This is a genomic window from Arthrobacter sp. UNCCL28 (assembly GCF_900102805.1).
GTDB lineage: Bacteria > Actinomycetota > Actinomycetes > Actinomycetales > Micrococcaceae > Arthrobacter > Arthrobacter nicotinovorans_A.
Genome location: NZ_FMWE01000004.1, coordinates 180,356 through 237,036, shown reverse-complemented (window position 1 = coordinate 237,036; position 56,681 = coordinate 180,356). Strand labels below are relative to the sequence as shown.

The window sequence follows — 56,681 nt, the reverse complement described above, 5'->3', positions numbered from 1 at the left end:
GTGGCAACGGACCACTCGTTCGGCGCAGGGATGGCCGTTCGGCACTTGTGGCAGGAGGGTCATCGGATGATCGGCTGCCTCACTGATTCCACGAGCCCCACCAGTCCGCACGTGGTCCGGGGCTGGAAGCAGGCTATGGCAGCGCTGAAGATTCCGCTTGAGAACTCCATCCATGAGGACTCAGCCAAACTGGACAACGGCGACCGGGCCAACCACTTCGATCACGTCCTTGACTTGTGCCGTTCCTCCGGGACCACGGCAATGCTGGTGCACTCGGATACCCAGGCCGTGGCGTTCGTGCAGCACTGCGTGGACCGCGGAGTGGACGTTCCCGGCAGCATGGCGATCGTGGGATACGACGACGAAGTTGCCTACCTGGCCGAGCCCGCGATCTCCGCGGTCCGGCCACCCAAAAGCTACGTCGGCAAAGTGGCGGTGCAGCTCATGGCTGCGCGCCTGGCCGAAGGAAGGATGCGCCCTGTGCATCGCATTGACCTGAACCCTGAGCTGATCGTCCGGGAGTCGTCCGTCGGGGCGCCGCGTGGACTGGCCGGAGTACTGGAGGATTCCCTCTGATGCTCTTGCCACCGTTGGATCACCAACTCTCACCCTTCACCGGCCTGACCCGCGAGCACTGGTGCGCTTACGCGGATCACCTCCTGCGCTCCGCCCATCACTTTGGGACCGTGGACCATGCCAACATCCACCTGCCGGGAGCCAACAGCCGGTACGGCCCGCGGAGTGACTCGCTGGAGGCCTTCGCACGGACGTTCCTGCTGGCCTCCTTCCGGATGGCGGGCGACCCCTCTTCCACAGGCTGGATCGCGGAGTGGTACGCCGCCGGGCTCGACGCCGGAACCAACCCCGCCAACCCCGACCGCTGGCCGACACCAGGCGAGCTGGGGCAGGCGAAGGTTGAGGCGGCGTCGTTGGCTGTCGGCCTGGCACTGACCCGCGACGTCCTCTGGGACAAGCTCCCCGAACGCGTGCAGGAGCAGCTCATCGCTTGGTTCGAGACCGTGATCGGCGAGGAATATCCGCCCATCAACTGGGTGTGGTTCCAGATTGTGGTGGAGACGTTCCTCGCCTCTGTCGGCGGCCGGTACTCGGACGAGGACATCGACGCCGGACTCGCCATCCACGATTCCCTGTACCGGGGCGGGGGCTGGTTCGCCGACGGCCCCGAGCGGGCCTACGACCACTACGTTGGCTGGGCGTTCCAGGTGTACCCGCAACTGTGGGCGCTGATGGCACCCTCGGATCCCCGGGTTACTGCACGAAAGACGCTCGACGGCGACCGGCTGGCTGACTTCCTGGACGACGCCGCGTTCTTGGTGGGGGCGAACGGTGCTCCGCTCATCCAGGGCCGCAGCTTGATCTACCGGTTCGCGGCCGCGGCACCCTTCTGGGTAGGGGAGTTGTCCGGTCACACCCGGCTGGCCCCGGGCATGGCGCGTCGGGCAGCCTCCGGAATGCTCGACTACTTTGCCCGGCACGGGTCCATCACTGACGACGGCCTCCTTTCCATAGGCTGGCACGGCGAGTTCGCGGGCATGAAGCAGGCGTACTCCGGTGCGGGCTCTCCATATTGGGCTGCAAAGGGAATGCTCGGGCTGGCGCTGCCGGCGGATCACCGCGTGTGGACCACCGTTGAAGAGCCCCTGCCCGTTGAGGTTGCCGACACCCAGCGGCTGATCGCGGCCCCGGGGTGGCAGGTTGATGGGACCCGTGCCGACGGCGTGGTCCGGATCCGGAACCATGCCACGGACCACGCTGTTGTTGGCGCTGTGGTGGCTGATGCTCCGCTGTACGCCCGGATCGGGTACTCGACGCACACGTTCCCGGACCTCACGCCGGAGTCGGTTGATAACGCGGTGGCGTTCGTTGACTCCTCCGGGCGGCTGACGCACCGGACAGGGTTTGAGTACCTCGGCTCGTTCTCCGAGGGCGGGGTTCAGGTAGGTGCTTCCCGGTTCACTGCCCACTGGATCGAACCTGATCCCGACGCCGGGCCGGATCACGGCAGCGGGGTGTCCGGTGTCGCGACGGCCGGTCCTTCGGTCACGGTGGTGTCGGCGACGCGGGGAGCAGTGGAACTTCGGCTGGTGCGGGTTTCAGGGGCTTCCGGGGGTGATTCTTCCGGGGGTGCTTCTGGTGCTTCTGGTGAGGGTTCTGTGGGCGCGTCCGGTGATGTAGCTGCGGGTGCATCCGGGTCTGCGGGTCCTGCGCTGCGGATCGGGGGATGGCCGGTGGATGCTGCATCTTCAGAGGTCAGCACTGTCCTGCCCGTGCCTGGGTTTGGCCTGCCCTTGGATGACTCCGGGACATTGGTGCGCTCCGGTGCACACCCCATGGGTTCGGAGCTCACCATTCCTTGGGTGGGTACCGCGGGCACCGCGCACGACGGCGACTACGCCGCCGTCGTCGTCCTCACCGGTCAGGGAGGTGCTTCGCCGGACGGGGGCGTCACGTTTGTGACGGGCCAAGGGGAGGGCGAAGACCGTTTCCTGTTCGCCGACGGTGTGTCGATACCCCTTTCCCGGCTGTGGCCTTCCCGATTCGAGGCTTAGCTGCGGGTTAGGTGATTCCTACCATCTAACGCGCAGCGAGCCATCGAACCGGCCGGCCCACGGATGTGGGCACGTGCCCGTTTCGTGGTCTTGCTGCTGAGTGTGCCGTGCGCACGGCATCGGGTGCAGCGAGCCATCGAATCGGCGAAGCCACGCGGGTCTTGAGCTCGTCTCGACGCTTGGCCGCCCACTTGCCGACTCGTACCGTCCAACAAACAACGCAGCCATCGAACCGGCGGGCCCACGGAGTTGGGGTTGTGCCCGTTTCGGGGGTTCGCTGCTGAGTGTGCCGTGCGCACGGCATTGGGTGCAGCGAGCCATCGAATCGGCGAAGCCACGGGGGTTTGGGCCGACGCGTAGCTGCCCACTAGCCGACTCCTACCGTCCAACAACAACGCAGCCATCGAATCGGTCTCCCACGGTACTGGGCGCGTGGCCGTTTCGGGGTCTTGCTGCTGAGTGTGCCGTGCGCACGGCATCGGGTGCAGCGAGCCATCGAATCGGCGAGGCCCCGGGGGTCTCGAGCTCGTCTCGACGCGTAGCCGCCCACTAGCCGACTCCTACCGTCTGGCCTGCAGTGAGCCCCGGGAGCGAAGCCCGTTTCGGGGTCTTGCTGCTGAGTGTGCCGTGCGCACGGCATCGGGTGCAGCGAGCCATCGAATCGGCGAAGCCACGGGGGTTTGGGCCGACGCGTAGTTGCCCACTTGCCGACTCCTGCGTGTGCCAGGCGTGCGGCCCAGAATGCAGTGAGCCCTGGGCGCTTGCCCGTTTCGGGGTCTTGCTGCTGAGTGTGCCGTGCGCACGGCATCGGGTGCAGCGAGCCATCGAATCGGCGAAGCCACGGGGGTTTGGGCCGACGCGTAGTTGCCCACTTGCCGACTCCTGCGTGTGCCAGGCGTGCGGCCCAGAATGCAGTGAGCCCTGGGCGCTTGCCCGTTTCGGGGTCTTGCTGCTGAGTGTGCCGTGCGCACGGCATCGGGTGCAGCGAGCCATCGAATCGGCGAAGCCACGGGGGTTTGGGCCGACGCGTAGTTGCCCACTTGCCGACTCCTGCGTGTGCCAGGCGTGCGGCCCAGAATGCAGTGAGCCCTGGGCGCTTGCCCGTTTCGGGGTCTTGCTGCTGAGTGTGCCGTGCGTACGGCATCGGATGCAGCGAGCCATCGAATCGGCGAGGCCCCGGGGGTCTTGAGCTCGTCTCGACGCTTGGCCGCCCACTTGCCGACTCCTACCGTCTGACCTGCAGTGAGCCCCGGGCGCTTGCCCGTTTCGTGGTCTTGCTGCTGAGTGTGCCGTGCGCACGGCATCTGGTGCAGCGAGCCATCGAATCGGCGAAGCCACGGGGGTTTGGGCCGACGCGTAGTTGCCTACTAGCCGACTAGTACCGTCTGGCCTGCAGTGAGCCCCGGGAGCGAAGCCCGTTTCGGGGTCTTGCTGCTGAGGGTGCCGTGCGTACGGCATCGGGTGCAGCGAGCCATCGAATCGGAGGGCGAACAGGGGGCGGCCCAGGATTCCCTGCAGTAGGCTCGCCGGATGAGCAACAGCGAAGACCGCGAACGTTTCCTGGCAGCCTATGACCACAACCTCCGCACCGACGCCGAGACCCCCAGCGCCCTCAAGGTCACCCAACACGGACCCCTGCGCCTGGTGACGTTCATGAAGGGGCGGGGTTTCGTTACGTACAAGGACCTGGGCGATGCGGACTCGCAGGCCGTGAAGAGACTCGTCGCCGAGGCGATCGCGCACTTCCGCGCAGATCCTGACATCACCAAGGTGGAATGGAAATCCCGCGGCCACGACCACGCGCCGGGTTTGCACCAAGCCCTCATCGAGAACGGCTTCACCCCGGATGACCCCGAGTCGATCATGATCGGCGAAGCGAAAGCATTGAGCACGGATGTGCCAATTCCCGGAGGCGTAACCCTGCGGCAAGTCACTGACGAAGCCGATGTCAGGGCCATGAGCGCCATGCAAGATGAGGTCTTCGGGGAGCCGGTTTCAGACGAGATGGCCGAGGCGTTGCTGCGAAGGCTGTCGCTCGGCGATGGCATGCAGCTTTGGGTTGCCGAAGCTGAGGGAAAGATTGTCAGTGCGGGACGCTTGGAGCCAGTGCCGGGGACAGTCTTTGCCGGGATCTGGGGCGGTGCCACCAGGGAAGAATGGCGTGGCCGGGGGATTTACCGGGCGTTGACGGCCCGCCGTGCACAGACCGCACTCGAGTTGGGCAAGTCACTCATCCACAGTGACTCCACCGAGTTCTCGCGGCCAATCCTGGAACGTTCCGGGCTGCTCAAGGTCTCGACGACAACGCCGTACCGCTGGGTGCGCGGCTAAATGCTTGAGGGCCAGCCGCCGGTTGAGACGGTCCACCTCATCCAAGACTCGACCCACTTCGGTGAAAACACAGCGAGGCCCCTCAGGATCGAAATCCCCAGGGCCAGCCGCCGGTTGAGACGGTCCACTTCATCCAAGACTCGTCCCACTTCGGTGAGAACACAGCAAGGCCCCTCGGGATCGAAATCCCCAGGGCCCCGCCGGTGAGACGGTCCACCTCATCCAAGTCTTCGGTGGCTGCCCAGTGCCGGTTGAGACGGTCCACCTCATCCAAGACTCGGCCCGCTTCGGTGAAAGCACAACAAGGCCCCTCAGGATCGGAATCCCCAGGGCCAGCCGCCGGTTGAGACGGTCCACTTCATCCAAGACTCGACCCACTTCGGTGAGAACACAGCAAGGCCCCTCGGGATCGAAATCCCCAGGGCCAGCCGCCGGTTGAGACGGTCCACCTCATCCAAGACTCGACCCACTTCGGTGAGAACACAGCAAGGCCCCTCGGGATCGAAATCCCAAGGGGCCCCGCTATCTCAGAATTTCCTTACTTGCCAGCCGCGAAGTAGCTCACACACTGCCCCTGATTGGTGAACACGGGCGACGGACTGGTCTTCCATCCGTTGTTCTTGCACGCGTCCTTGCCGGTGGAAACAGCCACGCGATATTGCTTCGTGGTGCCGTCGGGCGCTGTCACGGTGACTACCGCCGTCGGGCTTTCCGCCGTTGCCTGCTGGACGGTCACCTTGGCGTTCGTGTCCAGCGGGTAGCCGACGACGGCGGGAGTCGCCGTCGCGGTCAGCACCCGGTAGTCGGTGGTTCCGGGAGCGAAGCCCACTACCGATGCCTGGTTGACCAGGAGCCGGCCGAGGTCGGCCAGTCCGGCGTCGGCCAGGCGTGATCCAGCGATAGCCACCTCAGCGACCTTCGTGTAAGACGCCGTGGTCACGAACGAAACCCTGATCCCGCGGGTGGTTACGGGGTCGAAGCGGACGGTCGTCGGTGAAGAAATGGAGAGTCCGGTGATGGTTCCGGCGGAGGTATCCTTCCATGTTTCGGTGGCATCCTGGTACTGGACCTTCAGGCTTGCCGCGGCCTTCTCCGCGGACGTCACGGTCACTGAAGAGACGGTGTAGTCGCGGCCAAACGCGTAGCTCAGGCTGTCACCGGCCCTGCCGCCGCTGACCCAGTTGGACCAGCGCGTGGAGGCGTTGGAATCGCAGGTGTTCTTCGCGATGTAGGAGCCCTCGGTGTAGCTGGCGGTGACGGAAGTGCTGGGATCGTCCTTGCAGATGTTGCTGCTCGGAACCCGGTCCACCACCAGCACTGTGAGGGTCGCAGGGAGTGAGCCCGCCGTGCCCGGAACCGTCACTGAACCAACAGTTTGCAGCGCCGAATCGGACAAGGAAGCCCAGTCCCACGTGACGGGGAGCGGGTTGCGGGCCGGGCCGTCGCCGATCTGTCCAGGGACGGACGTGGGCGCAGCAGCCTGGACCTCAGCCACGGTAGAGCCAATGCCTACCGTTACCGACGCCGGATCGGTGGCGACGTACTGCCCAACAGTCACGGTCAGGAGGGCATCGCCAAACACCTGCCCGTAAGGATCAACGCCGGAACCGCGAAGCGTCACCTTCCCTTCCTTCTGCCAAACCGACGGATCAACAGAAGACCACGTCACAGCCAGTGGCTTGCCAGGACCCGCCTCATACAGCGGTGTCACTGTAGAAGGCAGGGTAGGCGCAACGCCAGTGAGAGTGCTCAGTTCAACGGGAGAAACACCCAGGAGCTTGAGGTCCGCAATGTCCGTGAAAGCCCACGCCTGGTGCGGGTTGGCCGATGCCGTGGCCGTGGTTCCGGTGGAGGAAGCCAGCGCTACGGACGTTCCGGCCGCGGTTTGGTTGCCCGAAACCTGCAGAGCAATCGCCGCACCTGCGTTGACCAGTGACCATTGCTTGCCGTTCTCGGTGGTCACTATCCACTGTGCAGAAGGAGTCGCCTTGGCTTGCTCCACCGAGAGGGAACCCAGCGAAGCGGCACCCGACTGGCTCCCGTTCAGTACGCCTCCGTTGCCGGTCAGGACGCGCCCGTCCTTGCTGGAAACAACCCAGCGGCGATCGTTCCCAAAGCCACCTGCACCCACGGCGTTGAAGGTCCACATTTGTGGAGCCACTCCTGCTGCGTCGCCGCCCAGTTCCTCGATCGACGCAGTTCCGTTCGCGCGCCCGGTCAGGTATTTGCCGCTCGCCTCACCGCTGAGGTGGTAGCTGTGGCCGTCCTGCACAGGTGCGGCGTCGTCCGAAACTCCACTGACGCCGTCGACGACGAACGTCACCACTGATGCGGCAGGAACCTCAAGCGTCGCGGACTTGGCGGTGGCATCCACGGCCACGGGTGCGCCCTTGACCAGGGCGTTCTTCTCGATGTCGTCCAGTGGGGACTTGGTGGTGACAACGGGAGTGACCTTGGCGCCGGGAGCGATGGAGCCGAAACGGCTGAGGTCGATGGTGACCTTTTCCGGCGTCGGGGTGTCGTTGAAGTGGACCAGGGTGGCGCCGTTGCCGTCGGCGCGGAGGGCGCTGGCGGTCTTGGCGTTGTCGTTTTGAATGAGGAAGTCGCCCGGACGGATGTAGTGCGTGAAGTTCCGTGTGGTGTTGTATTTCTGGTTGGTCAGAACCTTGCACTTGGCTTGTTCCCCGGTGGCGCCGTCGTTGAGCCGACGGTTGGAGAAGCCTTCGCGGCCTTCGTAGTTGCAGTCAAAGTCGACGTAAATGGAACCCCAGCCTTTGTCTGCCTTCTCCTGTTTGTACGTGTCCTCCATAGGCTGCCAGAACACCCACGCGTTGGGGTCCAGTTCCCGGAGATCGTTGACCATGCGGCCGGCGATGCCCAGGCCGTTGGTGATGTTGGAGCGGTCCCAGCCGCTGGTGGAGTCGCCGAGCGCGGGGTTGCCTGTCCAGAAACCGCCAACCTCACTCATCCACAGGGGCTTGTCCGTGGAGTTGGCGAGGTCCCTGACCCGGCGTCGATCGTTGGTGCCGTACGTGTGGACGTTGAGCTGGGCAACGGCGTCCTTGGCCTCCTGGCTGTAGCCGTTCCAGTTGGTCATGAACTTGCTGGGATCGGTCTCGTCCATTGCCGAGATGACGGCGTCGGTGTTGCCCTTTTCCAGTTCGGCCGCCAGGAGCTTGGTCACGCGGTCCTGGGCGGCCGGGTAGATCAGCGCGCCCTCCTGCTTCTGCGTGTACGTGGTGGGCGGCTTGCCTGTGGCGGCGTCGATGTCCGTTCCCCAGTAGCCCGAGTTTGGCTCATTGAACGGATCGATCGTGTCCACGGTGATACCGCTGCCCTTTTCGAGAAGTTCGACGGCGTTCCTCATGTATGCGGCAAACTTGGCTTCGGCTTCGGGCAGGAGGTTCTCGCCCTTGGCGGTGTTCACCTGGCCGGAAACGTAGCCGCTCTTGGTCATGAACCACGGCGGGGAGTTGCTGAAGGCTTCCCAGTGGGTGATCTGTTGATCGGCGGCCAGGCGCTCCACCCACCAGCGCTGGTTCTGGTCGGCGTCGGGGTTGTAGGAGGCGGGGTCGTCAGGGTCCCACGCGTTCAGGAACGCGAGTTTGTTGGCCTGTGTCTTGTCGACGCTTCCGTCCGCGTTGTAAAGGTTCGACGCCGGTTGGCCGGGTTGCGCTTCAGTGACCGGCTTCCACCATCCCTCCACAGCGCTGCCGTCGTTGAGGTAGTTGGCTACGTCGGAGGCATTGCCGCCACCGACGTTGTAGCGGGCAATGTTGAGGTTCAGCCCGTCCTCACCGAAGACCTTCTGGTACAGCTCCTCGCGCAGCTCGGGGGAGTATCCCGCCGTCGCATTGGCAAACCAGACCAGGCTGGTTCCCCAGCCTTCGAACGCTTCGCCCCGGGTGGCGGGGTTCGGTGTGATGGTGACCGCTGTTGCGTCGTCTGCTTGTGCTTGGGGGGTGGTTGCGGGCAGGAGTGCCATGCCGGCGGCGGCTGTGACGGCTGCCGCCAGTATTGCCACTGGCCTTCGGATTCTTCGAGCGGTAAACGCCATGGGTGGACCTCATCGTCGGGTGTCATTGGGTGCTTTGCCTGGCTTCATGGAAGGGCCGGGCAAGCCGAGACTATGAGGCTCTCTGGGTTGCAACAAGGCACTCGAACACGCTCGCTCGTGGTCAATCAGAACCGGTCACACGCATTCAAGCAACGAGGGGTCACTTGTGGCCCCTTTGAGCCGCTTGAAGGGGCCACACGTGACCCCGCGTTGCTTCTGTTGCGCTTCATGGTTGGGCGCTGGTTGTATAGATGTATACAAGTACACTTTGCAAGGCGGTACGGCATGGCAGAACAACCACGGAACACAGGGGCCCACCTCGTTTACGGCGAGCTGAAGCGTAGAATTCTCAGCTTGGAACTCAAGCCGGGCGAGCGTCTCTACGAACCAGCGATGGCGTCCGAGTTGCAGGTGAGTCGCACTCCGCTCCGGGAAGCCATCCGGCGCCTGATTTCCGAGAGCCTGCTCGAACAGCAGGCAACCGGGGGAGTCGTGGTGCCCGCGCTGGATGAGAAGGTGATCTCGGAGCTGTACGACGTCCGGGCCGCTTTGGAATCCCTGATGGCCAGGGAGGCCTGCGCCAACGCCACCCCTGCGGACCTTGAGGAGCTGCGGGGAATCCTGGCCCGCAATGCTGCCATGGTGGAGTTCCCTGACGAAGCCATGAAATACGGGGTTGCCCTGCATTCGGCCATTGCCAGGATCGCCGGGAATTCCTGGGCACAGCGCTTCCATCAGCAGATTGCCAGCCAGGTTGAACGGTACCGGTACTTCACCAACAAGGCCTCGGAACGCCGGGATGAGGCACTCGAGAACCACCGGCTCTTGGTTGAAGCCATCGCCTCAAAGGATGCGGAGAAGGCCGCCAAGGTGGCCTTCGAGCACGTCATCGGCGCACGGGATGAGACGCTGCGGGTCATCACGGGCTCCGGACTCGTGGTCGAATGATCGGGGAACTTGGACGGCGTTCGTCCACTGCACTCCTGATCCACTCGGCCCTCATCCAGGCTGTCACTTTCCTGGTCCGCCCGGCCACTACCTACCGCGCACTGGAATTGGATGTTCCCGGGTTCGCCCTTGGCCTCCTTGCCGCAAGCTACGCCGTATTTCCCCTGCTGTTGGCCCTTCCCATCGGCGGACTGGTGGACCGCCTCGGTGAGCGCAGGCTCATGGCGATCGGGGCCGCCGTCGTTCTTGGTTGTTCTGCGTTCCTGCTGTTTTGGGGGAGTTCGGTTCCGGCGCTTGTAGCTGGAACGGCGCTTCTTGGCGCGGGCCAGCTGGCCTGCGTGGTGGGGCAGCAGGCGGTGGTGGCGAACAACGCTGCGTCGACGCGCCTGGACTCTGCCTTTGGATACCTGACGTTCGCCGCCTCGCTGGGTCAAGCCTTCGGCCCGCTGGCAATTTCCATTGTGGGTGGTGCATCCGTGCGCCCTGACACCGGCGCGATCTTCCTGCTCGCCACGGCCATGAGCCTGCTGATGTTCCTGACCACTTTCGTGATCTCCTCGAAGGTCAGTCGAGGCCGCCGCGCTCCCAAGGGAGGTCCCAAAGGCAGTGCGGCTGCGCTCCTCAGGACACCTGGCGTAGTCCGGGCCTTGGCAACCAGCGCTACCGTCCTTGCAGTGGTGGACCTGACCGTCGTCTACCTGCCGGCATTGGGTGCGGAAAGGGGCCTGACCGCGGCCACCGTGGGCCTCATGCTGACCGTCCGGGCCGTGTTCTCCATGGTTTCCCGGCTCGGACTCGGCAGTGTGTCCCGTCGGCTGGGCCGGATGAAACTGCTCATCATCAGCCTGGCCATTTCCACAGCTGCCCTTGGCGTGGCAGCGATTCCGATGCCCGAATGGCTGCTCTTCATCGTCATGGCGTTCCTCGGCCTGGGCCTGGGAATCGGCCAACCATTGACCATGTCCTGGCTCTCCGCCCAAGCACCCAAAGGCCAACGCGGGCGCGCACTGGCCTTGAGGCTGGCCGGAAACAGGGTGGGCCAAGTGGTCCTGCCGAGCGCAATCGGCGTGGTGGCGGTAGGCCTCGGTGCGGCGGGGGTGTTCCTGGCGTCAGCTGTTGCCGTGGGCGGGACCATGCTCTTGCTCCGGGGGGTTCGGCTGGACGACTGAGTCTGGGCTGCGGACCCAGGCGGCCGAAGACCAAGCAGGCACTAAATTGCCCTTCCTCGAATATTTACCGCACATACCCGTCATCTTTCACCGCGCCCGCACACTGCTAGTTAGGCGTAGTTAGGCGTAGTTAGGCGTAGTCAGGCGGGAAAGAGGGGGAGCTGCCTGTGCAGAACGGCAGGGTATTTCAGGTGACGGATCCGGAAATGTTGCCGGTGAGGCATCACAAGGCGTGGGAGTACTTCCAGCGGGGCGACGACGTGGAAGTGACGCTACAAGGCGTTGCATGCGGCACCGGCGTGGTGGTGGACGTCATGGCCGATGGAAGTGCCATCTGGGTCTACCTCAACGGCGTGGGCAGGCGGCTATTTGGCGCGGACGAGAACGTGCAGGTTACGAGCATCGACTACGGGCGGTAAACGAAGCCGCAGAGCGAGCGACGGCGGCGGTCCCTTGCGGAAGGCCGCCGTCGACGCCTTAGAGAACAGCGGTCATGACTCCCCAGCCCCAGCCAACGGCGAACCGCGGCATCCAGCCGCCCTTGCCGTCGCCGGGGTAGTGCCAGAGGACGCCTTCAGTATCGCGGGCAAGGAGGTCGGCGGTCCCGTCCGGCGGGAAGTTGCTGTTGAAGTCGCCGGGACCCACGACGGCGGTCATGTAGTTCCAGCCCGAACCCACCTGAACGCGGGGGAGCCAGCCGCTGGCGCCATTGCCGGGGTAGAGCCACAGCGTGCCCGCGGCATCAGTGGCGATCACATCGTGCTTGCCGTCGCCGTTGAAGTCACCCGGGCCCACGATCTTGTCCATGGTGTTCCAGCCAGCGCCCACGGCGACACGGGGGAGCCAGCCGCTGGCACCGTTGCCCGGGTAAAGCCATAAGGTCCCTGCAGAGTCCCTGGCCAGGACATCGTGCTTGCCGTCGCCGTTGAAGTCACCAGGACCCAGGACCGAGGTCATAACGTTCCACCCGGCACCTACTTGGACGCGTGGGTACCACTCGCCGTATCCGTTGCCGGGGTAAAGCCACAGGACCCCGGCTGTGTCACGTGCAAGCACGTCCGGCTTGGCGTCACCGCTAAGATCACCCGGTGCCACGAGGGAAGTCATCGCGTTCCAGCCGGAACCAACCTGGACGCGTGGCAGGAAGTGACCGCCTGTGTCGCCGGGATACAGCCACAGGGTGCCGGCCGAATCCCGGGCCAAGGTGTCGGCCTTGCCATCGGACGTGAAGTCATTCTTGGCGGGATTCACCGTGATCGCGAACCATTTTGTGAAGGCCGACGGGCTGACGCCGTTGGACGCAGCCACTTGGACCTTGTAGGTTCCCGCCTTGCTCGCAATTCCTGAAAGTACACCGGTCTGCTTGTCCAGAGTCAGCCCCGGAGGCAAGGTGCCCGCGTAGACGGAGAATCCGGGCGCTGGAGAGCCGGTGGCCCGGAACGTGTAGTTGAAGGCCGAGCCGACTGTTCCCACAACCGGTGGTTGGCCTGCGGTGAAGGCCGGCGGAGCGTCCGCGCCGTCGATGACTGAGAGTCCCCCACCCATTTGGTTCGCCACATAGGTCTTGTTCGTCACTTCATTGACGGCCAGTTCTTCGGGCCAGTTACCGACTTGGATGATCTCCAGAGCGCCGGTGCCGGGGCGAAGTACTGTGAGCTTGCCCCTGCTTGGAAGCACGCCGTAGACCTTATTGGTGGTTTCGTTGACCGCCAGGCTGTGCGGGTTGTTCAAGAAGTCGCCAAACTCGAATCTCTTGACTCTGTTCGTTGTTCCGTCCAGTTCGGACAAATAGTAGGGGCCCGTCGAGATGTAGATCTTGTTCGTCTTCTTGTTGACGGCGAGGTCTCCGGGCATGTCATTGAGCGCGATTCCCGAGGTCGAATTGGTGGCTCCGTCGATTATCGTGAGGTTCCTGCCACCGTCTCCGCTGTTCTCATTGCTGACGTAGATCTTGTTGGTCGCCGGGTTCACTGCCAAGCGATAGGGGCGCAGTCCGGCGGGAACCTGAACGGATGTCTTGGTGGTTCCATCAACGACATAAACGACGTTGTTGTCCACATCTGTCACGTAAGCCTTGTTGGTGACCGTGTTCAGGGCCATCTCTGACGAATAAGTCCCCACAGTGACAGTTGTGCTCGTCTTGCTGGCGCCATCGAAAATCAAGACGCTGTTGGGGCCGCCCCCCAAGGCAAAGATTTGGTTTGTCGACTCGTTAACGGCCAGACTATGAACACCTGGGCCGGAGTAGACAACAGACACAGCGTTGCTGGCGCCATCTATGGACACGATCGTCCCATCGACCGACGCATAAACCTTATTCGTCACCGTGTTAACGGCCAAGCCCGAAGGACGTCCTGCCAGTTGAATGGACGTGGCAACGTTCGTGGCCCCATCAATGACGGAAACGCGGGGGTCGCCCAAGTGAGCTACGTAGACCTTGTTCGTTACCGGGTTCACCACGGTTGTGGACGGTCCGCTTCCAGTGACGATGTCGGCGACCCGTACATCGGCGTGGGCCGGAGGGGCCATGACGAACAGCGCTGTGGCCATGAGGCTCACGGCAAGGAGGGCCGCCGCAAGGGCCCGGGTCAACACGCTGAAGCTCTTCCTTGAAATTTCTTGCTTCGAAAACAGCAGAGTGGTCACTGCAGCTCCCCCTTTTAATGTGCCAGCGACCACATTCTTGGGCCGGGGAGAGTCTACAGCCAGTCACGCCCTATTCCGCGAACAGCGCCGCCAGGTCGTCTGCCGTCAACGAGCCACCGGCCAGGGCGTCGCCTTCCATCACGTCCGCGAATAGTTGCGATTTCTTGGCCTTCAACGCCATGACCTTTTCCTCGATGGTGTCCTTTGCCACCAGCCGGTAGACCATCACGTTCCTGGCCTGCCCAATACGGTGCGTGCGGTCCACTGCCTGGGCTTCGGACGCGGGGTTCCACCATGGATCCAGCAGGAATACGTAGTCGGCCTCGGTCAGGTTGAGCCCGAAGCCACCGGCCTTCAGCGAGATCAGGAACACCGGAGCGGACCCGTTTTTGAATTCGCTGACCACATCGCCGCGGTTCCTGGTGCTGCCATCGAGGTAGCAGTACTCCACGCCCTCTTCATCCAGGCGTTCTCGGACCTTCCCAAGGAATCCCGTGAACTGGCTGAAGATCAGTGTCCTGTGGCCCTCGGAAATGACGTCTTCCAGTTGCTCGAACAGCACATCGAGTTTGGAGGAACGCACGCCGGACAGCGAAGAGTCCACCAACGAGGCATCCAGGCTGAGCTGCCGCAGCAACGTCAGCGACTGGAAAATCGTGAAGCGGTTCTTGTTCACGTCGTCGATCAATCCGAGGATTTTCTGGCGTTCGCGCTGCAGGTGCGTTTGGTAGACCTTCTGGTGCCTTGGGTTCAGCACCACTTCCAGGATCTGCTCCTGCTTGGGCGGCAGATCCTTGATGACCTGCTCTTTGGTGCGGCGCATCATCAACGGACGGACACGACGCCGGAGCTTGCCCAGTTGCGCGGAGTCCCCGTTCTTTTCCACCGGCTTTTGATAGTTCTCGGCGAACCGTTTGGGGCTGGGGAACAGCCCCGGCGCCACGATTGAGGTCAGCGCCCAGAACTCCATGAGGTTGTTCTCCAGCGGCGTGCCCGTGATGGCCAGCTTGAAACGGGCCGGCAGCTTCCGCGCGCACTGGTACGCCTTGGACTGGTGGTTCTTGACGAACTGGGCCTCGTCCAGCATCAGCCCCGCCCACTGGAAGGAGGCGTAGGCATCGTAGTCAATGCGGAACAGGGCATAGGAGGTGATCACGACGTCGGCACCCGCCAACGCTTCCACAGGGGACAGGCCGCTCTTGGCGAAGGTTTCACTGACGGTCCGCACCACCAGGCCCGGGGCGAACCGTTGCGCTTCCAAGGCCCAGTTGCTCACAACGCTGGTGGGCGCCACCACCAGGAAGGGAGCGCGTGGAGTTACCTCGACAGCGTCGCCCTGCGCGGCAGCAGCAGTCGAGGCAGCCAGATCCTTTGCCGCACAAATCAGCGCAATGGCCTGAACGGTCTTACCAAGGCCCATATCGTCCGCAAGAACACCGCCGAGGCTGTGCTTGTAGAGGAAGCTGAGCCAGTTGAATCCCTCGAGCTGATAAGGACGCAGCTCAGCGTTAAGTCCGGCCGGGAGCGGAAGCCCGGTCACGCCGTCGTCGAGCAATCCACCCACGGCTTCACGCCAGGCGGCGGCCTGTTCGTCCACAATACCGAGCTGCGCCAGCTCGTCCCAGAGCCCGGCCTGGAAGCGGCTGATCTGCAGGGTGCCGTCCTTGTTGTCCGGGTTGTCCTGCAGCGAACGGGCTTCGTCGATCAGCGCGCGGAGCTGGTGCAGTTCCGGCAGGTCCAGCGAGAAGTAGGCGCCGCTGGGCAACAGCATGCGGCTCATTCCGGCCGCAAGCGCCGAGAACACCGCCGCGAAGGACACCGGTTCGCCTTCGAGGGTGATCACGATTCCGAGGTCGAACCAGTCGCCGCTGGCCGTCTCCTTGGTGGAAATGGACACCACGGGAGCCTCGGCGGCCTCGCGGTAATCTGCGATGTCACCGGATGTTTCAACTACGACGTCGGGCAGTTCCCGCAGTGCCGGGAGAACCTCCTCGGTGAAGGCCAGGGTGTCCAGGCCGCTGAGCTCAGCGGAGGCTGCGACACGGGGCGCACCCCAGCCACCGGTTGCCGACTCGGCCAGCGCGGACACCACATCCCAGGGCCGGCCGAGCGACTCCAGGATGCGGGCTTCCTCAGCGTCGTCCCGGTAGCCGCGATCGTCTGGATGCCGCCACAGCGGTTGCGCCGTGACCAGCGTGCCGGACTTGTAATGCCACTCCCAATGCAGCCGGACCTTGTGGTCGTTGCCGTAATTGGCCAGCAGGGACAGCGTAGGGACGGCCAGTGTAGGCAGCTCCACGGATTCGTCCGCGGCCTGGACCGGCGTGGACTGTCGCAGTTTGGGGTAAAACGAGGTCAGGAAGCGGCTCTCATCCTCGGCAGGAATCTGCAGGGTTTGGCCGTCCATGACGAACTCCAGGAGCTCGTCAGTGATGCCACCCTCGATCGGCGCCAAGGTGATCAGGTTCTTTTGCTGTGGCACGCCGGGCAGGGTTTCCCCCGAATGCGTGAAGAAAATACCGTTGGCCGGTTTGCCCAGGAAGCCCACGGATCCGGGATCCACGGATTCCCCGTCCACGGTGACGGACGGCGCAAGCTGCAGTCCGCCGTCGGGCGCTTCCGCTGTGCTGTCCGGTGCCGCGTCCAGACGCGCCAAACTCAGTCCGACGACGGCGGGTTGGGACTCCACGCGGACAGGCTCGCTGCCAGCGGAGTGAATGAGTGGGATGCCGGCTTTGGTGGCGTCGGCGAGGAGGGTCCAAAGATTCTTGGCAGCGAAGTCGTTCAGGCTCAGCCACATGGCACCGGATGGTTGCTGGCGGCCGTTGCTGGATCCATGGGCGGCGAGGAAAGTCTGAAGCCATTCGACGTGGACTTCGTTGAACTCCCGGCGGAAGCTGACGTAGCTGAGGTTGTTCCAGGAGACGTCGCCGCGGATCCATTTGCCCTTGGCGCCCATCATGACCGGGCGGGCCTTGAGCTGGCGGACGCTGCGCATGGGGTCCCGGCGGCCTGTGTAGGAGAAGTGGGCCGCAGGCTCTTCCACCTCGAACTGAAGTGCAAGCGGGATGCCGGCGGCACTGGGCGCCGTCCCGGGCTTGGTGATCAACCTGTTGAGGGCTTGTTCCCAGGCGGGACGGGCGGCGCTGCCCTGCTGCCCCGAACCAGCGCGGGAGGTTTGGATACCAGGAGCCTGCGAGAGGAGCTGTGCCCGGATGCTGGGGTGGTCCTCGGCAGTAAACAGCAGGGCGGCTACATGCTTGCAGTCCTTGCGGACAGGGCAGCTGCAGATCCCCACGGTGCAGCTCCAGCCGCTGGGCTTACGGACCAGTTTGGCCGACGTCGAATACGGCTGCGGACCCGTACCCCGGACCTTGCCGATCAGGAGACCCGTGGCCGAATCGAAAGAAATCCCGCTCACGCGGCTGCCCATGGCATAGGCCAGTCCGGCCGCCAGGGAGCGGTCGTTAATGGCAGGAGTCTGAATGGCCAGTTCCCAGTTTTCGTCTGTGTGGGACGGCATGCGTCGGGCTACTTTCGGCAGGAGGCTATCTGTTCAATCTTAGTCAGCAGAAAACGGCTCCCAAACTTCGCCCTCCGTTCACCTCAACCTCGATTGCTGCGACGCTCCCGCGCGTACGTTGAAAGTGTCCGGAGCACCACCAGCTTTCAGCAGTGAGGATTTCCCATGACTACCAACGAGTACCCCGTCGTCCTGAACAAGACCAGCTTCGAAGCCGGCAACGCGGATGTAGTGGATTCCAACGTCAACGTCGTGAACCTGATGTACCAGGAGCTCCTCAACAGCGACGAAATCGCACCCGCAGCGCTCAACAGCTTCTTTGTGGACTTCTACCTGACGCAGGCACTGTCCGGCGGCTTCGCCCAGTACGTCTTCACGGCACCGGAACGTGAGGAGGTGGACTCCTACGTCCGCGCCGGCCTGGAAAGCATGGGCGCCACACGCCACCTGGACCTCTTCAACCGCACAGCGGCCGCTTTCGACGCCCTGACCGAGGATGAAGCCGAGGCCTACCTCGACGGAGAACTGGACGAGTCCGAAACCCCGCCTGCTTCAGTGGTGGCCTTGGACGAGCTCGACGGCGAGTTCGAGTCACTGCTGGAGGAAGAGGACATCATCGACCTCAATGCCGTGTACCTCCGCGACCAGTCCGAACTGCTGGTCCTGACCGACGAGGAGATCGAAGCGCACATCGCCGGGCGCGTTGCCTTGGTGCCGGACCTCGCAGAGCGCCAGGCCGAAGCCGAAGAAGAAGCCCTGGCCAACGCCCCCGAGTTCGAGGTCATCATCCGCGAACTGTGCGACGTTGCCGGCTACGCCCTCGAGAAGATCACCATGGGCGACCCCAACTACGAGCACGACGGCGTCAAGACCCTCGCCTGGCACTTCTCCACCGACCACGGCGACTACCTCATGATCGAGGACGACGAGGAGGCCTTCATGATCCACCCGGAGACCAAGGAAATCATCGCGGCTGTGGAGTTTGAAGAGTCCGAGGAATTCGCCGACGCGTAAGCCACTCGTTGCCGAGGTCGCCGGAACGCTGCAGAATCGCCGTTGCGTTCCGGCGACCTCGCCGCGTTTCCGGCGATTTCGGTGCCCTACGTCTTGGGCGTTGCCTTGCTGACCTGCCGGAACTTGACGAATCCCCACACTATGGACGCTTGCCAACAGGCCAGCAGGCCCACCCAGATCCAGTCCAGGCCATGCTCTGTGGCGTTGATGATCAAGGCGATGAGCCCCAAGGTCCACCCGAGTTCCTGTCCCCCCAGGAACGTCAAGGTCGGCGTCTTTTTGCTGCTGATGTCCTGTGTCATTTTCTCTCCCCCTAGAGTTGGTTTGCAGTCTAGCGGACCCATGCATCGGCCTGGCTTGGGGTTTGGGCCGCCGAACACGCCCGAAAGCTGCGGCGTCGGCGTGCGCAAAAACTCCGCCGAGGGACCTTTTTCAAGAGCGTGCCTTCAAGAGCGGGCTTTCAAAGAGCGCGTCCTTCGTGCGCTCGGGTGAGGTGGCGTGCTCGTGAGTTCGCGGGAACCTCGCATGTTCACACGGAACCTTCCGGCGACCTCGGAGGTTTCCCGCGAACCCGGCGTCACGCCTCAGTAACCCGAACCCGCAGCGCCCTTGATCATCTCCCCGGTGGGGCTTACCAGATACCAGACGCCACCAACTCCTTGGCCGGTCACATCCCCCGGGGCCTTGTCCTTGGCGTAGTAGTACAGCGGCATGCCGTTGAGCGTCACATGCTTTTTCCCATCCGGAGACGCTATGGTTCCCACAGTTCCGGTGACGCCGTCAACAGTGGGGGCGTCCGCCGTCGTGGTAAAAATCGGCCAGGCGTCCAAGCACGCGGCGGTGCACGCGCTGGTTCCGGAATCCTTGACGTCCTTGGTGAAGAAGTAGAGGCTCATACCCTTGCTGTCCACTACGATCTGACCCGCGCTGGAGGACGCCACTTTCATGTCGGCAGCGGCACTGGCACTGGTGCTGGCGGCGCTGGGGGAAGCCGAGGTGGGTGCCGCCGAGGAGGTCGCCGCGGGCGGGGGAGTGGAGGTGGCGGTGGTCCCCGGACTTCCGCCGCACCCTGCCATCGCCGCGGCCAGGATCACTGCACCGAATCCAAAACTGAGTCGTTTCTTCATTTCTCGCTCCTTTGACGAGCCGGCCGGGACGGACCGGCGCTAACCCCTACGACGCCGGCGGGGGAAGAATGGTTCACGGGGGCTGAACCATTTGCCGGCGTGCGTCGTCGTATAGGCGAAGGGGCAGGAGAAAACACTGAGGGAGGTGGCTATGCCGTTGGACGAGGACGTGGTGGTGGCGATCTACCGCGACCATGGCACCGCGTTGAAACGCTTCGTGCTCAGCTGCACTTCCGATGCCCATCAGGCCGATGACGTAGTGCAGGAAACCATCCTGAAGGTCTGGCAGCATGCCCCGCAGATCACGGGCAGCCTGCGAAGCTACCTCTTCCGGACGGCCCGCAACGTCATCATCGACAACTACCGGAAGGCCCAGCGGCGCCCGATGGAAGCCGGTGAGCAAGACCTCCCGGACCACGCAGCGAGGGAACGCGTGGATGAGCTCCTGAACCGGGTACTGATGGAAGAAGCGTTGCTCCGGCTCAGCCACGAGCACCGCGAGGTCCTGGTAGCCCTCCATTACCAGCGGTTTACCGTCAGCGAGGCAGCACTGCAGCTGAACATCCCTGCCGGAACCGTGAAATCCCGGGCCTTCTATGCTGTGAAGGCCCTCCGAACGATCCTTGACGAGATGGGGGTGGAACGATGAACGGCCAGTCCGTCCACCAATTGCTGGGCGCTTACCTGCTGGGTGGGCTCGACGCCGGTGAAGCCCGCTCTTTTGAGGACCACCTGACCGGCTGCGCTGAGTGCCGCCGTGAGCTGGAGGAGCTTGAAAGCCTTCCGGCATTGCTCGACGCCGTGCCGCCGGCTGACGCTGTGGCGCTCACCGTCACCGGTGGTTCCCAAGCGCTTGCACCGTTGGAGCCAATGCCCGGCACCCTTCCCGAGAAAGTGCTGGTTGACTTGTCGGCGCGCCGAAGGAAATCACGACGCCGGTGGGCGGCCGTGGTGGGTGCTGTGGCTGCCGCTTGCCTGGCGGTTGGTTTCCTGGCCGGCCCGCTCCTGAACCAGCCACCCAAGCCTGACGCGAGCTATTCGGTGCAGTCGGACAACGGCCTGCAGTTGACCGTGGGAATGGTGAAGAAGACGTGGGGCACGGAACTGGAGGTTGAGGGGCGCTCCATGCCTTTGGAAGGCACTCTTTATCTTTGGGTGAAGGGCCGGGACGGGGCTGAGGAACGGACCTGCGGTTGGACGGCGACACCCAGCGGCCGGATCAAGATCACAGGTGCTACGCCGGTCCAGTTGGCCGGAATCGCGGGAGTTGAGCTCCGCGACGAAGCCCAGAAGACGGTTGCCTCTATCTCGGTGCCGTAACCAGCTAGGGTGCCGTAACCAACCGGGTTGCCGTAACCAGCTAGTTTTCGGCGACTTCGGTTCCCTGGGCGCGCAGTTCGGCCACCAGTGCCGGGTTCTCGCAAGCCCGGGCGAACGCCTCGATCCGGCGCTCAATTTCGCGGCCAAGCAGCCAGCTTCCCACCCTCTCGGCCAACGGCTTTACCAGAGCCGGGCGGCACGAAAAGGTGTACTTCCAGACTGCCCGGGTTCCGCCGTCGTCGGGCGTGAACCGCCAGCCACCACCGAAGTTCCCAAAGAACCACGGCCCCGAAACCATGGTCATGCCCACATTTCGGGGTGGGGTGTAGGAGACGTATTCGCTGACCATTTTCAGGCCCATGCGGGAAACGGTCCGTGTCCGGACACCCTTGCCGGCAGCTGTGGCTCCGTCAAGGAAAGCCTGGGCCGAGATGAACGGGTCCCATTTGAGCCGGAATTGGCCCGTCGTTTGGGAGAGGGCGAAAGCTGTGTCCGGATCCAGGCGGATGAATCGTTCGGCGCGCACCTGGGGCATCAGAACCCCTGACCTGAGCCGAGGACCAGGAACACCATGAAGACAATGCCAAAAATGTTGACCGCCATGATCGCCAATCCGATGATCCCGGTGATCCGTCCCGCGTTCATTCGGCCGGCCCGGAAGACGGCGATCAATCCACTCACCACGGCAACGATTGCCAGGACCACGGAAATCCCCGCCAGCACCAACGCACCAAACCACCAGGCATCATTGCCCTCGTTGTAACGGCTCATGGCGGAGGCCACCGCCGCAATGCCCAAGGGGATGCTGACCACGGCCGCGATCGGCGAGAGCACGGCAGCGATGATGCTGGTGATCCCGGCGGGAAGGCCGCGTGTCCCGGTCCTTTGTGGTTGCTGGTAGTAGTCGATCGGTGGCTGATAGCTCATGGTTCCCCCGGACTCCGTCGGCTAAAGCTTGCGGTAGGTGAGGTCGAAGATCATGCGACCGGCCTCGTGGGCCTTGTTCTCGAAGCTGGTCCGGATGCGGCCATCGAAGCGGGGTGCCCAACCGCCTTCTTCATCCACGCCCTCATTGGGACCAGTGTGCTCGGTGCTGACCGGCGCGCGGCCTTCCCTCACCGGGGCGCCGCCCACAACAGACTCGACGCCGGATTGCCACACCTGCGTCAGCGGGCTTTCCTCGCCGCTGCGCTCGCCTTCGTGCATGTTCTCGAACTCCGTGGACCCGGCCAGGACTTCGCGGACGTGCACTGCATAGTTGGACCAGTCAGTAGCGATCCGCCAGTAGCCACCCTTTTCCAGTGCCTTGGCAGCTACGGAAGCGAAGGCGGGCTGGATAAGTCGGCGTTTATGGTGCCGGGCTTTGTGCCAGGGGTCGGGGAAGAACACCCAGAGCTCGCTGACTGAGCCTTCGGGGAGCATCGATTCGAGGACCTCGGGAGCGTTGGCTTCCACTACCCGCACGTTGGTCAGGCCCCGGCTGTTGATCTTGATGATGGTGTTGGCCAAACCGGGGGTGTAAACCTCCACGGCCAGGAAGTCCTTGTCCGGGTTCTGCTCCGCGGCGTGGACCACGGCGTCACCCAGGCCGGAACCGATCTCAACGATCAGGGGTGCCTTGCGCCCGAATACGGCCTCGGCATCGAAGGTGTAGTCCGGGTGCACGGAGGTGTTGGCAACATGGCGGGGCACTTGGATGGCCCAGCGCTCGGCGTGCTCTTCCCAGGCAGCCTGCCTGCGGCCCTGCAATCGGGTGCCGCGGCGCACGAAGCTGACGGGCCGGCCGCCATAGGTCCCAAAGGATGCCTGGGTGCCGGGCGTGACGGGGCGCGGGGAATCTGGGGTTTCACTCATCACTTCCAGAATACTTTGGTTCGGGGTGGAGGCTCTGCGGCGTCTGGGCTGGGTGCTTGCGCCGGGGACGTTCCACGGTGCGGGTACCGGTGTTCAGTTGCGAAGCACCATCAAGAGCAACGCCAGCCCTTCGAGTCCTGCAATACAAAGCCCGAAGATCCCAAACATCCATGCTATGGTCCGCTGCCCATCGGCATCGCGGCTTTTGGCCAGCCTGAGACAGGTCAGGCCACAGACCAACGCCCCGAGCCAGCAAGCTCCGGTGGGGACCACGAGAATCGTTTGCGCAGCCATTGCATATGGGGGTGACTCAGCGCCAAACATGAAGAGCATCCCCACAGGGAAGACGATCATGAAGACAATGGGCACCCCCATGGCCAGTGCCAAACTCCAGATGCTGACCTTCAATCCCGGTGGGTGCGAAATCCGCGCGTGCGACTTCTGAGAAGCCGGCAGAGGATGCCCGGAAGTAGTGCTGTGAGGTGATGGTTTGGGGGTCTTGTCCATGCCCTCAACGCTATGGATCGCGATGCTGCAGAGGCAGGTAAATCTCTCCTATGTGGATAACTCTGCCAAGGCAGCTATTCATACACCGATGGTCATATACCGCTCACCGGTCATATCCCGCCCAACGGACCCTCGATCGAAGCCGCCCTGACAGAATAGGACGTGTGACCTCCTCCAAGACGCCCGGCTATCGAGAGAAACCAGTCCTGCCTGACATCGCAGTGGACGCTGAGATCGACGACGAACCGGCCGCGGATCCCACACAACTCCGCGGTAAGCGCGGCCTGGTCTACTTGGGCATCTGCCTGGTACTGATCGGACTGAACCTCCGCACCGTCTTCTCCAGCTTCTCGGCGGTCCTTCCGGAAATAACGTCCGACGCCGGCCTGCCGGGTTGGTCGCTGGTGGTCCTCACAACCGTGCCGGTCACGCTGCTGGGACTGTTCGCGCCACTGGCTCCCATCCTCGCCCGGAGATTCGGGGCGGAACGGGTGCTTCTCGGAGCCATGGCCGTGCTCACTGCAGGCCTCCTGCTGAGGCCAGTGGAGTTCCCGGGAATGGGTCACTTGCCCGCACTTCTGGCCGGAACAGCTGCCTGCGGTGCCGCAATAGCGCTCTGCAACGTCCTCCTGCCCGGCGTCGTCAAACGGGATTTCCCGCACCGCCTCGGCCTGATGGGCGGCCTCTACACCACCGCGATTTGTGCTTCGGCAGCCCTTGGCGCGGGCTTCACGTACCCGGTGTTTACGGCAACCGGCCACTGGACATCGGCTCTGTGGTTCTGGGCGGTTCCTGCCGGCGTCGTACTTTTGCTTTTCCTCCCGCTCGCGATCCGCCAACCGTCCGTGAAACACCAAGCCGTCCACGGTGGCGTCAATGTGTGGCGCTCGGCCGTGGCGTGGCAGGTGACCATGTTCATGGTGTTGCAGGCCATGATGTCGTTCAGCGTGTTCGCCTGGATGGCGCCGATCCTGCGGAACAGGGGGATTGATGGCGGAACGGCCGGGCTGATCGTCTCGTTGTCGATTGTGCTGCAGATGCTGGGGTCCCTGTTTGCCCCTGCCCTGGCCACGCGTTTCAAGGACCAGCGGATCATCAACATGGTGGTGGCGCTGATGACCGGAGGCGGCTTTGCGCTCACGATCTTTGGCCCCACAGAGTTGATTTGGGTCTGGACCGGGCTGAACGGGCTTGGCCAGGGATCACTGACTGCCGTGGCCCTGACCATGATCATGGTCCGGACCCGCGACGCCCACACCGCCGCACACCTGTCCGGGATGATGCAGGGCGTCGGCTATGGGGTAGGTTCACTTGGCACGCTGATGGTGGGTCAACTGCACCAGGGGACCGGCGGTTTCGAGGCGGCCGGAGTCCTGTTCCTGGTGGTGGGATCCTTGGCTGCCTTCTTCGGTTACCGGGCAGGCCGCGACCGCTTCGTTTAACGTTGTGAGGCCCACTCTGCACCCAAAGACCTCGGGAAAACGTGCAGAGCGGGCCTCGCAACGATCGCGGGGAACCTAGGCCGTGAGGTCCTTGCCCTTGGTCTCCGGGATGGAGAAGGCAAACCCGATGCCCACCAGCAGCAGGATCACGGCGTACACATTGAACAGCTGGGCCTGACCGATGCTGCCGAGCCAGGTCTGCAGGTAAGGGGCGGTGCCACCGAAGGCCGCCACGCAGATGGAGTACGGGACCCCGACGCCAATGGTTCGGATGTGGGTCGGGAACAGTTCGGCGTACACGGCCGGGACAATCGCTGCGCTGCCGGCGATGAAGAACAGCATCACGGACATTGAGACGGCCAACTGCCACGGTGAGTCCTTCAGCAGCCACGTCATGGGGAAGTGCAGGAGGGCGGCGCCCGCGGCGGAGGCGATGATGACGGGCCTGCGTCCTATGCGGTCGGACAGTTTGCCCCAGAACGGCAGGGCTGCGATGAACACTACGTTGCCGATGACGCCGGCCCACAGGGCTTCGCCGCGATCCATCTTCAAAGAAGTTGCTGCGTAGCTCGGTGCCACCACACCCCAGATGTAGTACACAACGGTCAAGCCTACGGTCAGGCCGATGACCTGCAATGCCTGCTTCCGGTACTTGATGATCTGCGGCAGGATCGGCAGGCGCTTCTCGTTGGGAGCTTCTGCCTCAAACGCTTCGGTTTCCTTCATCTTGGCCCGCATGAACAGGGCGTAGATCCCCAGGGCGCCACCGATCAGGAAGGGGATGCGCCAACCCCAGGCGCTCATGTCTTCCTTGCTCAGGACGTTGGTCAGGATGGCGCCGAGCAGCGTACCGGCCAGGATGCCTGCCGTGCCGGAGGTGTAGATGAGCGTGGCCCAGAAGCCGCGGTGTTCCTTGGGTGCCATTTCCGACAAGTAAGTCTGCGACGACGGCAACTCACCACCGTGCGCCAGGCCCTGGATGAGGCGGGCCACCAACAGCATCACCGATGCGAAGGCGCCAACTGCCGCGAACGTCGGCGCGATGCCGATGAGCAGGCTGCCCACCGCACCCAAGGCCACGGCTACGGTCATGGACGTTTTGCGGCCGATCCTGTCGCCGATCCAGCCGAACACGAAACCGCCGAAGGGGCGGGCAACGAAACCGACGGCGAAGATCGCCAAGGTGGACAGTACCGCCGACGTCGGGTCGGCCTGGCTGAACAGGGCGCTGGCGATGAACGGTGAGAACGTTGCGTAGATTGCCCAGTCGTACCATTCAACGGCATTGCCGATTCCGGTACCAACGAGCGTCCGCGCGTGGGATTTTTGGACCTTGACGTCGGAGGACGTTCCTGCGGTGGTGGTCATGGGATTCTCCAAGCTGATGCGGGGACAGGGAGGTGGACGCTAGTTGCCGGCAAGGGCGGCGATGCGGGATACGGCGAGCTCGGCGTACAGCGCGGCACCGTCGGTGAGGACGCCGTCGTCGAACGTTGCGTATGGCGAGTGGTTGAAGGCCGACGTCGCGTGGTCGGCGCCGGGGGCAACGGCGCTGAGTCCAATGAACGTGCCGGGAACTTGGTCCAGGACGCGGGAGAAGTCCTCGGAACCACTCAGGGGCGTGGCCATCCGGGTATGCCTGGACTCGCCGAACATTTCGGCGATGACCTTTTCCGCAGTGGTGGTCTCGTCCTTGTTGTTGATGGTGAGGGGATATTCTTCGTCGTACTGCACATGGACCTCCAGCCCGTGGGCTGCGGCAATACCGTGGAGCAGCCTGGGTACTGCTTCCATCATCTTCCTGCGGGAGGCTTCGGAGAAGGTCCGGACGGTTGCTTCTATGCGGGCGGTTTCGGGGATGACGTTGCGCTTGGTTCCGGCCTGCAACACGCCAACGGTCAGGACCACGGGGTCGAAGAGGTCGAACTGCCGGGTGATCATGACCTGCAGGGCGGTGACCATTTCCGCCGCAGCCGTGACCGGATCCTTGGCCAGGTGGGGAGCGGAGCCATGTCCGCCGGCGCCGTGGACGGTGACGAAGAGGCCCGCCGAGGAACTCAGCATGATCCCGGGTTTGGTGAGGAACTGTCCGTGATCGGCAACTGATGAGAACACGTGCATTCCGTATGCTGCATCCGCACGCCTCCCGGCCGCGTCCAGGACGCCTTCCTCGATCATGTAGCTGGCGCCGTCAAAGCCCTCCTCGCCGGGCTGGAACATGAGGATGACATCGCCTGCCAGTTGATCCTGACGCTCTGCAAGGAGAGTGGCAGCACCGGCGAGCATGGAGGTGTGGAGATCGTGTCCGCAGGCATGCATGGCGCCGTCCACGCGGGAGGTGTAGTCCACGCCGGTGGTCTCCTGGACGGGGAGCCCATCCATGTCGGCCCGCAGCAACACCACGGGCTTGTGGGCCGAAGCGTGGCCGGCACCGCCGCGGAGAACTGCCGTGACCGATGTCGTTTCCTTGCCCAGGGTGATCTCGAAGGGGAGCCCATCCAGTGCCTTGAGCACCTTTTCCTGCGTGCGGGGGAGCTGCAGCCCGATTTCCGGTTCACGGTGAAGGTCATGCCGGAGGCGGACGATGTCGTCCCGCAGCTCCTTGGCGTCGGCAGCGATGGTCATGTTGTACTCCTGGGTTTATCCGGGTCTCTTCCTTAGAACATTGTGTGGTGACGTGCTTCACAGGCTTGAAAACATCTGGAAATATGCATTTTCGGCCGGAAGTACCAGAAATTATGCAGCGACTGTGGGAGAGTTGGGGCATGGAACTCAGTGAGGAAGATCTTCGCCTGATCAATGCACTGCAAATTTCGCCCCGGCTCAGCTGGTCCGACGCCGGCCAGGTCCTGGGCGTCCATGCCACCACGTTGGCGGCGCGCTGGGACCGGCTCCGGGAGTCGGGAGCCGCCTGGACCACCTCCCACCTCACCGGAGATCCGAAAAACATGTGCCTGGCCATGGTGGACGTTGACTGCGACATGGACCTCCGGCCGGAGGTGACGGCGGCGCTGGCCGCCCTGCCCGAGGTCATTACCGTGGAAGAAGCAGCAAGCAACCGCGACCTGACACTGACCGTCATCACCCGTGACCTGGAGCAGTTCAGTGCGCAACTGCTGCCGAGGCTGAAGGAAATCCGCGGACTCACCAAGTACCAGACCGCACTGTGCACGCGTATCCACATCAGCGGCTACGCGTGGCGCCTCAACGTCCTCACCAAGGGGGAGCAACAGGCGGTCCGCTCGCTCGCAGGACCCGAATCCGCCAGTCCGCTGGGCCCCGACGCGAGCGCAACCCCGCTCCCCGACAGCCACTTGGCGCTGATCCCTTTCCTTGCCCGGGACGGTCGGGTCACCGCAGCAGAGATCGCGAGGGCGCTGGGGCGGAATCCGGCCACCGTGCAGCGGCAACTGGGCAGGGTCCTGGCCAGCCGCATGCTGTCCTTTCGTTGCGAAATCGCCCAACAATTCTCGGGCTACCCGGTCACCATCCAATGGTTCGCCAACGTCCCGCCGGGCAGGCACGAGGCGGCCGCCGTCGAGTCGCGCGCCATCCGCAACGTGCGTTTCGCTGCCTCCACTACAGGGCGCACCAACTTCACCATCATCATGTGGCTGCGGTCCCTGGCCGAGGTCCTGGAAATGGAGCTCACTGTCCAGCAGCGGATTCCGGGCATCGAATTGGTGGAAAGCGTGGTCATGCTGAACACGGCCAAACGCGTGGGGTGGATGCTGAATCCCGATTCCACCGCCACCGGTGAGGTAGTGGCGCCCTACGCGGAATTCCTTCCCGACGGTATTTAGGGGTTTTTCACCGCCCGCAAAACCGTGTCCAGGGTGGTGCCGGACTCGCCATCGGGACCCGTGACCGAACGCTTGCGGTCTGTAAGGACGTTGACGAACCACGGGTCACGGTCCAGACGCAATGCCCCGGCCAGCTGTTCCGGGGTGAAGAACATGCCGGAGTCGTGATGGTGGCTCCACGACGGCAGCCCGTGAGGATGGTGCCCCACCACCAGCAAGGTGCCGCCCGGGGCGACTGCTGCCGCGGCCATTGTCACGGACTCGCGCCAGGGCAGCAGGGGTGAGTGCAGGAACTGGGCCGAGACGAGGTCGAATTCGGCGTTGGGGGTCCACTCCGCGAGATCCTGCTGCTGCCACGTGATCCGGTCCGCGTGGCTGGTTCCTGCTGCATGCGCAGCTGCCCGTTCAAGCGCGACGGCGGAGACATCCAATGCGGTCACGGTCCAGCCCTGCTCCGCGAGCCAGATCGCGTCGGCGCCTTCGCCACAACCAAGGTCCAGTGCTTTGCCGGGTTTCAGGTCCCTGGCTTCGGCCACCAGCTGCGGATTCGGATTTCCGCTCCACACCTTGGTCCGCTCCTTGTACATGCCATCCCACATGTCCACAGCGTTGTCCGCGTCCGCGTGGAGGTTCAAGCCGCGCTGCTGGGCGGCGTCGTGTTGGTGGGCATGCTCGTGCGTGTGGGCGCCGTCGGGCTGCTGGGCACCGTCGTGTTGCTGGGCATGCTCGGGCGTGCCTGCGCCGGTGGGTTGTTCGCCGTGGAGGGTGCCGCCGTCGTGCGTCTTTTCAGTCATATGCCAAGCGTGCCGCGAGGGGCGGACGGAAGGCAATGCCTGTTGCCGCTTCGGCAAGTTTCAAGGTAGTTGGGAGTTGACTATGGTCTTTCCGTGCGGGGGTGGGTAGCCTTTGTCGCAGATGCGCCCGTCGCGAATCAGGGGCGCCTGAAATTGGGGGATTCACGGTGTTTCTGGCGCGAAAAATCAGTCTCAAAGCCGGCCTGTCAGGTGCTTTTGCAGCGGTGCTGGTGATGGCGGCAATGCCACCCGCACAAGCGGCTCCGCCGTCGTCGGATGCGGTGGCGGTCCCCGCGACTGTTCCATCGACAAGCCCCGCGACGGTTCAGGCGGCCACTGCAACGGCCCCGCGGAAAATCGACATAGCCCATCCGAAATTCGTGGAGCTCAAGAAAGACGGCACAAAGCTCTTTGTGGCCAGTCCCGAGGGCCTGCTGTCCGTCATCGACACAGCCCAGGGTGTGGTGGCCAAAAGCGTCCAAGCCGGTCCCACCACCGCCCTGGCTCTCAGCACGAACGGATCAACGGCTTTCCTGGCGACCGGTACCAGCGTCACCATCATTGATGCATCTGCCATGACCGTGAAGTATGTGGTCCCTGTGGGTGACGAGGTGGCAGGCCTGGTGGTCAGCCCCGGTGGAACCGCACTGTATGTGGGGCTCAAAACCGCCGGCGTGAAAGTGGTTGATGTTGCCCAAGGCAAGGTAACAGCCCAAATACCAGTGGGTGGAAGCATCACCAAACTGCTGGCAACTCCGGACGGGGCCAAGCTCTATGTGCTCAAGGGGGCATCGGTAGCGGTCATTGATACGAAGAGCCGGACCGTTTTGGCCACGGACCCGATGACCGGGACGGACGGCACCGTCTCACCGGATGGAACGCGGTTGGTGACCACGCACGGGTGGGGCCTCTCGGTCATCAACACCGCCACGGACAAGGTTCTGGCCACTTTCCAGACGTTCCTGGAACCGTCCGCGCCCGTCTTCACCCCTGACAGCAAGCGGGCCTTCTTCGAAGACCACGGACAACCGTATTACCCGTCCCCGGGCCGCCGGGTCATCAACAATCCCATGGTGTCCCAGCTCAACCTCGAAACCCTGGCCGTCGGGCAGGCCACCCCGGACAGGCAGGAGCCGGGCACCTTGGTGATGAACCCGGATGGAACCCGGCTGTACCGGTCAAATGCAACGGTGATCCAGGTGTGGGGTGCAAGGTCCGAGGATTCTTCCATCCCGTTGGTTGAGGATCTCCAGCTCGGTGCCTACACCTCGGTACGGGCAATAACACCGGACGGGTCCAAGCTCTACGCAACCTCCGTTGACGGCAACGCCATCTGGGTTCTTGACACCTCCGGCCCGCCAAAGAACGTCTGGAAGGACTACAACTCCGACGGCGCCACGGACGTGCTCGCGCGGGATACTGCCGGCACGCTGTGGCTCTACCCCGGGGATGGAAAACGGGGATGGCTTCCAAGGTCGGCAGTGGGCTCAGGATGGAATGGCATGAGCCTGATCCTGTCCGCCGGCGACTTCAACGGAGATACCCACGCAGATGTCCTGGCCCGCGATGCTGCCGGTGATCTCTGGCTCTACCCCGGCAACGGCCGTTCAGGGTGGCTGCCCAGGACCAAAGTGGGCGTGGGCTGGAACGCCATGACCGCCGTCGTCGCTCCTGGTGACTTCAACGGTGACGGTAAGGCGGACGTCATGGCCCGCGACGCTGCAGGGGACTTCTGGCTCTACCCGGGTAATGGTTCAGGCGGTTGGCTTCCGCGTGCCAACGCAGGAACCGGATGGAACCAGATGACCACCATCCTCGGGCCCGGGGAATTTGGGTCGCCGGGCGGGGACATCATGGCCAAAGACGCCGCAGGAACCCTGTGGCTCTACGAAGGAAACGGTAATGGTGGTTGGCTGCCGCGCCGGCAGATAGGAATCGGGTGGAACGTCATGACGGCGATAGTGACACCCGGCGACATCAACAGCGACGGCGTACCTGATGTCCTGGCACGCAATTCCGCCGGAAGCCTGATCCTCTATCGCGGAACGGCGACCGGTGGCCTGCAAACGGACCTGCACGTAGGCTCCGGGTGGAACGTCATGACCGCCATCCTGTGACGCTGCTACGACGGTTGGTTCCAACGCTGCGCACCGGTTCCTGAAGCGCCGAGCTCGTCCGAGGGGTTCTGCAACGTGCACGACTTCAGGCTCAGGCAACCACAGCCGATGCAACCGTCAAGATCGTTTCGGAGGTGTTGGAGGGCAGCGATGCGGTCGTCTAGCTCCTTGCGCCATCGCAGCGACAACTTGGCCCAATCGCGTTTGGTGGGAGTCCGGCCGTCCGGCAGGGAATCCAACGCCTCGCGGATGTCCTTCAACGGCAGGCCCACGCGCTGGGAGGTCTTGATGAACGCGACCCGGCGCAGGGTGTCCCTCCGGTAACGCCGTTGGTTGCCGGCCGTTCGTTCCGCTTCGATCAGCCCGTTGCGTTCGTAGAAATGAAGGGCCGACGGCGCCACTCCGCTGCGCTCGGACAGCTCGCCAATAGTGAGGGGCCTGTGGGTTGTGGCTGGCTGCATGGTGTGGCCTTCGGTGGCGTGGATAGCGGATTGACCTCAACATTAGTTGAGGTTCTAGGGTAACCACCATGACCTCTGACACCTCAACGGCCGGGATACTGCGCCGCCCCTACCTGCTTGCCACCGTGGGGGCTTGCGCACTGGTGTTCCTCAGTGCGTTCGAATCCCTCGCCGTGACCACCATCATGCCGCTCGTGAGCCGCGACCTCGACGGGGCAAGCCTTTACGCCCTGGCCTTCGCCGGCCCCCTGGCAACCGGTGTGATGGGCATGGTGGCAGCGGGCAACTGGTCGGACCGTCGAGGACCTGCGGCGCCGCTGTATTCCTCCGTTGCTTTGTTCGTAGCGGGACTTCTGATCGCAGGGATGGCCGGCACCATGGAAATCCTGGTGCTGGGCCGGTTGGTGCAGGGTCTTGGTGGCGGCGCGATGACCGTGGCGCTCTACGTCCTGGTGGCCCGGGTGTACCCGGCCGAACTGCACCCTAAGATCTTCGCCGCTTTTGCCGCGTCCTGGGTGGTCCCATCCCTGGTGGGACCATTCGCGGCAGGCGTGGTGGCCCAGTTGAGCAGCTGGCACTGGGTGTTCCTCGGCGTCGTGGGACTTGTTGTTCCGGCTTTGCTGATGGTGGTGCCGGCCGTGCGTGGCATGAAGTCCGAACCGCCAGCCGAGCCTGTTCCCTGGGCGTTTGGCCGTATGGGGTGGGCTGCGCTCGCAGCCATAGCCGTCCTCGGCCTGAACCTGTCCGCTGAGGTGCCGGGCTTCGGTGGGGCGATTGCCGTCGTCGCGCTGGTCATTGCCCTTGTTGCGGTGAAACCGCTGGTACCGCGTGGAACACTGAGGGCACACCGCGGCCTGCCCAGCGTGATCCTGGTACGCGGGCTGGCGTCGGCGGCGTTCTTTGGGGCCGAGGTGTACCTGCCGTACCTGTTGACCGAGCGGTATGCGTTCACGCCGACCTTTGCCGGGCTGACCCTGACCGGTGCCGCGCTCGCGTGGGCCGGGGCGTCGGCGGTACAGGGGCGGCTGGGTAACCGCTTGGCCGACGATCTCGCCGTGAAGATCGGAGCCGCACTGGTGCTGGTCGCCATCATTTCCACGCTGGTGACGGCCGCGTTTGCCCTCCCCGCGGCTGTGGCCATTGGCGGGTGGATCCTTGCCGGCGCAGGGATGGGCCTCATGTACCCGAGGCTCTCCGTGATGACGTTGGCGCTGTCCACTCCCGAAAACCAGGGCTTCAACAGCGCGGCCATGTCCATCTCCGACTCCCTTGGCGGCGCGCTCTCCCTCGCCGCCACGGGGCTTGTGTTCGCGGCATTTACGACGACGAACCCGTTCGCGGGGGTGTTCGCACTGGCGGCGATCATCGCCGTCGTCGGGGTTCTCATGGCGCCGAGGGTCGCCGCCCGCGCGGGGGGTCGTGCTCGGGTGGGTGCTCGGCGGGGTGCTCGGGAGGGTGCTCGAGAGGGCGCTCGGCGGGGTGCTCGGGTGGGCGTGACATCGGCCGACGCAAGTACACCCGACACGGAATCCGAACTCACGCACCACGCCTGACCCGTTGGGGAGGTTGTGAGGCCTGTTCTGCAGGGTAATCGTGCCTGGAAGGGTGCAGAGTGGGCCTGGCAAGGTGTGGGGTTTGGTTGTTGGGCCTGTTCTGCGGGGTATGTGGGCCGGGAGGGGTGCAGAGTGGGCCTGGCAAGGTGTGGGGTTTGGTTGTGGGGCCTGTTCTGCAGGGTATGTGTGCCCGGAAAGGTGCAGACCGGGCCTCGCAAGGTGTGGGGGTTGGTTGTTGGGCCTGTTTTGCGGGGTATTCGTGCCTGGAAGGGTGCAGAGTGGGCCTGGCAACGGGAGCCTGAGCAGCCCCGATGCAGGTCCGCAGGAGAAACACTGCTAAACTAGGAACACTTGATGTGCGGTGACGCCCTGAAGCAGGTGGCCTGAAAGGCTGCGCGGCGGGGCATTTTTCATGTGAGAGGCACATCCTGCGTCGATGAACGCGTTCTATTTGGTCCCGGCCACCGCTGTTGCAGCGAATCGGTAGACCACCTGACTTTTCCTCGGCGAACCCCTGGCCCAACCGGCGTCGGGGGCCGATGTCCGCAACTGGACACCGCCCGAAAGACATGAAGTTTATGACTACTTTTGCTGCCCTTGGCACGCCCAAGCCCATTGCTGAGTCCCTCGCCGCAGATGGCATCGAAGAGGCATTCCCCATCCAGGTGAAGACCCTCCCTGACACGCTCGCAGGCCGCGACGTCCTGGGCCGTGGCCGCACCGGCTCCGGCAAGACCATCGCTTTCGCCATCCCGCTCGTGGCCCGCTTGGCCGAGCGCGAAGCAAAGCACTTCCGCAAGCCGGGCCGTCCCATGGGCCTCGTCCTTGCACCGACGCGTGAACTGGCAACCCAGATCAACGCCACCATCGAGCCGTTGGCCAAGGCCATGGGCCTGAACACCACGGTCATCTACGGCGGCATCTCCCAGGCACGCCAGGAAAAGGCCCTGCGTGCCGGCGTCGACATCGTCATCGCCTGCCCGGGCCGCCTCGAAGACCTGATCCGCCAGCGCATCCTGACCCTCGAAGCCGTTGAGGTCACCGTGCTGGATGAGGCCGACCACATGGCTGACCTCGGCTTCCTCCCGGTGGTCAAGAAGCTCATGGACATGACCCCCACCCAGGGTCAGCGCCTGCTCTTCTCCGCAACGTTGGACAACGGTGTTGACAAGCTGGTCAACCGTTACCTCTCCAACCCGCTGACGCACTCCGTGGACGATCCCCAGGCTGCTGTCACCACCATGGACCACCACGTCCTGGTGGTCAACGACCAGACCGTCAAGAAGCAGCTCATCGTTGAACTGGCCTCCGGCGCCGGCCGCCGCGTCCTCTTCATGCGGACCAAGCACCACGCCCGCAAGCTTGCCAAGACCCTCACCGACGCCGGCATCCCCGCCGTCGACCTTCACGGCAACCTGTCGCAGAACGCACGCGACCGCAACCTTGCCGAGTTCTCCAACGGTGACGTCCGCGTCCTGGTGGCTACCGACGTCGCGGCCCGTGGCGTGCACGTTGACGACGTCGAACTCGTCATCCACGTGGACCCGCCCACAGAGCACAAGGCCTACCTGCACCGCTCAGGCCGCACGGCCCGCGCCGGTTCCGATGGCACCGTGGTCACCCTGACGCTTCCCGAGCAGCAGAGCGACGTCAAGAAGCTCATGAAGGCTGCCGGCGTTGACGTTTCGTTTGAACGCGTGACGGCCAATTCCCCGCTGGTTGCCGAGCTCGTGGGCGACATCGCGGACAAGGTTGATCCCCGCACCCGTGCAGCTCTCCTGGCAGCCAAGGCTCCGCAGGGTGGCGGCACCTCCACCGGTGCCAACGCCCAGCGCAAGCGCGCACGCCGTTCGGGCGGCCAGGCTGCTCCGACTGCCGGTGGCCGTGGCGGCCGCGGTGGACGTGGAAAGGTCGCGGCTGAGCCGGTTCGCACGGACGTCAACCGCGCCGAGCGTCGCGCAGCAATGAACGACGACGTCGCCCGCAGCTCACGTGGTCGCGGCAAGTCGACTTCCACTCACCGTAACGACGTACCGGGCTCGCAGGGGCAGGGTGGCCGCAGCGGTCGTCCGGCTACCGGCCAGCGGGCAGCTTCGGCTCCCCGCACGGCGTCCACTACTTCGACGCGTACCGGCGGAAACAAAGCTGTTTGGTCTTCCGCAACCGGCGCTGCGTCCGGTGGATCCTACGGTTCGGGCGCTTCCGGGAACTCCGCTCGCGGTGGATCCGGTGCAGGCCGTCCGGCACGCAGCGGCCCGCGTCGTGCCTCGGCTCCCGCGTCCAACGAGCGTCGCGGCCGCTAACCTCCCGTTGTGAGGCCCACTCTGCGCGCTATTCCTTCGGCTTGGTGTGCAAAGCGGGCCCCGCAAGTTTGAGACTCGCGTTGTGAGGCCCACTCTGCGCGCTATTCCTTCGGCTTGGTGTGCAAAGCGGGCCCCGCAAGCTACCAGCCTCGGGCGCGCCACTCCTCAAGGTGTGGCCGCTCGGCGCCAAGGGTTGTGGGCAATCCATGGCCGGGGTGGACCAGGGTATCGTCCGGATAGGCGTCGAACAGTCGCTCCGACACGTCGTTCAACAGAGAAGTGAAGCGTGCAGGATCTTTCTGTGTGTTGCCGACGCCTCCCGGAAACAACGAGTCGCCACTGAAAATGTGGGCGGGCCCGTTCGGATCCTGGTACACGAAAGCGATCGAGCCCGGGGTGTGTCCGCGCAAGTGGATTGCCGTGATCTCGAAGTCGTCAAACCGCTCGACGTCGCCGTGACCAAGCCGGACATCCACCGGAACCGGCAACGCATCGGCGTCGTCCGCTCCAGCTGAGGTGGTTGCGCCGGTAACTTCCACCAACTCCGGCAGCGCGCGGACATGGTCCCAGTGCTGGTGGGTGGTGGCGATCCTGAGCACCTTGGTGGGAGCGGCCGAATCGACGGCGCTGTCTGCGATCAATTGCTGGATCGCAGGTAGGTCGTCGGCGGCGTCGATCAACAACTGCCCACCCGTGGACTTCGAAGTCAGCAAGTACACGTTGTTGTTCATCTCGCTGACGGAGATGCTGCGGATGGTGATTTGGTGCAAAGAGTGAATGAGCGAATCCATGCGATCAGCCTACGTTGTTGGCTTCGCGGCCCTGCGATACCCAGTTGGGGTCGGCAGAACGTGAACCCACGACGCCGGCCGCGGCTTGGTTGAGCACCTCAAGTTGTGCTGTCCCCAGTTGCAGGGACAGTGCCCCCAGGTTCTCGTCGATCCGGTGCGTTTTACGCGTGCCGGGGATGGGAACCACGGAAATCCCAAGGCGCTGACCTTGGGCGAACAGCCACGCCAGGGCTACCTGGGCAGGAGTTGCATCCAGCCCACTGGCTACCTCGCGGACCGCGGCCACTACGGCTTGGTTCGCATCAAGTGCCTCGTCACCAAAACGGGGGATCTTATGGCGGAAGTCATTTTCCCCAAGGTCGCCCGCGCTGACGGTTCCCGTGAGGAATCCGCGGCCAAGAGGCGAATAAGGCACAAACCCAACGCCAAGTTCCTTGGCGGCAGGTACAACGTTGAGCTCCACATCCCTGCTCCAGATCGACCACTCGCTCTGGACCGCGGCAATGGGATGGACAGCGTTGGCCTGCCTGAGCTCCTCGGCCGTCACCTCAGACAAGCCGAGGTGCCGGACCTTGCCCTCTCGGACCAGTTCCGCCATGGCCTCCACGGTTTCCACTATCGGAACGCGGAGGTCACGGCGGTGCATGTAGTAGAGGTCAATCACGTCAGTGTCCAGGCGGCGGAGGCTCGCTTCCGCCGCTTGCCTGATGTAGGGCGCATCCCCGCGGACTCCCGTGTACCCGTCCGCGGGGTTGCCCTCAATTCCGAACTTGGTGGCCACCTGGATCTCGTCGCGCCGCTCCTTCAAGAGCCTGCCCACGAGTTCCTCGTTGCTCCCGGCGCCGTACACGTCTGCGGTGTCGATGAACGTGATGCCCGCGTCCACCGCATGCCTCAGTGTTTGCAGGCCTTCTTCTGGCTCGATTCCCCCGTACACCGGAGTGAGGGCCATTCCGCCGAATCCGAGGGGGCTGACCTTGAGGCCGTCACCGAGTTGAACTTCAGTCATGAACTTCTCCAATGCGCGTAGGTGTTCCAGAATGCCCTTTGTTGGCGTGAACCCGATGGAGGCGGCGGGTATTCCTGCTGCTGCGGTCCCGCGCGCTGCCCGGCCCGCCCCCGCCCCGCCCCCGCCCCGGCCAATTCGATGGCTTGCCGCGGGTTCGCTGGGCCGACTCGCTGCGGATTTCCCGGGCGTGTGAAGGCCGATTCGATGGGCAGCTGCGCATTCGATGGTGCGAGACATCGAATGAGCAGCTACCCCTCGAAATGGAGCGCCAGGAAGCGTCTATTCGATGGGCCGCTGCGCAATCGATGCTTCGCTGCGGGTTCGCCGAGCTGGCTGGCTGCGGTTCCGCGGGCGTGTGAACACCGACTCGATGGGCCGCTGCGCATTCGATGGTGCGAGACATCGAATGAGCAGCTACCCCTCGAAATGGAGCGCCAGGAAGTGTCTATTCGATGGGCCGCTGCGCATTCGATGCTTCGCTGCGGGTTCGCCGGGCTTGCTGGCTGCGGTTCAGCGGGCGTGTGAAGGCCGACTCGATGGGCCGCTGCGCATTCGATGGTGCGAGACATCGAATGAGCAGCTACCCCTCGAAATGGAGCGTCAGGAAGCGTCTATTCGGCCTTGGCAGCAGGCTTATCGGCAGGCAGGGCCTTCAAACCGGCAGCACAGCCAACGATTCCCGCGATGAACAGCAGCTTCAGCGGGCTCGCGGACTCTACGCCCGTGATCATGGCCCAGCCGACTGTCAGCGCAGCGCCAATCCCGACCCAGACCGCGTAAGCAGTGCCGAGAGGGATGCGCTTTACGGCGATGCCCAGTCCGAGCATGCTCAATACTGCGGTGATAGCGAAGACCACTGTGGGCATGAGCTGCGTGAAGCCGTTGGACAGGCCCAAAGCGGTGGCCCATACGGCTTCGAGCAGCGCTGAAGCCAGGAGAATGACCCAGAAGATTCCGTTGCCGGTGTTCTTGGTGTTCGAGTTGTTTGCAGTCATGGCTATGCCACCACCTTCAGGCCGACCACGCATGCGCCGATGCCCGCAAGCAGAAGCAGCCGGGCCGTCGTCGCGCGTTCAACTTTGGTGACCATGGCGTACGTGGCAGTCAGGACGACGCCGACGCCAACCCACACCGCGTAGGCCGTGCCCGTGGGGATGGACTGCATCGCGATGGCAAGGCCACCCATACTGGCGATCACTGACACTAGGAACACAACAGTTGGGACGGGTTTGCGGAAGCCCTTGGAACGGTGGAGCGCTGCGGCCCACACGGCCTCAAGTGCTCCGGAAAGAATGAGAATTATCCACGACATGACATTTCCTTTGGCCAGTCTTGTCGCGTTCCGGGTACTGAACCGTCGTCCGGAGGTTCCAGAGCGGAACCTTCATTTCAGGCTAGCAACTCCCGCGCAGGGTGGCCACTTCTGGTGGTTAACGTCACCAGCTCAGGCGTGGGCTTCCACATGGTCGATCGAGATGACCGCGATGAAGCCCCGGCCCGTGATTTCCGGGCTGCGGGTATCCGAGCCCACCACGGCGTCATACCGGGACAGTTCAATCGGCTCGGCCGCGCTGGGTGCCGGGGCGCCGCCGTCGGACTCTTCCTCCTCAACCGGTGCTTCCTCCCCAAGCCCGCCGGGCGCCACCGTGGCTTTCCCTTCAAGAAGGACGGCCAGCTGGCCCTCGAAGACCGGGTGAGCCCGTTTCTTGGAGATCTCCACAATGGACGTGTAGCCCTTGAAAGCGCCCTCGCGTGCAATGACGTTCAGATCCCGTATATCCCCGGTGGGAAGAGTTGCCGAAGAGGCGGCCTCGCCAGAGAAACGGAACGGACGATACTTCTCCAGCGGGTGCTCCGAGCCGTCCACGGAGAGCAACAGCAGTTCGCCGTCGATGATGGTGATAACCCGCTCCATGCCAGGAAAGGCGGAAAATTCGCCCGCTTTTGAGACGTCGGCGATGCTGACGCGCCAATCCCAGGCCCCGTCCTGGGCTGAAGCGGCCTTAGGGTGGCTGGCGAGTTCGCGCGTCACCCCACCGCCGTTGCGCCACGGTTCAGGACGGATGTCGGCAAAGCGGATGATCTCCATTCGACCAGCCTAGTGGTGGACACGGCTTCTGCGTTCGCATTCCGGCTTGCTAACGTCATATGTGGAAAACGTTGCGAGTTTGGCTGGAGGCGCGGGAATGTTCGTCAAAGTGTGCGGCTTGAGCACGCCGGAATCCCTCAGTGAGGCCGTCGACGCCGGTGCCGACGCGGTGGGATTCGTCCTTACCGCCAGCCCGCGCGAAGTCAGCCCGGAGCAGGTCCGCATCCTCCTTCCCTTGGTTCCTGCCGGTGTCCACGCCGTGGGTGTTTTCCGGCACGAGTCTGCCGCGGATGCCGTTGAAACAGCGCGAGCGGCAGGCCTCGAGTGGGTTCAGCTCCATGGTCACCGCACGGCCGAGGACGTAAAGACAGTGCACGACGCCGGGATGCGGCTCATCAGGGCCGTCACCATGGGTGCCTCCGAGGACGAGTTCGCTGATCTGGGTGAAGAATTGTTCCTGGTTGATGCCGCCGTGCCGGGCTCGGGGGAGTCCTGGGACTACGGTTCGGTCCGGGCGAAGGGACTCGATGGCCGCGAATGGCTGCTCGCAGGGGGACTCGAAGCCGGCAATGTTGCCTTCGCAGCAACCGCGGCCGGAGCCTGGGGCGTGGATGTGTCCTCGGGCGTGGAGTCTTCCCGCGGAGTGAAGGACCTGGCCAGGATCCGGGCGTTCGTGGAAGCCGCCAAGGCCTGACGCTCGATCACGTCTCCGGGTCTTTTGGCGGACGCTCTATCAGATCCCCCGGTCTTTTGGCTGATGCTCTATCACTTCCCCCGGCCTTTTGGCGGACGCTCGATCAGATCCCCTGGTCTTTTGGCTGATGCTCTATCACTTCCCCCAGCCTCTCGACTGACGCTCTATCAGATCCCCCGGGTCTTTCCGCCGATCCTCGCTCACGTCCCCCGGGTTGACTGCCGTTCCTCTCTGACACCACTGTTTCTGGTGGTGATGTGAGAGAGCGATGGTGTAGACCTGCGATTTAGTGAGAGATCGTCTGGCTGTCACTGGCACCCCCTAGAATCGCTTCCAACACCAGTTCGCTTCCAACACCGAATGCTTTCAACGCCCGTCTCACCCAAAGTCGACGAAACCAGGAGTCAAACAATGAGCGCGGAACACTTCACCCTGACCATGAGCCGTGAGTTTGACGCCCCTCGCGAGAAGGTTTTCGACGCTTGGATGGATCCTGACAAGCTCGCGCAGTGGTTCGGCCCCGTTGAGGTGGAGGCGCCCCGCGAGAAGATCATTGTTGAGCCGAAGGTGGGCGGCATCTGGCAGGTGGTCATGGTGTGGTCCGACGAGGATGGGGAGCAGGAAGCCCCCATTGAAGCTGTGATCTCTGAACTGGAAGCCCCGGTTCTCCTGGTTGCGAAGGCCAAAGCTGCTCCGGATGCCGATCACGAATTCGAGGAGATGCGCCTGGAATTCGAGGACCTCACCGGCCGAACCCGCATGAATGTTACCCAGGGCCCTTTTGAATCCCAGGAGTGGGTGGACATGACCCGCGACGGCTGGGGAACTTCGTTCGACAAGCTGGACGACCTCCTGGCATAACGGGCAGAGCATTCTCCAGTGAAGAATCACTTCAGGGAAGAATCAGGGCAGACCCCTAGGCTTTTTGTCAGACCGGCAAGAGAGAATGGGGACTATGAAAACGCTCCTTAACATCATCTGGCTTGTCTTCGGTGGGTTCTGGCTGGCTTTGGGCTACTTCGCGGCGGGCATCATTTGCTGCGTTCTGATCGTCACCATCCCTTGGGGCATCGCTTCCTTCCGGATCGGTGCGTACTGCTTGTGGCCCTTCGGCCAAATGGTAGTGGAAAAGCCGGGCGGTGCAGGGGTATTCGCTCTCCTCGGCAACGTGATCTGGCTGCTCGTTGCGGGTATCTGGATCGCGATCGGTCACGTGGTCACCGCCTTTGCCATGGCCATCACCATCATTGGCATCCCGCTCGCCATTGCCAACCTGAAGCTGATCCCGGTGTCCTTGATGCCGCTCGGCAAGCAAATTGTGCCCACCAACCAGCCGTTCGTCAGCACCTACCGCTAGGCATACCTTCGGCCTGCCAGCACCTACCGCTAGGCATACCTTCAGCCTGCCAGCACCTGCCGCTGTAAACGCCGGCGCCCTGAAAGGCACCTAACCCTGGAAAGTCTGCACGGCGCCGGTACCCAGATCAAAACGGAAACGCCGCACCTGACGCATGCGCCCGCCGTCGGACTCCACAGTGAACGAGACTTCCAACGCGGCCCGGTCCATGTCCGCAGTCGTGACCGTGTAGGTCGGCGTGAAGTACAGGACCTGCTCGCCCGGCAGAAGGTCGACCGGCGGGAAGTCGCCCCGGTTGGCGTGCGGTCCGAGAAGTACGACGCCGGTCATCGGCTGGGTGCCGCAGTTGCGGGCACGCCCGGTGAAAGCCAGGATGTCCCCGGCTTTGTAGCCGGGGATGATCGGGCCGTAGTTGAGGTCCTGGGCTTCACGCGTGCCAAGGACTTGGTTTCCGGAGTAACCCTGGCCAATTTCCTTCCAGGTTTGCACGTCCCACTGGCCGTCGCTGGAGGATGGAACCACGTGGAATTCACCTGCGTTCTGCCACTCGTAAGGACGGCCAGGGGTAATGGAGCGCAGTTCCATGTCGAAGGCCAAGACGTCGGGGCACGAGTCAGCAGGTTCCGAGCCGACGCGGCCGCCGCCACCGTCAGCCCGGCCGCGGCCACCGGCGGAAGCTGCCGCCGAACCCAGCTGATCCGTCAATTGCTCCGCAGGGATGGAAGCGAACACGATTTCCCGGTAACCCTGTCGCTCATAAAGGACGCCCACGTTTCCATCGGGCAGGCGCGTCACGGTGGAGTAGGCCGAACTTCCGGGACACACCACCAGCTTGGCCGGCCAGGTGGCGCCATTATCGACGGAAAGGCTGAGCACCGTGTTCCGGCGAAGCTGCGGGTCCTGGTTGTTGCTGGCCATCAGCCACCCGGACGTGCCGGATTCCGGGAGCGAAACGCCGGGTCGTCCGTCGAAGCGGGTCAGGGAGCCGTTGTCGCTGGGGTCGGGCAGATCTTCAACAGGCTGAAGCGGGCTCCAGGACTGTCCGCCGTTCTCAGAAATAGACCATAAACGGCACGGCGTTGCCCGGGAGTGAAGCAGAAGCCGACCGTCATCCAGGCACACCACCTTGTTTTCGTTGGGCCCGATACCGGACGGGCCGTCGCCGATCAGTTCTCCCAAAACCCAGGTCTCACCGTGGTCGTCGCTGAACGCCGAGGCGGCCATGATGGTCCCCTCCACGAGCACTACATACTGCTGCACCAGCCTGCCCTTGAATGGGCCGGTGTGGACGTGGATGCCTTGGCCTGCCGCAGCAAAAAGGCCGGTGATTCCTGGGTGGGCCGATTTGAGCTGTGCGGTGAGCCGACGATGCTGCCAGGTGCCGCCGTCGTCGTCCGAGTAACTGACGTCCGCGTGCTGAACCTCGTCGTCCGGCTCCATGCCGGGGACGGCCTCGAAGAATCCGGCGTGGGTTCCAGCGGCGTGGAACATGAAGATACGTCCGGTCTCGTTGTCCACCAGCAGGCTGGGGTCACCGAATCCCTGCAGCCCCGGGCCCGTACGAACCACCTGCTGCGGGCCCCAGGTCTTTCCGTTGTCTGTGCTGCGGCGCAGGAGAAGGTCAATGGGATTGGGAAGATCGTCCAGGTTTGGCCGGCCGTCGTAGGCAGCCAGCAGGGTGCCTCGTGGGCTCACAGCAAGGGCGGGGATACGGTACTGACGGTAACCCCCCACGCCACGGACGGCCAGGACGTGTTCGAGGTCGGGGATCGCCAGTGGCAGCTCGGGACTCACATCGATGTGGAGGTAGGAGGTCATACCTCCTAGTCTAGGGCGTCCTAAAAGCACCGTTCAGCAGCAAGGCAACCGCAGAACTGTCATCCAACTCTGCCGCGATGCTGACGTCCCCGGCATAACCGGCGTCGATCAATTCCCGGCCGCTGGAGCAACTGCGCAACATTTCTGTCAGCCGGGGTCGGGCAGCACCGAACGAAACAGCGGCCATCTCAGCTTCGGGAGAAAAGCCGCGACGCCCGGCATTTGCGAGGCCGGCAATGAACGCGCCCACCCCGAGCTGATCCTCCAACGACGGCCGCAACGCTCCGTCCGTCCACTTTTCACCTGCTGCGATCACGGCGATCACGGCGTCGGCGGGCAGGGCGGCGTGGACCCAGCGGGCCGTTGCGGCGGCGTTTCGGAGTGAGACAGCCACTACTTTGGGCGCCGATGCCGCAAGCTCATGGCTGATTGTCGAACCGTTGGGGGAGGGGAGAACCACGCGCTCCAGCGTGCCCGCCTTGCGGAGGCTGGAAGGGGAAAGGCTCAAGCCCTCGGTGTTCCTCGGCCCGGCGAGCAAAGCCTGATGATGAGCCGCAAAATCAGTTGCTCCTGCGTCCCGGTGAGGATAGGGAAACACCACAGCCCCGCGGTCAACCGCAACGCTGACGCACGTGGTGAAGGACAGGACGTCAACCACCACCGCGAGGTCCGCACCGGGGACTACCGCGCGGGCGCCGTCGAGCCCCCATTCAAACCGGACCGCGTACGGAAGTTGCCGCTGCGGCGCCCCCGCCATATCCGGGGAACCGCTCACGCGAGTTCCGCCGCGAGGTTGCGCCGCGCGGCGTCGAGCCAGAGCCCTTTGGCTCGGTCCCCATGGAACAGCGGTTCCAGGTTCAGGAGGTGACGCACGACGGCGGCGCGCCCCTTCGCGAAGTCGTCGTCGCTGACGTGGGCGTAGTCTTCGCGGACGGCGGACAGATACCGTGCGTAGGCTTGCTGGTCGCCGCCGAGTACTGAGAGGTCCGCGTCGCAGAGGAGCGCCCCGGCATGATCATCGGCTTCTGGGGAGTGGTTGGAGGTGAGCCGGACAAGCCGTGCCACCTCGGCCACATCGTCAGGGGAGAGACCGGCAGCCGTGAGCCGATCCTCTGCCAGCACGGCTGAGTCTTCCTCGTCCTGGCCGGCGACTCCCTCATACACGGCGTCGTGGAACCATGCTGCCAAGGAGACGGTACGGGCAGGTACGGCGGGTTCGGTCAGGAGGTCGAGGGCCTCAAGAACTGCCAGGAGGTGGGTGCGGCTGTGGTATTTCCTGCCGTCCTCACCCCAGCGTTCCAATAGTTCCAGCCCCAACTCCTCGTGGCCGGGAAGAATGCTGTTCCACCGCTCCATCAACGGGACTGTGAGGGCTTTGCTCCGTTCGCGCGCCGGAATCCGCAGGCCGCTCGCTATGAGTTTGCGGACCAGGATCCGGGCCTCAACGGGTATGGCACCGGCGAGGACGAGGTCATCGTAGCGGCGTTCGGGGACGTCGTAGTGATCGCCGTCGAAGGCCCTTTCCGGAATTCCGGCAGCGGCCGCGAACGCATGAAGCTCATCCAGGGTTGAATCCGATACCAGGTGCGAAAAAACGGTCCCGTGCGCGGGCCATAGGGGCGGATCAATGTAGACGGCCATTGCCAAAGTGTAATCCCAAGTGATCCTTCCCAGTTGCCGGCCATCGGGACGTCTACCGCCGTGCTGCCGCCCCGGAAATCCGGGCTTCACTGTCCGAACTGTTCACGGCAACTGGGAAGGAGCGTAGGGATCTCAGTGCTGGGCGGGCAGGATGTTCTGGTTGCCGCGGAACACGTTGTCGGGATCGAACTCGCGCTTGACCAAGGAGAGCCTGCGATAGTTCTGTTCGCCGTAGGCAGCCATGATCCTGTCCTGGCCTTCGTCGCCGATGAAGTTCAGCCACACCCCGCCCGTAGTGTGCGGGGCTATGTCCTGTCGGAACTGCTTGACCCAGGCTTTGGCTTCCTGCCCGCCCTCCTGGGTTGCGGACAGGCCGAAGGGGTGACTGACCCACTCTGCGCCTCGATGCTGCAACGGTGTGTTCGCCGCTGCGGGGCCGCCCACTGCTCCTCCCCAGCGCACCACCAACTGTTGGGAATTCGGGCCCGGCAGCCGCTGCGCCGAGTCCACCAGGAGATCCAGCGCATCATCAGTGAGCTCGTTGTGATAGTCGGCGCTCCAGTAGTTGTAGAGATCCGGAGGGTCGTCGATCATGCACTGGAAGTCCGCATAACCCATGGGAGAGACCAGGTCCACGGCGGGTCCCAACTCTTTGAAAGGCCGGGCATGTTCTTCGCCCGACTCAACGTCTCCCGCGTAGAGGTAGGCCATGCCGACGGCCAGTTTGCCCACCATGTCTTCGGGAATGAACTCTTCCGGAGGGGCGGTGAGGTACACCAGCGCTGTGCCGACGGCGTCGGGAGCGTCAAGGGCAATCTGCCGGTAGGCACGGGACACGTCAGCGGCATCCCCGCCCGGGAACAGCATCAGGCCGGCCATGACTGTTGGCCCAAGATCGTGCAGTTTGAAGGTCAAGGAAGTTGCGACACCGAAGTTGCCTCCGCCGCCGTGGAGTCCCCAGAACAGCTCCGGGTTCTCTCCCGGACTGGCGGTCACCCGATCCCCGGACGCTGTGACAAGGTCCACCGAGAGCAGGTTGTCGCAGGCGAAACCGTAGGAGCGCTCCAGCCATCCCGAGCCCCCGCCCAACGTAAATCCGGAAACACCCGTGGTTGAGGCGCGTCCGCCGGTAACGGCCAGGCCATATTGCTGGGTTGCCCGGTCGAACTCGCCCCACGTGAGTCCGGCACCTGCGGTGGCAGTCTTCGCTTCGGTGTTGATGCTGATGGACTTCATGGGACGGACGTCGATCACCAGCCCGTCGTCGTTGGTGGACATGCCCGCCACGGAATGCCCGCCGGACCTCACTGCAACGTCCAGGTTGTGGTTGTGCGCATAGCTGAGGGCTTCAGCCACTTCGGCGGGATCGGAGCATTTGGCGATGACAGCCGGTTTGCGGTCGATCATCGCATTGAAGAGTTTCCGGGCCTCGTCATAGCTGGGGTTGTCCGGACGAATCCATTCCATGGGACGCTCCTTCGCGCCTAAGACTCTCTCCCTAGAACAGGGTACGGCGGCGGGTCCCTTGGGGCCAGAGCCAACGGCGCCCCGATGAGGAAGAGTTCGACGACGGCGGCGCACCCCGTCGCGCCCATCTCACCGGTGCTGACGGGTGCCTCGCGCGGGAAACCGGTGCGCCGGTTACGCCAAAGGGGTGCCCCCGGTGACGAAGAGTACGACGACGGCGGCGCCTCCCGTCGGTGCCGCTGCGCGGGTGCCGCCTCCCGCCGGTGCCGCTGCGCGGGTGCCGCCTCCCGTCGGTGCCGCTGCGCGGGTGCCGCCTCCCGTCGGTGCCGGTGCGCGGGTGCCGCCTCCCGTCGGTGCCGCTGCGCGAGTGCCGCCTCGTTACGGTTTCAGTAATATTCGGTTTGCGGACAAACCAGCACCGTTCCAACGCATATGCGGAACTACACTCGTAGCATGCCGCAAATACGAATTTCCGAGGCCGCCCGCTTCCTGGGTGTCAGTGACGACACCGTCAGGCGCTGGACTGAGAACGGAACGCTGACCGCGCAGAAGGATCCGGCCGGCCGCCTTGCCGTGGATGGCCTGGAACTCGCAACTCTTGCCCGCGACCAGTCCCATCTCCCGGATGACCGCGCCCGGGTTGGAAGTTCGGCCCGAAACCGCTTCGTCGGCTTGGTCACGGGGATCACGGCGGACAAGGTCATGGCGCAGGTGGAGCTTCAATGCGGCCCTTTCCGGGTGGTGTCACTCATGAGCAGTGAAGCCGTGAGGGACCTCGGGCTGGAGCTCGGTTCGGTAGCCACCGCCGTGGTCAAGGCCACCACCGTCATCATCGAGACTCCCCAGGGAAAGAGCATCATATGAGCATCGCCGGTCGTCGACCCAGACTTACATCACTGTTGCTTGCCGGCGCCCTCTCGACGGGCCTCGCAGGCTGTGGAGCGGACACGTCAACATCTGAGGCCCCCTCAGCCGGTGCCTCGTCCGAACTCTCAGGCGAGATCACTGTTTTCGCAGCGGCATCCCTGAAAACGACGTTTACTCAATTGGCCCAGGACTTTGAGGCCAGGAACCCCGGAACCAAGGTCAATCTAAGCTTCGCCGGTTCCTCGGACTTGGTCACGCAGATTACCCAGGGCGCCCCCGCTGACGTGTTTGCCTCCGCCGACACCAAGAACATGACCAAGCTTGCAGACGCCCAGCTCGTGGACGGCACCGCCCTGAACTTTGCCACCAACGTGCTGGAGATTGCCGTCCCGCCGGGCAATCCGGCGTCGATCTCTTCTTTTGCCGACCTGGCCAAACCGGGCGTCAAAGTGGTGACGTGCGCCAGCCAGGTTCCTTGCGGCGCAGCTGCGGACGTGGTCGAGAAAGCTGCCGGTATAACCCTGAGCCCCGTCAGTGAAGAATCCTCCGTAACCGATGTCCTGGGCAAAGTCACCTCCCAGGAGGCCGACGCGGGCTTGGTTTACGTTACGGACGTCAAGGGAGCGGGCAACAAGGTCAAGGGCATCCCCTTCCCGGAATCGGACAAGGCCGTCAATACCTACCCGATCGCCACCGTAGGTACCAGCAAGAACAAGGAACTGGCCGCTGCCTTCGTTGCCATGGTCACGGGCGACGACGGCAGGAAGATCCTTGCCGACGCCGGCTTCGGCGCTCCGTAACCGGGGGATTGTGATGAAACGCATCGGCTCCGGTTACCACGGCATCCCGTCGTGGGTCTTTGTCATCGCCGGCGTCGGGGGATTGCTGGTGGTCCTTCCACTGGTGGCGATGCTGGCCAAGGTCAACTGGCCGCAGTTCATCCCCCTCATCACCTCCGAATCCTCGTTGGCGGCGCTGGGATTGAGCCTGCGAACCTCGGCTGCGAGTACCGTGCTCTGCATCGTGCTGGGAGTGCCCCTGGCGTTGGTGCTGGCACGCGGCGACTTTCCCGGTCAGCGGTTGCTCAGGGCATTTGTCCTCCTGCCGCTGGTTCTTCCGCCGGTCGTCGGAGGCATTGCGCTCCTCTACACGTTCGGGCGGCAGGGGCTTTTGGGTAAATCGTTGGAGGCGGCGGGGATCCAGATCGCGTTTTCCACCACGGCGGTGGTCCTGGCACAGACCTTCGTCGCCTTGCCCTTCCTGGTGGTCAGTTTGGAAGGCGCGCTGCGATCGGCCGGAAACAAGTACGAAGCGGTGGCAGCCACGCTCGGAGCCCGGCCCACAACAGTCCTTCGTCGTGTCACCCTTCCGCTGGTTTTGCCAGGCCTGGCGTCCGGTGCTGTCTTATCCTTCGCGCGCAGCCTGGGCGAGTTTGGTGCCACATTGACCTTCGCGGGAAGCCTGGAGGGGGTAACCAGAACGTTGCCGTTGGAAATCTATCTGCAGCGTGAGACCGACGCCGATGCCGCCGTCGCATTGTCCCTGGTCCTGGTGGCGGTTGCGGTTGCTGTGGTGGGGCTCAGTTACGGCCGCAGGCAGCGCAACAAGTCCGTGGAGGTCCAGCCATGAGCTTCGAATTCCATGCCCGCCTCAATGCCAGGAACTTTGATCTGCGGCTCAGTCTTGCCGACGGTGAGACCGTTGCCATCCTTGGGCCCAACGGGGCCGGGAAGTCGACACTCCTGGGGATCATTGCCGGCTTGCTGCGGCCGGACGCCGGAGCAGCCACAATGGGCGCGGCGGCCAACGGAGACAGCCTCAGGACGTTGTTCAACCTCGACGGCGGAACCCGCCTGTGGAGCCCGCCGCACCTCAGGGGCACTGCCTTGCTGGCCCAGGAAGCACTCCTGTTTCCCCACCTGAACGCGCTGGACAACGTGGCGTTCGGGCCGCGCAGTGTGGGTGCTTCCAAACGGGCGGCCCGGGAAACTGCCAAGCACTGGCTGGCCGAGGTGGAGGCACTGCCGCTTGCCGACCGGCGGCCGGCTCAACTATCGGGCGGACAAGCCCAGCGGATTGCCGTGGCCCGAGCCCTCGCTGCTGAGCCTGAACTGCTCCTCCTGGACGAGCCCATGGCCGCGCTGGACATCCACGCCGCTCCGCTGCTGCGTCGAGTGCTCAAAAGGGTGCTCCAGGACCGCAAGGCCATCATCGTTACGCACGACGTCCTGGATGCCTACATGCTGGCCGATCGCGTCATCGTGGTGGACAACGGCCGGATCGCCGAGGCAGGGCCAACCCGGCAGGTCCTCGAACGGCCCAGAAGCCACTTTGCCGCCGGATTGGCCGGCCTCAACCTGGTCACGGGCACCCTCACCAGCGAGGGAATTACGACGCCGGATGGCCGGGTTTTCGCGGGCCGGCACGATCCTGACTGGTCACCCTTGCCCGGTCAGGCAGGCGTGGCCGCCTTCCCGCCGTCGAGCGTTTCCGTTTTTCCGGGCGAGGTGCACGGAAGTCCCCGCAACTCCTTCCCTGTGGTCATCACCGACCTTGAGCCGCACGGCGACCAGATCCGTGTGCGTGCTCGCTCCGGCGCATCGGAACAGTCCCTTTCGGCCGATATCACCCCGGCAGCCTCTGCCGATCTAGGCCTGGTGCCGGGCATGGACGTGAGGTTTGTGGTCAAGTCCGCGTTGGTCTCGGTGTACCCCTCCTGAGGGCTGCTGCCCCTCCGGTGCCTGGGGGCTGCTGCCCGGTCCGGTGCCGGTCAGTCCCTGTACATCCTCTCGGCGTAGGAGGGTCCGTAGTAGGACTCCAGGTCCTCCAGCGGTGTCCCGGGCTGGGTATACGTTTGGGCCAGGACCGCGATGCTGGGCAGGCCCTCCGGATCCCAGGTTTCGGGCTGCCACAGGCCACTCCGCATGAAAGCCTTGCCGCAATGGGTGAACACTTCCTCTACGTTGACCACCACGGCCGCGCGGGGCCGGTGCCCCTTGACCACCATGTGATCGAAGAAGTCTGCGTCCCGGACAATCTGTGCCGTCCCGTTGATCCGCAGGGTGTCTGTCCTTCCCGGGACGACGGACAGGATGCCGACATTCGGGTTTTCCAGGATGTTGTGGAAGCCGAAGGCGAGCCTGTTCCCGGGGCGTTCCGGGATGGCAACAGTGTGCTCATCCAGGACATGGATGAGTCCAGCAGGGTCTCCCTTGGGGGAGGCGTCTACACGCCCCAGGGCATCGGTAGTCGAAAGCACGCAAAAGGGGCTGGCTGCCAGCCATTGGCGATCGAAATCGCTGAGCGAAGTACGGACCTTCTTCCGCACGCGGTCGAGGGGGAGTCCTATGAGTTCTTCGAGTTCTTCCGGGCTTGAAATGGTGTCCATGGCCACAGCCTACGGGTGTTTTTTGCCCTGCGGAGCGTATGTACTGGTTCCCGCCAAGTGCGCATCGGAGCACAGCTGCGTGGGGTGCGACGGGTAGCGAAGCCGATTGTTGTTCACATAGCCATGGTTTTATCTGGACACTGGTTTCGCCGTGGGCAAACATGGAACCCAGTGGACCAAAAATCAAAGTTGAGCGTAGTAGACTCAACTTTGAAAGCATTGGATCCACTCCAGAAAGGGAGCACTCTTTGGACGTCAAATTCACCACCAAAAGCCAGGAGGCCCTTTCTGCGGCCGCCATGAATGCCTCGACGGCGGGCAACCCGCAGTTGGAGCCCGCTCACCTGTTGAAGGCGCTGATGGACCAGCGTGAAGGTGTTGCCGTGGCACTCCTGCGCGCTACCGGCGCGGACCCGGATGCCGTGAGCGTGCAGGCCAGCTCGGCCATCAAAGCGCTTCCGTCGTCGTCAGGAAGTTCCGTCCAGCAGGCCCAAATGTCACGCCAATCGGTGCAGGCCATCCAGGCTGCCCAGAACGAGGCCGACAAGCTCGGCGACTCCTTCGTCTCCACTGAACATCTGCTGCTGGGTCTTTCGGCCGGAAGTGACGCGGTGGGGAAGCTGATGCGCGACGCCGGTGCCTCCCATGAGGCTCTGCTCGCCGCCCTGCCGGGTGTCCGGGGGGACAGGAACGTCAACTCGCCGGACCCGGAAAACACCTTCCAGGCGCTGGAGAAGTTCGGTACGGACCTTACTGCTGTGGCGCGCTCCGGCAAGTTGGACCCGGTCATTGGGCGTGACAGCGAGATCCGCCGCGTCGTTCAGGTGCTGAGCCGCCGAACCAAGAACAATCCTGTACTCATTGGTGAGCCCGGCGTTGGCAAGACGGCCGTCGTCGAGGGGCTCGCCCAACGCATGGTGGCCGGCGACGTCCCGGAGAGCCTGCGCGGAAAGACGCTTATTGCTTTGGACCTCGCTTCCATGGTGGCCGGGGCGAAGTATCGCGGCGAATTTGAGGAACGCCTGAAGGCCGTCTTGGAGGAGATCAAGAACTCCAACGGACAGATCGTCACGTTCATCGATGAGATCCACACGGTAGTGGGTGCAGGTGCCACGGGCGAGAGCGCCATGGATGCAGGCAACATGCTCAAACCAATGCTGGCCCGCGGCGAGCTGCGCCTCATCGGTGCCACTACCTTGGACGAGTACCGGGAAAACATTGAGAAGGACCCCGCCCTTGAGCGGCGCTTCCAACAGGTCTACGTCGGCGAGCCCAGCGTGGAGGACACCATTGGCATCCTTCGCGGCCTGAAGGAACGCTACGAGGCACACCACAAAGTGGCCATCGCGGACTCGGCGTTGGTGGCGGCCGCAACGTTGTCCAACCGCTACATCTCCGGACGGCAACTCCCTGATAAGGCCATCGACCTCGTGGACGAGGCTGCCTCCAGGCTGCGCATGGAGATCGACTCCGCACCGGAGGAGATCGACCAGCTTCGCCGCGCCGTAGACCGTCTGACCATGGAAGAACTGGCCCTCCAAGGTGAAACGGATCCTGCATCCGTGGAACGGCTGGCTGCCCTGCGTGCCGACAAAGCGGACAAGAACGAAGAGCTCAGTGCTTTGAATGCGCGCTGGGAGGCGGAGAAGGCCGGACTCAACCGGGTGGGTGACCTCAAGGCCAAGATCGACGAACTGCGTTCTGCCGCCGATAAGTCCCAGCGTGAAGGTGACCTGGAATCGGCATCGCGGATCCTCTACGGGGAGCTGCCCGCCCTTGAACGTGAGTTGAGCGCCGCCGCTGAGGAGGAGTCGGCCCGGAGTGACTCAAAGCCTGAGTTGATGGTTGCTGAAGACGTGACCGCTGACGATATTGCCGAGGTTATCTCTGCGTGGACCGGCATCCCCGCCGGACGCATGCTGCAAGGGGAGTCGCAGAAGCTGCTGCACATGGAGGAAGAACTCGGAAAGCGCCTGATCGGACAGAGCAAGGCTGTGCAGGCTGTGTCCGATGCCGTGCGCCGTGCCCGGGCCGGCATCAGCGATCCCAACCGCCCCACGGGTTCCTTCCTGTTCCTGGGACCCACCGGCGTCGGTAAGACCGAGCTGGCCAAGGCCCTGGCGGACTTCCTCTTTGACGACGAACGCGCCATGATCCGGATCGACATGTCCGAGTACAGCGAGAAGCACTCAGTGGCCCGCCTGGTGGGTGCTCCTCCGGGATACGTCGGCTACGAAGAAGGCGGCCAGCTCACCGAGGCAGTCCGGCGCAGGCCGTACTCCGTGGTGCTGTTGGACGAAGTGGAGAAGGCCCACCCCGAGGTCTTCGACATCCTCCTGCAGGTCCTCGACGACGGCCGCCTCACCGACGGCCAAGGCCGCACCGTGGACTTCCGCAACACCATTTTGGTGCTCACGTCCAACTCCGGCAGCCAGTTCCTGGTAGACCCGGGCATGGACGCCAAGGCGAAGCGTGATGCTGTCATGGCTGTGGTGCAGGCATCGTTCAAGCCGGAATTCCTGAACCGCCTGGATGAGATCGTGCTGTTCGATCCGCTGACTGTGGAAGAGCTGGCCAGGATCGTGGAACTGCACGTGGCCGAGTTGAGCAACCGGCTCCGGGACCGCCGCTTGAGCCTCGAGGTTTCGGACGGAGCCAGGGCATGGTTGGCTATGTCCGGATTCGATCCCGCCTACGGCGCCCGGCCTCTTCGCCGGCTGGTCCAGCGTGAAATCGGCGACCGCTTGGCCAAGGAGATCCTTGCCGGTGAAATCAGCGACGGAGATACCGTGCTGGTGGACACCGCAGCTGACCTCGACGAACTCACCATTGAGGGGCTGGAAGCGCTGGCAGGTCCCGACGGCGGCATGCCGGCGGGTGCGGGACTCACGGTCCGCAGGAAGTAGCCGCCACAGTATTTCTTCCCGCACGTGGTGCGGGACCAGCAAGGAGCAGCCCGCCGGATGCAAGTGCAGCCGGCGGGCTACTTCTGCAGGAGGTCTTCTTTGATGGTGTTGCCCGAGTCCACCACAATGAAGCAATCGACCCGACGGTCGCCCCGATCCCAACTGGTGGTGCTCGGGTACACGTTCTGCTGCAGCAAGACGTAGTTGCCGGCCGCATCGTTGAGCTTTGCCACCGAGGCCTTGCACACCTCGCGGCCCTTGTCCCGCAGGGCATTGGTTCCGGGGAAGGAATCCTCGCCTGGGTACACGTGCACTCCAATGAGCTGGGCCGAATGCTCAGTATCGCAGGCTACCGCGCGTGCTTCGCTGGCGTTGGGATCAAAGTCGGCGAAGCAGTCGCCCACCTGGAAGTCCTTGGAATTGGCGTCACGGGGAAGCGGCCCCGGGGTAGCGGTGGCGCTTGGGGTGGTGACAGCGGCTTCGGGACGGGTTCCCAGCAGGTTCAGCAGCACCCAAATCACCACGCCTATTAGGACGAGAACACCCACCACAATTCCGCCAATGACCAAACGCTGCCGCTTTACCGGATCTCCGTGCGGTTCGGGCTGTGGCTCTTGTCCCGGATAAGGCTGCTGGCCAGGGTAGGGCTGCTGGCCAGGATGCGGCTGCTGGCCCGGATAGGCGCTGGCGTATGTGGGGGATTGTCCGTCAGACGGTGGCATCGTCGGATCCGGCTGGGAGGCAGGATCTGGAACGAAGTCGGGGTCGAGGTCCGGTGCGGGATCCGGCTGAAGCCCTGACGGGGATGCCCAGGGGGCCGGCGTGGTTTGCGTGTCAGGGGAGGGATGCTGCTGGGCCGGGGACGCGGCTGCCTGCTCCGTGTCCGGCCGACCAGTAGCCTGTCCCGCAACAGCTTGTCCGGCAACAGCTTGTCCCCCAACAGCTTGTCCCGCAACCGTTCCAGGCTGCTGTCCCCAGACGGGCTGTTGCCCAGGCTCGGGGGAAGGTTGCTTGTCGGGGCCCGTCGTGGGCGGTTGCTCGGGCTGCTGGCCATCTGATGCCCCCTCCGTTTGCCCGCCCGTCCCGGATGCCGGCGTATCAGCGCCGGCTGGTTCGGTTTTGGGCGCGGGAGGCACCCCATCCTTGTCCTGATCGCGTGGGGAGCCCTCGCGTGGCGGGGTGTTGTCCTGGCTCATTTCCTGGGTGTGCCCTTCCTGCTGTGACGCCGCATTGAGGCAGACTCTACCCAATTTTTGGCCCCCGGGGAGGTGTTTGGCCGTGCTTTTGGCCAAGGCTGGTCCGGATGAGGGCTGTGGTGGCGCGCAGGCACCCCTGAAAGCATGTAATCTAGACATACGACAAATTGACCAAACATTCCGGGGCCTCACCGATAGCCAAGGTGACCACCTCCGGTCCAAGTACAAAAGGGGGTCACGCCATGGGGCGCGGCCGTCAAAAGGCAAAAGCTACCAAGCAGGCTCGGGATATTAAGTACTACTCCCCGAACACTGACTATTCGGCACTTGAGCGGGAGCTCACGGGTCCGTCCAGTCGTGTCAAGAGCCACTTCCCCGACGATCCCCCTGAGCCGGACTATTCGGCTTATGAGGACAAGTACGCGGAAGATGATGACGACGAGGTTGACACCCGCCGGATCGGATAGCTGTCGCAACCAACAGGTGCCGTAGGCGCTGAGTTGCGGACCGCCGTCGTACTTTCAAGGTCATCGCGCATTTCAGGATGCCGGAAATCTTTTGAAAAAAGGGCCTCAGGGCACGCCAGTCATTGGCGTACCCTGAGGGCCCTTTTTTGCGTAGGCTGGAGTTTCGAGTGCATCGAAAGGAACGCCATGCCGGAGGTCGACAGCTACACGCAGGGGACGCCGTGTTGGGTGGACCTTTCTTCCACCGATATTGACGTTTCCACCAGGTTTTACAGCGACCTCTTCGGATGGGAGCTGGACGCCATGGATGCCGGGAACGGCATGACGTACTACATGGCCAAGCTCAAGGGCCGGTATGTTGCCGGAATGATGCAGCAGATGCCGGATGCCCCGGAAGGAATGCCGTCCTACTGGGCCAATTATCTTGCGGTTGACTCGGCTGACGAGGCCGCGCAAAGGGTCGAAGCTGCCGGAGGTGCCCTCCTCTCCCCTCCTGACTCCGTTCCAAACGGGTCCGGGCGTATGTTCTTCGCCACAGATCCCACTGGAGCCCAGATTGGCTTTTGGGAAGCAGGAAAGCATCCGGGATCGGGGCTGGTCAACGAGCCGGGAACCATGATCTGGAATGAACTACAGACCAACGATGTCCCTAAAGCCGTAGCTTTCTACGAGGCCGTGACCGGCTGTACCAGCGAAACTGAACCATCCGGCGACTTGCAGGAGTACACAAGCCTGCTGGTGGACGGACGACGAATTGCGGGTGCGCTGAAGCTGCCCATCCAGGGCTTGTCGCCTTTCTGGATGACCTACTTCAATGTGGTGGATATTGACGCGACTGTGGAGCGGGCCGTCGAGCTGGGCAGCCACGTTATTGCCCCCGCATTCGATGTACCGGGAGTCGGACGTATGGCAGTCCTCATGGACCCTGCAGGCGCCGCCTTCAGCATCATGACAGGCTTGGCATCATGACTTCACGTAAGCACTACGCCAGCGGAGAGCCGTGCTGGGCCGACCTCCAGACCAGGGACGTGTCCGCGGCCAAGGATTTTTATCAGCAGGTTTTCGGGTGGAGCTACAAGGACCTTCCCACACCGGACGGGCGAAGCTATGCGCAAGCCTTCGTCAAGGATCAGCTGGTTGCCGTCATCGCACCGCAGAACCCCATGCAGGAGGCAGCCGGAACGCACGGGCAGTGGAATATCTACATCGCCGCCACTGATACCGACGAAATTGCCGACGACGCCGCCCACGCAGGCGGGAAGCTTCAGTTTGGTCCCGAGGCAGTAGCGGATACAGGGGTTTTGGCGTTCGTCGAACCTCCGGGCGGCGGGACTACAGGTATTTGGCAGGCGGGAACGCACGTGGGAAGCCACCTGTTCAACGAGCCCGGCGCCTTGGCGTGGGCTGAACTGTTGACACCTGAGCCGCAGGCCGCCGTCGGGTTCTTCCAGC

At 63.8% G+C, this 56,681-nt stretch carries 49 protein-coding genes and 1 riboswitch (2 of these 50 running past the window's edge); of the genes, 25 read left to right on the top strand and 24 right to left on the bottom strand.

Annotated elements, in window-relative coordinates; translation table 11 throughout:
• The 3 genes from BLQ01_RS13440 to BLQ01_RS13430 all read left to right on the top strand — a co-directional run.
• Positions 1-576, top strand: partial view of a LacI family DNA-binding transcriptional regulator gene (locus tag BLQ01_RS13440; protein WP_091552264.1) — the 3' portion only. Its footprint begins 573 nt before the window's first position; the window shows 576 of its 1,149 coding nt (coding positions 574-1,149); its start codon lies off the left edge, out of view; its stop codon occupies positions 574-576.
• Positions 576-2,570, top strand: coding sequence for a DUF2264 domain-containing protein (locus BLQ01_RS13435; protein WP_091552262.1), 1,995 nt, complete (start codon positions 576-578; stop codon positions 2,568-2,570). Before BLQ01_RS13440 ends, BLQ01_RS13435 begins: the two co-directional genes overlap by 1 nt.
• 1,530 nt (positions 2,571-4,100) lie before the next feature.
• Positions 4,101-4,901 (top strand): GNAT family N-acetyltransferase, encoded by an 801-nt coding sequence (locus BLQ01_RS13430; RefSeq protein WP_091552260.1) that lies wholly within the window; start codon positions 4,101-4,103, stop codon positions 4,899-4,901.
• A gap of 538 nt (positions 4,902-5,439) precedes the next feature.
• Here BLQ01_RS13430 and BLQ01_RS13420 read toward each other — a convergent pair.
• Entirely contained in the window at positions 5,440-8,925 is a 3,486-nt protein-coding gene (locus tag BLQ01_RS13420; RefSeq protein WP_175493442.1) for a discoidin domain-containing protein, read from the bottom strand.
• Between the two features lie 318 nt (positions 8,926-9,243).
• On the opposite strand from BLQ01_RS13420, the gene BLQ01_RS13415 reads away from it, so the two are divergent.
• The 3 genes from BLQ01_RS13415 to BLQ01_RS13405 all read left to right on the top strand — a co-directional run bounded on the left by BLQ01_RS13415 (position 9,244) and on the right by BLQ01_RS13405 (position 11,494).
• Entirely contained in the window at positions 9,244-9,906 is a 663-nt protein-coding gene (locus tag BLQ01_RS13415) for a GntR family transcriptional regulator (protein ID WP_091552256.1), read from the top strand.
• Positions 9,903-11,075, top strand: a complete 1,173-nt coding sequence (locus tag BLQ01_RS13410) for an MFS transporter (protein WP_091552254.1) — start codon at positions 9,903-9,905, stop codon at positions 11,073-11,075. Before BLQ01_RS13415 ends, BLQ01_RS13410 begins: the two co-directional genes overlap by 4 nt.
• A 191-nt stretch (positions 11,076-11,266) precedes the next feature.
• Positions 11,267-11,494, top strand: a complete 228-nt coding sequence (locus tag BLQ01_RS13405; RefSeq protein ID WP_254779435.1) for a hypothetical protein — start codon at positions 11,267-11,269, stop codon at positions 11,492-11,494.
• 58 nt (positions 11,495-11,552) lie between these two features.
• Here the strand turns inward: BLQ01_RS13405 and BLQ01_RS22650 are convergent, their stop codons facing one another.
• A complete protein-coding gene (locus tag BLQ01_RS22650; protein WP_139183491.1) occupies positions 11,553-13,670 on the bottom strand; it encodes an FG-GAP-like repeat-containing protein in 2,118 nt (705 codons plus the stop codon).
• Between the two features lie 121 nt (positions 13,671-13,791).
• On the bottom strand, positions 13,792-17,244 hold the full coding sequence (locus BLQ01_RS13395; RefSeq protein ID WP_091552249.1) for a DEAD/DEAH box helicase: 3,453 nt from the start codon (positions 17,242-17,244) through the stop codon (positions 13,792-13,794).
• A 165-nt stretch (positions 17,245-17,409) separates the two neighbouring features.
• Here BLQ01_RS13395 and BLQ01_RS13390 point away from each other — a divergent pair, with 165 nt between their 5' ends.
• Positions 17,410-18,258, top strand: a complete 849-nt coding sequence (locus tag BLQ01_RS13390) for a DMP19 family protein (RefSeq protein ID WP_091552248.1) — start codon at positions 17,410-17,412, stop codon at positions 18,256-18,258.
• Between the two features lie 86 nt (positions 18,259-18,344).
• Here BLQ01_RS13390 and BLQ01_RS13385 read toward each other — a convergent pair whose 3' ends face one another.
• A complete protein-coding gene (locus BLQ01_RS13385; protein ID WP_091552246.1) occupies positions 18,345-18,560 on the bottom strand; it encodes a hypothetical protein in 216 nt (71 codons plus the stop codon).
• A gap of 282 nt (positions 18,561-18,842) precedes the next feature.
• Complete coding sequence (locus BLQ01_RS13380) at positions 18,843-19,385, bottom strand: COG4315 family predicted lipoprotein (protein ID WP_091552245.1); 543 nt, start codon at positions 19,383-19,385, stop codon at positions 18,843-18,845.
• A gap of 151 nt (positions 19,386-19,536) precedes the next feature.
• On the opposite strand from BLQ01_RS13380, the gene BLQ01_RS13375 reads away from it, so the two are divergent.
• Together BLQ01_RS13375 and BLQ01_RS13370 are read left to right on the top strand one after the other, a co-directional pair.
• Positions 19,537-20,034: a sigma-70 family RNA polymerase sigma factor gene (locus BLQ01_RS13375; RefSeq protein ID WP_091552243.1), complete on the top strand. Its 498-nt coding sequence runs from the start codon at positions 19,537-19,539 to the stop codon at positions 20,032-20,034.
• Positions 20,031-20,705, top strand: a complete 675-nt coding sequence (locus tag BLQ01_RS13370; protein WP_091552241.1) for a zf-HC2 domain-containing protein — start codon at positions 20,031-20,033, stop codon at positions 20,703-20,705. The genes BLQ01_RS13375 and BLQ01_RS13370 overlap by 4 nt, the downstream gene beginning before the upstream one ends.
• 40 nt (positions 20,706-20,745) lie before the next feature.
• Here the strand turns inward: BLQ01_RS13370 and BLQ01_RS13365 are convergent, their stop codons facing one another.
• The 4 genes from BLQ01_RS13365 to BLQ01_RS13350 all read right to left on the bottom strand — a co-directional run bounded on the left by BLQ01_RS13365 (position 20,746) and on the right by BLQ01_RS13350 (position 23,066).
• The gene (locus tag BLQ01_RS13365) at positions 20,746-21,240 is read right to left on the bottom strand and encodes a type II toxin-antitoxin system RatA family toxin (RefSeq protein WP_091552240.1); all 495 of its coding nucleotides are present in this window, start codon (positions 21,238-21,240) and stop codon (positions 20,746-20,748) included.
• A complete protein-coding gene (locus tag BLQ01_RS13360; RefSeq protein WP_026543456.1) occupies positions 21,240-21,632 on the bottom strand; it encodes a hypothetical protein in 393 nt (130 codons plus the stop codon). The genes BLQ01_RS13365 and BLQ01_RS13360 overlap by 1 nt, the downstream gene beginning before the upstream one ends.
• A gap of 21 nt (positions 21,633-21,653) precedes the next feature.
• Positions 21,654-22,559, bottom strand: a complete 906-nt coding sequence (trmB, locus tag BLQ01_RS13355; RefSeq protein ID WP_026543457.1) for a tRNA (guanosine(46)-N7)-methyltransferase TrmB — start codon at positions 22,557-22,559, stop codon at positions 21,654-21,656.
• Positions 22,560-22,652: 93 nt separating this feature from the next.
• Positions 22,653-23,066: a hypothetical protein gene (locus tag BLQ01_RS13350; protein WP_026547938.1), complete on the bottom strand. Its 414-nt coding sequence runs from the start codon at positions 23,064-23,066 to the stop codon at positions 22,653-22,655.
• Between the two features lie 164 nt (positions 23,067-23,230).
• Between BLQ01_RS13350 and BLQ01_RS13345 the strand changes: the two genes are divergently transcribed.
• Positions 23,231-24,508 (top strand): CynX/NimT family MFS transporter, encoded by a 1,278-nt coding sequence (locus BLQ01_RS13345; RefSeq protein ID WP_091552238.1) that lies wholly within the window; start codon positions 23,231-23,233, stop codon positions 24,506-24,508.
• A 75-nt stretch (positions 24,509-24,583) separates the two neighbouring features.
• Here BLQ01_RS13345 and BLQ01_RS13340 read toward each other — a convergent pair whose 3' ends face one another.
• The gene (locus BLQ01_RS13340) at positions 24,584-25,876 is read right to left on the bottom strand and encodes an MFS transporter (protein WP_026547940.1); all 1,293 of its coding nucleotides are present in this window, start codon (positions 25,874-25,876) and stop codon (positions 24,584-24,586) included.
• A gap of 39 nt (positions 25,877-25,915) precedes the next feature.
• On the bottom strand, positions 25,916-27,133 hold the full coding sequence (locus BLQ01_RS13335; protein WP_091552236.1) for a M20 metallopeptidase family protein: 1,218 nt from the start codon (positions 27,131-27,133) through the stop codon (positions 25,916-25,918).
• A 140-nt stretch (positions 27,134-27,273) separates the two neighbouring features.
• On the opposite strand from BLQ01_RS13335, the gene BLQ01_RS13330 reads away from it, so the two are divergent.
• Positions 27,274-28,311, top strand: coding sequence for an Lrp/AsnC family transcriptional regulator (locus BLQ01_RS13330; protein WP_175493441.1), 1,038 nt, complete (start codon positions 27,274-27,276; stop codon positions 28,309-28,311).
• Here BLQ01_RS13330 and BLQ01_RS13325 read toward each other — a convergent pair.
• Positions 28,308-29,105: an SAM-dependent methyltransferase gene (locus BLQ01_RS13325; protein WP_091552233.1), complete on the bottom strand. Its 798-nt coding sequence runs from the start codon at positions 29,103-29,105 to the stop codon at positions 28,308-28,310. The two genes, BLQ01_RS13330 and BLQ01_RS13325, sit on opposite strands and share 4 nt — an antisense overlap.
• A gap of 242 nt (positions 29,106-29,347) precedes the next feature.
• On the opposite strand from BLQ01_RS13325, the gene BLQ01_RS13320 reads away from it, so the two are divergent.
• Positions 29,348-31,222 carry an FG-GAP-like repeat-containing protein gene (locus BLQ01_RS13320; RefSeq protein WP_217638385.1) on the top strand — a complete coding sequence of 625 codons (1,875 nt, stop codon included), beginning with the start codon at positions 29,348-29,350 and terminating at the stop codon, positions 31,220-31,222.
• Between the two features lie 5 nt (positions 31,223-31,227).
• Here the strand turns inward: BLQ01_RS13320 and soxR are convergent, their stop codons facing one another.
• Positions 31,228-31,683 (bottom strand): redox-sensitive transcriptional activator SoxR, encoded by a 456-nt coding sequence (gene soxR / locus BLQ01_RS13315; protein WP_026543464.1) that lies wholly within the window; start codon positions 31,681-31,683, stop codon positions 31,228-31,230.
• A 68-nt stretch (positions 31,684-31,751) separates the two neighbouring features.
• Here soxR and BLQ01_RS13310 point away from each other — a divergent pair, with 68 nt between their 5' ends.
• Positions 31,752-33,236 carry an MFS transporter gene (locus BLQ01_RS13310; protein ID WP_254779434.1) on the top strand — a complete coding sequence of 495 codons (1,485 nt, stop codon included), beginning with the start codon at positions 31,752-31,754 and terminating at the stop codon, positions 33,234-33,236.
• 578 nt (positions 33,237-33,814) lie between these two features.
• Complete coding sequence (locus BLQ01_RS13305) at positions 33,815-35,539, top strand: DEAD/DEAH box helicase (RefSeq protein ID WP_175493440.1); 1,725 nt, start codon at positions 33,815-33,817, stop codon at positions 35,537-35,539.
• A 140-nt stretch (positions 35,540-35,679) separates the two neighbouring features.
• Here the strand turns inward: BLQ01_RS13305 and BLQ01_RS13300 are convergent, their stop codons facing one another.
• The 5 genes from BLQ01_RS13300 to BLQ01_RS13280 all read right to left on the bottom strand — a co-directional run bounded on the left by BLQ01_RS13300 (position 35,680) and on the right by BLQ01_RS13280 (position 39,428).
• Positions 35,680-36,330, bottom strand: coding sequence for an MBL fold metallo-hydrolase (locus tag BLQ01_RS13300; protein WP_026543466.1), 651 nt, complete (start codon positions 36,328-36,330; stop codon positions 35,680-35,682).
• 4 nt (positions 36,331-36,334) lie between these two features.
• On the bottom strand, positions 36,335-37,339 hold the full coding sequence (locus tag BLQ01_RS13295; RefSeq protein WP_091552471.1) for an aldo/keto reductase: 1,005 nt from the start codon (positions 37,337-37,339) through the stop codon (positions 36,335-36,337).
• 611 nt (positions 37,340-37,950) lie between these two features.
• Positions 37,951-38,334 (bottom strand): DMT family transporter, encoded by a 384-nt coding sequence (locus BLQ01_RS13290; RefSeq protein WP_091552227.1) that lies wholly within the window; start codon positions 38,332-38,334, stop codon positions 37,951-37,953.
• 2 nt (positions 38,335-38,336) lie between these two features.
• The gene (locus tag BLQ01_RS13285; protein ID WP_091552225.1) at positions 38,337-38,651 is read right to left on the bottom strand and encodes a DMT family transporter; all 315 of its coding nucleotides are present in this window, start codon (positions 38,649-38,651) and stop codon (positions 38,337-38,339) included.
• A gap of 9 nt (positions 38,652-38,660) precedes the next feature.
• Positions 38,661-38,726, bottom strand: a riboswitch (guanidine-III (ykkC-III) riboswitch).
• Positions 38,727-38,783: 57 nt separating this feature from the next.
• On the bottom strand, positions 38,784-39,428 hold the full coding sequence (locus BLQ01_RS13280) for a HutD/Ves family protein (RefSeq protein ID WP_091552223.1): 645 nt from the start codon (positions 39,426-39,428) through the stop codon (positions 38,784-38,786).
• A gap of 97 nt (positions 39,429-39,525) precedes the next feature.
• Here BLQ01_RS13280 and BLQ01_RS13275 point away from each other — a divergent pair, with 97 nt between their 5' ends.
• The 3 genes from BLQ01_RS13275 (at position 39,526) to BLQ01_RS13265 (ending at position 41,479) form a co-directional block, all read left to right on the top strand.
• Entirely contained in the window at positions 39,526-40,122 is a 597-nt protein-coding gene (locus BLQ01_RS13275; protein ID WP_091552221.1) for a phosphoribosylanthranilate isomerase, read from the top strand.
• Between the two features lie 411 nt (positions 40,123-40,533).
• Entirely contained in the window at positions 40,534-40,983 is a 450-nt protein-coding gene (locus tag BLQ01_RS13270; protein ID WP_091552219.1) for an SRPBCC family protein, read from the top strand.
• Positions 40,984-41,077: 94 nt separating this feature from the next.
• Positions 41,078-41,479 carry a YccF domain-containing protein gene (locus BLQ01_RS13265; RefSeq protein WP_011776159.1) on the top strand — a complete coding sequence of 134 codons (402 nt, stop codon included), beginning with the start codon at positions 41,078-41,080 and terminating at the stop codon, positions 41,477-41,479.
• A gap of 90 nt (positions 41,480-41,569) precedes the next feature.
• On the opposite strand, the gene BLQ01_RS13260 is transcribed toward BLQ01_RS13265, so the two are convergent.
• The 4 genes from BLQ01_RS13260 to BLQ01_RS13245 form a co-directional block, all read right to left on the bottom strand.
• On the bottom strand, positions 41,570-43,297 hold the full coding sequence (locus BLQ01_RS13260) for a sialidase family protein (RefSeq protein WP_091552218.1): 1,728 nt from the start codon (positions 43,295-43,297) through the stop codon (positions 41,570-41,572).
• A gap of 10 nt (positions 43,298-43,307) precedes the next feature.
• Positions 43,308-44,054, bottom strand: a complete 747-nt coding sequence (locus BLQ01_RS13255) for a 2-phosphosulfolactate phosphatase (RefSeq protein WP_035761432.1) — start codon at positions 44,052-44,054, stop codon at positions 43,308-43,310.
• Between the two features lie 14 nt (positions 44,055-44,068).
• Entirely contained in the window at positions 44,069-44,938 is an 870-nt protein-coding gene (locus tag BLQ01_RS13250; protein WP_091552216.1) for a DUF4031 domain-containing protein, read from the bottom strand.
• A 132-nt stretch (positions 44,939-45,070) separates the two neighbouring features.
• Entirely contained in the window at positions 45,071-46,405 is a 1,335-nt protein-coding gene (locus BLQ01_RS13245; RefSeq protein WP_091552214.1) for an FAD-binding oxidoreductase, read from the bottom strand.
• Between the two features lie 453 nt (positions 46,406-46,858).
• Between BLQ01_RS13245 and BLQ01_RS13240 the strand changes: the two genes are divergently transcribed.
• The 4 genes from BLQ01_RS13240 to BLQ01_RS13225 are packed head-to-tail and all read left to right on the top strand — an operon-like array spanning position 46,859 to position 49,992.
• The gene (locus BLQ01_RS13240; RefSeq protein ID WP_091552213.1) at positions 46,859-47,269 is read left to right on the top strand and encodes a TOBE domain-containing protein; all 411 of its coding nucleotides are present in this window, start codon (positions 46,859-46,861) and stop codon (positions 47,267-47,269) included.
• Positions 47,266-48,072 carry a molybdate ABC transporter substrate-binding protein gene (gene modA / locus BLQ01_RS13235; RefSeq protein ID WP_091552211.1) on the top strand — a complete coding sequence of 269 codons (807 nt, stop codon included), beginning with the start codon at positions 47,266-47,268 and terminating at the stop codon, positions 48,070-48,072. The genes BLQ01_RS13240 and modA overlap by 4 nt, the downstream gene beginning before the upstream one ends.
• A 13-nt stretch (positions 48,073-48,085) precedes the next feature.
• Positions 48,086-48,901, top strand: a complete 816-nt coding sequence (locus BLQ01_RS13230) for an ABC transporter permease (protein ID WP_175493439.1) — start codon at positions 48,086-48,088, stop codon at positions 48,899-48,901.
• Positions 48,898-49,992 carry a sulfate/molybdate ABC transporter ATP-binding protein gene (locus BLQ01_RS13225; RefSeq protein ID WP_091552209.1) on the top strand — a complete coding sequence of 365 codons (1,095 nt, stop codon included), beginning with the start codon at positions 48,898-48,900 and terminating at the stop codon, positions 49,990-49,992. Before BLQ01_RS13230 ends, BLQ01_RS13225 begins: the two co-directional genes overlap by 4 nt.
• A gap of 50 nt (positions 49,993-50,042) precedes the next feature.
• Here BLQ01_RS13225 and BLQ01_RS13220 read toward each other — a convergent pair whose 3' ends face one another.
• Entirely contained in the window at positions 50,043-50,660 is a 618-nt protein-coding gene (locus BLQ01_RS13220; protein WP_091552207.1) for an MSMEG_1061 family FMN-dependent PPOX-type flavoprotein, read from the bottom strand.
• A gap of 248 nt (positions 50,661-50,908) precedes the next feature.
• Here BLQ01_RS13220 and clpB point away from each other — a divergent pair, with 248 nt between their 5' ends.
• Positions 50,909-53,566 (top strand): ATP-dependent chaperone ClpB, encoded by a 2,658-nt coding sequence (gene clpB, locus BLQ01_RS13215; protein ID WP_091552205.1) that lies wholly within the window; start codon positions 50,909-50,911, stop codon positions 53,564-53,566.
• A gap of 77 nt (positions 53,567-53,643) precedes the next feature.
• Here the strand turns inward: clpB and BLQ01_RS13210 are convergent, their stop codons facing one another.
• Positions 53,644-54,288: a septum formation family protein gene (locus tag BLQ01_RS13210; RefSeq protein ID WP_254779432.1), complete on the bottom strand. Its 645-nt coding sequence runs from the start codon at positions 54,286-54,288 to the stop codon at positions 53,644-53,646.
• Positions 54,289-55,004: 716 nt separating this feature from the next.
• On the opposite strand from BLQ01_RS13210, the gene BLQ01_RS13200 reads away from it, so the two are divergent.
• The 3 genes from BLQ01_RS13200 to BLQ01_RS13190 form a co-directional block, all read left to right on the top strand.
• Positions 55,005-55,229: a DUF3073 domain-containing protein gene (locus BLQ01_RS13200; protein WP_011776148.1), complete on the top strand. Its 225-nt coding sequence runs from the start codon at positions 55,005-55,007 to the stop codon at positions 55,227-55,229.
• A gap of 186 nt (positions 55,230-55,415) precedes the next feature.
• On the top strand, positions 55,416-56,198 hold the full coding sequence (locus tag BLQ01_RS13195; RefSeq protein ID WP_175493438.1) for a VOC family protein: 783 nt from the start codon (positions 55,416-55,418) through the stop codon (positions 56,196-56,198).
• Positions 56,195-56,681: the 5' portion of a VOC family protein gene (locus BLQ01_RS13190; RefSeq protein ID WP_091552204.1), read on the top strand. It continues 284 nt past the right edge of the window; the window shows 487 of its 771 coding nt (coding positions 1-487); it begins with the start codon at positions 56,195-56,197; the stop codon falls past the right edge of the window. Before BLQ01_RS13195 ends, BLQ01_RS13190 begins: the two co-directional genes overlap by 4 nt.

Coding starts and splice junctions, on each gene's coding strand:
- BLQ01_RS13435 (WP_091552262.1), top strand. CDS start 576: ATGCTCTTGCCACCGTTGGATCACCAACTCTCACCCTTCACCGGCCTG.
- BLQ01_RS13430 (WP_091552260.1), top strand. CDS start 4,101: ATGAGCAACAGCGAAGACCGCGAACGTTTCCTGGCAGCCTATGACCAC.
- BLQ01_RS13415 (WP_091552256.1), top strand. CDS start 9,244: ATGGCAGAACAACCACGGAACACAGGGGCCCACCTCGTTTACGGCGAG.
- BLQ01_RS13410 (WP_091552254.1), top strand. CDS start 9,903: ATGATCGGGGAACTTGGACGGCGTTCGTCCACTGCACTCCTGATCCAC.
- BLQ01_RS13395 (WP_091552249.1), bottom strand. CDS start 17,244: ATGCCGTCCCACACAGACGAAAACTGGGAACTGGCCATTCAGACTCCT.
- BLQ01_RS13390 (WP_091552248.1), top strand. CDS start 17,410: ATGACTACCAACGAGTACCCCGTCGTCCTGAACAAGACCAGCTTCGAA.
- BLQ01_RS13385 (WP_091552246.1), bottom strand. CDS start 18,560: ATGACACAGGACATCAGCAGCAAAAAGACGCCGACCTTGACGTTCCTG.
- BLQ01_RS13380 (WP_091552245.1), bottom strand. CDS start 19,385: ATGAAGAAACGACTCAGTTTTGGATTCGGTGCAGTGATCCTGGCCGCG.
- BLQ01_RS13375 (WP_091552243.1), top strand. CDS start 19,537: ATGCCGTTGGACGAGGACGTGGTGGTGGCGATCTACCGCGACCATGGC.
- BLQ01_RS13370 (WP_091552241.1), top strand. CDS start 20,031: ATGAACGGCCAGTCCGTCCACCAATTGCTGGGCGCTTACCTGCTGGGT.
- BLQ01_RS13365 (WP_091552240.1), bottom strand. CDS start 21,240: ATGCCCCAGGTGCGCGCCGAACGATTCATCCGCCTGGATCCGGACACA.
- BLQ01_RS13360 (WP_026543456.1), bottom strand. CDS start 21,632: ATGAGCTATCAGCCACCGATCGACTACTACCAGCAACCACAAAGGACC.
- trmB (WP_026543457.1), bottom strand. CDS start 22,559: ATGAGTGAAACCCCAGATTCCCCGCGCCCCGTCACGCCCGGCACCCAG.
- BLQ01_RS13350 (WP_026547938.1), bottom strand. CDS start 23,066: ATGGACAAGACCCCCAAACCATCACCTCACAGCACTACTTCCGGGCAT.
- BLQ01_RS13340 (WP_026547940.1), bottom strand. CDS start 25,876: ATGACCACCACCGCAGGAACGTCCTCCGACGTCAAGGTCCAAAAATCC.
- BLQ01_RS13335 (WP_091552236.1), bottom strand. CDS start 27,133: ATGACCATCGCTGCCGACGCCAAGGAGCTGCGGGACGACATCGTCCGC.
- BLQ01_RS13330 (WP_175493441.1), top strand. CDS start 27,274: ATGGAACTCAGTGAGGAAGATCTTCGCCTGATCAATGCACTGCAAATT.
- BLQ01_RS13325 (WP_091552233.1), bottom strand. CDS start 29,105: ATGACTGAAAAGACGCACGACGGCGGCACCCTCCACGGCGAACAACCC.
- BLQ01_RS13320 (WP_217638385.1), top strand. CDS start 29,348: ATGCCACCCGCACAAGCGGCTCCGCCGTCGTCGGATGCGGTGGCGGTC.
- soxR (WP_026543464.1), bottom strand. CDS start 31,683: ATGCAGCCAGCCACAACCCACAGGCCCCTCACTATTGGCGAGCTGTCC.
- BLQ01_RS13310 (WP_254779434.1), top strand. CDS start 31,752: ATGACCTCTGACACCTCAACGGCCGGGATACTGCGCCGCCCCTACCTG.
- BLQ01_RS13305 (WP_175493440.1), top strand. CDS start 33,815: ATGACTACTTTTGCTGCCCTTGGCACGCCCAAGCCCATTGCTGAGTCC.
- BLQ01_RS13300 (WP_026543466.1), bottom strand. CDS start 36,330: ATGGATTCGCTCATTCACTCTTTGCACCAAATCACCATCCGCAGCATC.
- BLQ01_RS13295 (WP_091552471.1), bottom strand. CDS start 37,339: ATGACTGAAGTTCAACTCGGTGACGGCCTCAAGGTCAGCCCCCTCGGA.
- BLQ01_RS13290 (WP_091552227.1), bottom strand. CDS start 38,334: ATGACTGCAAACAACTCGAACACCAAGAACACCGGCAACGGAATCTTC.
- BLQ01_RS13285 (WP_091552225.1), bottom strand. CDS start 38,651: ATGTCGTGGATAATTCTCATTCTTTCCGGAGCACTTGAGGCCGTGTGG.
- BLQ01_RS13280 (WP_091552223.1), bottom strand. CDS start 39,428: ATGGAGATCATCCGCTTTGCCGACATCCGTCCTGAACCGTGGCGCAAC.
- BLQ01_RS13275 (WP_091552221.1), top strand. CDS start 39,526: ATGTTCGTCAAAGTGTGCGGCTTGAGCACGCCGGAATCCCTCAGTGAG.
- BLQ01_RS13270 (WP_091552219.1), top strand. CDS start 40,534: ATGAGCGCGGAACACTTCACCCTGACCATGAGCCGTGAGTTTGACGCC.
- BLQ01_RS13265 (WP_011776159.1), top strand. CDS start 41,078: ATGAAAACGCTCCTTAACATCATCTGGCTTGTCTTCGGTGGGTTCTGG.
- BLQ01_RS13260 (WP_091552218.1), bottom strand. CDS start 43,297: ATGACCTCCTACCTCCACATCGATGTGAGTCCCGAGCTGCCACTGGCG.
- BLQ01_RS13255 (WP_035761432.1), bottom strand. CDS start 44,054: ATGGCGGGGGCGCCGCAGCGGCAACTTCCGTACGCGGTCCGGTTTGAA.
- BLQ01_RS13250 (WP_091552216.1), bottom strand. CDS start 44,938: ATGGCCGTCTACATTGATCCGCCCCTATGGCCCGCGCACGGGACCGTT.
- BLQ01_RS13245 (WP_091552214.1), bottom strand. CDS start 46,405: ATGGAATGGATTCGTCCGGACAACCCCAGCTATGACGAGGCCCGGAAA.
- BLQ01_RS13240 (WP_091552213.1), top strand. CDS start 46,859: ATGCCGCAAATACGAATTTCCGAGGCCGCCCGCTTCCTGGGTGTCAGT.
- modA (WP_091552211.1), top strand. CDS start 47,266: ATGAGCATCGCCGGTCGTCGACCCAGACTTACATCACTGTTGCTTGCC.
- BLQ01_RS13230 (WP_175493439.1), top strand. CDS start 48,086: ATGAAACGCATCGGCTCCGGTTACCACGGCATCCCGTCGTGGGTCTTT.
- BLQ01_RS13225 (WP_091552209.1), top strand. CDS start 48,898: ATGAGCTTCGAATTCCATGCCCGCCTCAATGCCAGGAACTTTGATCTG.
- BLQ01_RS13220 (WP_091552207.1), bottom strand. CDS start 50,660: ATGGACACCATTTCAAGCCCGGAAGAACTCGAAGAACTCATAGGACTC.
- BLQ01_RS13210 (WP_254779432.1), bottom strand. CDS start 54,288: ATGCCACCGTCTGACGGACAATCCCCCACATACGCCAGCGCCTATCCG.
- BLQ01_RS13200 (WP_011776148.1), top strand. CDS start 55,005: ATGGGGCGCGGCCGTCAAAAGGCAAAAGCTACCAAGCAGGCTCGGGAT.
- BLQ01_RS13195 (WP_175493438.1), top strand. CDS start 55,416: ATGCCGGAGGTCGACAGCTACACGCAGGGGACGCCGTGTTGGGTGGAC.